The organism is Mesonia ostreae (genome assembly GCF_031845265.1).
GTDB lineage: Bacteria > Bacteroidota > Bacteroidia > Flavobacteriales > Flavobacteriaceae > Mesonia > Mesonia ostreae.
Genome location: NZ_JAVRBG010000001.1, coordinates 321778 through 379448 on the forward strand (window position 1 = coordinate 321778; position 57671 = coordinate 379448).

A 57671-nucleotide genomic window follows, 5' to 3' on the forward strand; every position below is an offset into this window, starting at 1 on the left:
TTTGCTTTATAGTCAACTAGAAACCAACGCATTACTAAATAGTTACTTTTTTTTGTAACATTATTTCAAAAGCACTCGTATAAGAAAGTATAACCCATATTTTAATTATCAGGAAGATTCTATGAGACAACTCAAAATCACCAAACAGGTTACCAATAGGGAAACCGCCTCTTTAGACAAATACTTACAAGAAATTGGTAAAGTAGATTTAATTACCGCAGAAGAAGAAGTAGAGTTAGCACAACGCATTAGAGCTGGTGACGACAAGGCTTTAGAGAAATTAACCAACGCCAATCTTAGGTTTGTGGTTTCTGTTTCTAAGCAATACCAAAATCAAGGTTTAACATTACCCGATTTAATCAACGAAGGAAATTTAGGTCTTATTAAAGCGGCAAAAAGATTTGATGAAACTAGAGGTTTTAAATTTATCTCTTACGCCGTTTGGTGGATTCGTCAATCTATTTTACAAGCTTTAGCAGAGCAGTCTAGAATTGTGAGACTTCCGCTAAACAAAATTGGATCTATCAACAAGATCAACAAAACCTTTGCTTTTCTAGAGCAGTCTAACGAAAGACCTCCAAGTCCCGAAGAGATTGCCAAAGAGTTAGATATGACGATTAATGAAGTAAAAGAATCTTTAAAAAACTCTGGGCGTCACATCTCGATGGATGCACCTTTAATTGAAGGAGAAAACTCTAACTTATACGATGTATTACGGTCTGGCGAATCGCCAAATCCAGATAGAGAGTTGTTACACGATTCGCTTAAAATAGAGATTGAAAGAGCCTTAGAAACTGTAACTCCTAGAGAAGCAGATGTTGTACGTCTTTATTTTGGTTTAGGCGATCAACAACCTATGACCCTAGAAGAAATAGGAGAAACTTTTGAGCTTACTAGAGAACGCGTAAGACAAATTAAAGAGAAAGCAATTAGAAGATTAAAGCATACCACTAGAAGCAAAATTTTAAAAACATACTTAGGCTAATATTTTAGTATATTTGCCATGAACAAACAGTAATATAACTGTTCGTTTGATTGATGAATGAACCCCGGAGTGATGACCGGGGTTTTTATATTTCTATAGTTCATCTTCTCCATAAAGTAAATCAATAAATTCTGGTTGCTCTACATTTCCAAAATAATCTTCAACATTTATAGTTTCTAAAGCTTGGGTGATTTCCGCTAGATCATAACGTTTCCCTTCAAGAATTTCTTCTATATTTTCTACAGGTTCTTTTCCAAAAAAATCACCATAAATCTTAAGACTTTTAATGGTTCCTTTTTCTACAAAGATGCGAACATCTATTTCCCCCACCGCAAAACGTTTGGTTCTATGAATATTAAATTTTGGAGATTTCCCATAATTCCAATCCCATTGATCATATTTTTCGGCTTTTAACTTCTTTACGCCATCCCATTCCTTTTCCGTAAGGTGATAGGTTGTAAAATTCTCTTGGTCGCGATATACCTCCTCTATAATTTTTTTTCTGAAAGATTTAATGTCGATAGGTTCTGGTAAAAACTCAGTAATATTAGCTACCCTACTGCGAACCGACTTATGCCCTTTCGACTGAATTTTACTCATCTTTACATTTAGTGTGTTCTGCACTTCACTTAAATCACAGTCAAAAAGCAAGGTCCCATGACTAAGCATTCTTTTTACACTAGAAAATTGAGCGTTCCCAGATATTTTTTTATCACCAACTAAAATATCATTTCTCCCTTTTAGCTCTGCTTCTACGCCCATCGCATTTAAGGCATTCACTACAGGTCGTGTAAAATTTCTAAAATTATTGAGTTTGGTATTATCATAATCGGTGATAAAACTAAAGTTGAGATTTCCCAAATCGTGATAAACCGCTCCTCCTCCAGAAATTCTTCTCACTACATGAACTCCGTTTTCTTCGGTATAAGATTGGTTGATTTCTTCTAGGGTATTTTGATTTCTTCCAATAATAATAGAAGGCTCGTTAATATAAAACAGCAGGTAATCATCGCCGCGATCAAAATTTCTTAAAATGTACTCTTCTAATGCTAAGTTAAGATGCGGATCGTTAACGCCCTCATTTTCAATAAAAATCATAGTATTAAAGTATTTAGATTTCCGTTTCCACGGAATTAAAAATTTGATAAAAAACTTAATCTCTACATCACTTTTTGTGAGAGTAAAGCATCAAGAATAACCATTGCAGTAAAATAGTGAAAAGCAAACTTTTAAAAAAGAAAAAACGATTATTTAGGTTTTCGTTAAATTGAAATCAAGACTCAGTTTAATTCTTTATTTTTGCAACTCAACACAACAAGACTTTTTATGAAAAATAATAAATTGATTGCGCCTTCTATTCTTGCGGCAGATTTTGCTAATCTTCAGCGGGATATTGAAATGATCAATTCTAGTGAAGCAGACTATTTTCATATAGATATTATGGATGGTGTTTTTGTTCCTAACATTAGTTTTGGTATGCCCGTTTTAAAAGCAATCACCAAGCACGCCAAAAAGACCATAGACGTTCATTTAATGATTGTAGATCCAGATCGTTTTATAGATACATTCGCTGCCCTAGGTGCCAATATTCTTAGCGTACATTATGAAGCCTGTACCCATTTACATAGAACTTTACAAGCCATTAAAGCAGCCGGTATGAAAGCTGGTGTTGCGATTAATCCGCATACCAATGTAGCGCTTTTAGAAGATGTGATTCATGATATAGATTTGGTGTGTATGATGAGTGTTAATCCTGGGTTTGGAGGGCAAAGTTTTATAGAAAATACGTATAAAAAAATTGCTCAATTAAAAGAAATCATCTTTAACAATAATGCTTCTACTTTAATTGAAATAGATGGCGGAGTAACCGATCAAAATGCAGAAAAATTAGTAAAAGCAGGAGCAGATGTTTTGGTTGCAGGAAGTTTCGTGTTTAAATCAGACGATCCAAAAAGCACCATTAAGAAACTCAAGGAAATCACGAACAAATAACTAAAAATCAATTTTTTGGGAAGCTTCTATTTCCTTATCGGAAATATTTCGTTTTCAACTCCAACCTATTAAAACGCTATTTGTCTTGAATACAACTTTAGATATCCTCATTATTGGCGCGGGTCCCATTGGGATTGCTTGTGGCTTAGAAGCTAAAAAGAAAAATCTTAATTACCTCATCCTAGAAAAAGGACCTTTGGTAAATTCTCTTTACAACTACCCTACCAATATGACTTTTTTTTCTACTTCAGAAAAATTGGAAATTGATAGCATTCCATTTATCAGCAATAATCCTAAACCTAACAAAAGAGAGGCTTTAGAATATTACAGACGTATTGCTATGTCTAATGAACTTAAGATAAAACTATTTGAAAAAGTAGAAAGCGTTAAGAAGCAAGAAGATGCTTATCAAGTCAATTCTTCTAAAGCTACTTACTCCACAAAAAATATTATTGTTGCCACAGGCTTTTACGATATTCCTAATCCCTTAAATGTTTCTGGTGAAAACTTAGTAAAAGTTAGCCATTACTACGACGATCCGCACTATTATGCGGGACAAGATGTTGCGGTGATTGGCGCAAGTAATTCTTCGGTAGATGCTGCCTTAGAAGTATATCGCAAAGGCGGAAATGTTTCTATGATTATTCGTGGTAAATCTATTGGCGAGCGGGTAAAATATTGGGTGAGGCCAGATATTATTAACCGTATTGAAGAAGGTAGTATTAGTGTCTATTATGAATCGCAGCTGAAAGAAATCCGTGACAACGAAATAGAAATAAACACTCCTAATGGCATTAAAACCCTTAAAAACGACTTTGTGTTGGCACTTACGGGCTACCAACCCAACTTTGCTTTTTTAGAATCTATGGGGATTAGACTCGGTGATACAGAGAAAAAAATCCCGACCTACAATCCGCAAACTATGGAAACCAACCAAAAAGGAATTTACCTAGCAGGCGTGATTTGTGGCGGACTAGAAACACACAAATGGTTTATCGAGAATTCTAGAATCCACGCTAAAATCATTATGGAGAACATCAAAAGTTAATCAATTTCAATTACCTTTAAAAAAATAAATTTATGGATATTAATCTGGCTGTTTTAATTGATGGCGACAACATCACTTCTGCTTACGTTAAAGAAATGATGGAAGAGATTGCCAAGTACGGTAATCCTACTATTAAGCGTATTTATGGAGATTGGACGCAACCTCACTTAAATAAATGGAAGAAAGTTCTACTTGAAAATGCCATTAACCCTATTCAACAATATGGGTATACGCAAGGGAAAAATGCTACAGATTCTGCTATGATTATCGATGCGATGGACATTCTTTATGGAGATCGCATAGACGGTTTCTGCTTGGTTTCTAGCGACAGTGATTTTACGCGATTGGCCACCAGACTGCGAGAAGCGGGGAAACACGTGATTGGAATTGGAGAAAAGAAAACTCCAGAACCTTTTATCGTAGCCTGCGATAGATTTATTTATATCGAAATCTTAAAAAATAAATCTAAGCAAGCGAACGTCTCTAAAGATTCTAAAGAAAAAAATACCAAGAATGATGTCGATAAAATCACGCCCAAGGTTATAGAGCTCATCGCTTCCACCATTGCAGATGTAACCGATGAAGACGGTTGGGCATTTTTGGGCGATGTGGGAAGTTTATTGCAAAAAAAGCAGCCTAATTTTGATAGTCGTAACTACGGTTTTCACAAGTTAACGCCAATGATTAATTCTATCGACCAATTTGAGATTGAATCACGAGATAATCAAAAAGGTAGGCTTAAATTGATTTACGTAAGAAATAAAGAGTAGTATTTGGATGCTCCCCACCTTTCATGTGGGTCGGGCTATTCGTTATATCTTTTTTCTATTCTTTCTCAAGAATAGAAAAAAGGATGCCACTGCTATCCCTAGCACAAAAAAAACGTTAGATGTTTCTTAATAAGTTTCTATTGGCGTTGATGTTGCCTAACTTGAATAAAAATAAAATTTATGAAACTTACATAAGAACAAGCACAGAAAGCAGTAGAAGCAGGAGTTAAAAAATCTAAAGACCTCGACCTTAAAATGAATGTAGCGGTAGTAGATGCAGGAGCAAATTTAATGGCTTTTGGAAGAATGGAAGGCGCTTGGTTAGGATCTGTAGATATTGCTATTAAAAAAGCAAAAACAGCTCGTTATTTTGATATGGAAAGCGGAGAAATAGGAAAACTTTCGCAACCAGGACAACCTTTATTTAATATAGAACACTCCAATAATGGACTTATTACTTTCCCAGGAGGTGTTCTTATTGAAGATAAAAATGGGGAGATTATTGGAGCTATTGGCATATCTGGAAGCTCGGTTGAAAATGACCATAAAGTAGCGAGTGCAGCGAAGAAAAGCATTAGCTAAGTAATAATCTACAAGAAGAATTTTAAAAAGACAGTTTGAAAAAACTGTCTTTTTTGTACCAAAAATTAATGTTGAGCACGTTTAATATGTATTCTCAGCTCAAGAATTAAGGTCTCGATAAATCCCCTCTAATAAAAGGGGAGGATTTTATGAGGAAGATATTCCGAAAAAAATTAGGGGTGTGTACAAGCATTATTTTAAAAAAGAATTGAAAATTTCACTTCACTTATCTCCGCTTCTTCTTAGGAAAAATTTACAATTCCAATCTAATTTTGACACGGAGCATAGAAAAAAAAGTTGCTTTTTCAATTTATACTGACGCGATTGGTTTGCATCCTCATTTGGAGACGGAAACTATGAGCAATCTGCTTGCCCAGACAGTAAACCCATCTTGTCACTTCGAGTAATTAGTTTGAAGTGCTAACGAAAAACGAATTGTATCGAGAAGTCTCGTGTTTCAGAATATCAGAAGAGGTAAAATTGGGAATAGTTCTCGATACACTATTTTTTCTTCTCTGCAATACGAAAAAACAGAACTCGAACAGACAGTAAACCCATCTTGTCACTTCGAGTAATTAGTTTGAAGTGCTAACGAAAAACGAATTGTATCGAGAAATATCATGTTTCAGACTATAAAAATAGGTGTCCAAGATTATTAAATCCAACGTTCACTCTAAACTATAAAATAGTTTCACACTAATACCCAGCAAAATGATAGTTAAGCATCTCCTTAATTTTCTTATAAAACTCGGGAAAGTTCTGTTTAAAAACCTGCGGAGATTCGATAAAAGACTCCACCAGAACTGCTAAAAACTCGACTCTATTGGTAAAAGCATACTCCCGAAAATATCTGGAGTTAATTAACTTATTTCTAAGATCGTCCTGTTTTAATAAATTTTCTAATTCTTTATTGGCATCGCTAAAAATAACCGCACTAATATTCTTATGGTTATGCGTGTTGATTTGAATCACGTGCATAAATTCATGAATAGCCAAATTCACATTATCTTTATGGGTATCAAAACCCACTAAAAAGTCTTTCCAAGAAAAAACCAAAGCTCTTAAATGCGGATTAAATTCCCCTTTATGCTGCACTTTGTTGATGGTAGAGAAATAAACATCGGGATAAATGATGATTTTCTGTAACCTATTCAGTAGAAAATTACGCATCCCAAAGGTCAGCATCACCGCAGTGGCACCAATGTATAGCTTTACCTCCTCGGTGATTTCAAAATCATCTCTGCCTTCAAAACTTTTATGAGCGATAAAAGTGATAAGCCTATGCTGAAAAAAACTTTGTTGTTTAGGAGAGAGTCGAGTGTAAAAAACAAATTTTTGTTTTAGAAACTTTTGATGTTGCGGAGAAAGCTTCTTCAATCTAACATAAAAATGCGTGTAGAGTGGTTTTTTATAAAAATAACTATAAAGATGTTCAATCAAAGAAATAGATTTCACCAAAATAATCGCTACTAAAGCAATTATTAAAATTGCCAGGCAAATCATTATAAAAATAGGACTGGTTTCTTCTTCGACCAATAAAATATTTTTTAGTCGTGCCTGACTAAGATTTTAGACCGCTCCGCTTTTAGAAAATAGAAGTAAGATTTAATTTCAATTCTTTAGCAAACAATAGTTTAATATTAAACTCTAGAGTTACCCAGTGTAAAAAATAAACTATAGCTATACAAATGCTTTGTTTCTAACTTCCATTATTAAGACGACTGTGATCTTTAAATTTATAATCGAACACCTATAGGATTATTTATAAAAATACAAAAAATATTCTTTAAGAGAAGAAGAATTTTGTAGCCAGTCCCTCTAAAAAATTCAATTATAACAAATTCTAAATAATGAGAATTCTTAAAAAATTAGGTCTTCTGTGAAGGATTAAGTATTCGTAAACTTGTATATATTTCTTAAAAAGTGTATTATTCCTGAAATAAAAAAAATGTTAGATTTTATAGTCGTTGGTGCTGCACAAGCTGGCTTATCTATTTCTTATTATTTAAAAGAATTAGATAAGAATTTTATCATTGTAGATAAAGAAGACGAAGTAGGCGCGTCTTGGCTCAACCGCTGGGATTCATTAACCTTATTTACACCAACAGAATTTAACCATCTTCCAGGATTAGATTTTCCCGCCCCAAAAGGACATTATCCCAATAAATATGAGGTTGCCGATTATTTTAAACGCTATACCAAAAAGTTTAATTTTCCTTTAAAACTAAACACGTTCATAGAAAAGATTGAAAAGAAAGAAGATCGATTTGTTCTTACGCATCAAAATGGGATTTACGAAGCTAAGAATGTAATTATTGCCACGGGACCATTTCACATTCCGTATACGCCGCCTTGTTCCGAAGATATTTCAGAAAATATTTTTCAAATACATAGTAATTTTTATAAAAATCCTTCTCAGTTAAATGCTGGTCCTACAATGGTGGTGGGTGATGGCGATAGCGGCGTACAAATACTTGATGAGGTCTCGTCCCAAAAAGATAGAAAAACATACTTCTCTGGTGATACAGATATTAAAACGCTGCCGCAAGAAATTTTGGGAAAAACCCTTTGGTGGTGGTTTACAAAAACTGGATTTTTAAGTTTTAGCAAGGATTCTTATGTGGGGAAAAAAATAAGTCAGTCTAGACAACCTGTTATAGGAACTGATGTGAAAGCAATTTTAGAACGGGAAAATGTAATTGCTGTAGGCAGAACTAATGATGCACACGAACATCGCATAGAAACCGATGAAAAATCTATAGAAGACATTAAAAATATAGTTTGGGCTACAGGATACCGTCCTAATTTTTCTTGGATTAAAGGTTTAGAACTTACCCACGAAGCCTATCCAAAACACAAACGAGGCATTAGCGCAATGAAAGGACTTTACTTTATTGGTTTACCTTGGCTGCATACCAGAGGTTCTGCCACACTTGGAGGTATTAAAAAGGATGCGAAGTACTTAAAAAAATATATAGCTAAGAATTAATCGCGCATCCTCTAAAAAAAAACTTTTTAAACCAGGTAAGCTAGTTGTTTATCATCTAATCCCGATGAAGTTTTGGTTCAAACAACCGAATAATTAGTAGAAGTCTTTTTTCTTTTAAGGACAATAAAAATGCAAAAATTTTTAATTAGTCTTTATCTAAAACCTTTTTCCCGTAAGCCACGCTTTCAAATACATCATCTCGCATTTTTTTTGCTGAAATAATTTCAGGCTCTAATTTTGTCTTTTCTTTTCGCCACTCTTCCTCGCTTAAATCTCTTTTGGTGTGAACATCTGGAAAGTTTTCAGAAAAATCTTTCATCCAAGTCATCATGTGATCGTGTGCTTGCTTTAATCTTTCTTCGGCTTTTAGAAATTTCTCATTAGGTTCCTCTGTTTCTAATGCATTTTTCTTCTTTAAAGTAGCTATCAAATTGGCTATTTCACCCATTTTAGGCATTGCTTCATCGTGATAAGCAAAAACTTCCTTTAAAGTTTTGTCATAGTTCTCTTTGGCTTGAGAGGTTTCTTTTTCACAGCTTACTAAAACTGCTAATAAAGAAAACAATACTAGAATTTTTTTCATAATTAGTTTTTAGTAAAAGTAATTATTTTAAACGGATTTGCCTAAAAGTTGGCATGGATCCAATCTTTGATGATCTCTAAAACTTTAGGAGAAATGGTCTCTTCTATTTGTCCGTATTCATTCGGCATGCCTGTGGTAGCGGTTTGGAATAAGTGATTTAAATTCTCCAATTCTTTTACCGTCACGTTTTTATTTCCGCCTTGAGCGATATTCTTCTCAATTGCTTGTAAGTTTTGAGCTGCATTCACCTGTATATCTTTCGAACCATTAAGCGCTAAAACCGGACAAGTAACTTGCTGCAAAGCATTCGTTGGATCGTAGGTGAGAAATGAATACAGCCATTCATTCTTAAATTGTGCTTTTTGTTTTGATATTTCTGAAGTAGATAATGCCTTTTTCTTAGCATATTCTTCTATCTTATTATTTAAGTGTTTTTTCTCTACCGTATTTAAAATCTCATAAATACCTTTGTTTAAATTTACAATAGAATCTACTTTTGCCTTAGGCATCCCAGAGCCTCCTAACACGTCTTCTTGCTGTTGCAATAACAATTCATCTCCGCGAACTCCTGGTGCTGCCAAAAGAATAATTCCTCCCAAGTCTTTATCTTTTGAAGCGATTAATGGCGCGACTACTCCGCCTTCACTATGTCCCAATAAAACGATTTTACTTGCATCAATATCTTTTCTACTTCTTAAATAATTAACGGCTGCTTTTGCATCTTCGGTGAAATCATATATATTGGAGGTAGAAAAATTTCCGGTAGATTTTCCTACGCCACGATCATCATATCTTAAAACCGCTATCCCGTTGCGGGTAAGGTAATCAGATATTACCAAGAAAGGTTGGTGTCCCATGACTTCTTCGTTTCTGTTTTGGGGTCCGCTGCCGCTGATTAGAATTACGGTAGGAAAATTCTTAACCTCTTTAGGCTTGGTTAAAGTTCCTGCCAAGTTCACAGTATCTTTTATATTTTCAAAAGTCACCTCTTCTTTCAAATAAGGATAAGGTTTTTTAGGCACTTGAGGTCTGTTAATTTCTTGCTCTTCTTGTGTAAGTTGTAAAGGAATTTGCATTCCGCTTTGGTGGTATTCTCCCGTAAGTTCGCCGTTTTTTAAAACTGCAGAATACTTCATCATCATATTGGGAGCCGAAATCGTTAAAGTATCTTGACTAAATGTCGTATTCGCCATAGGAATTCCCATAACGCCTTGATCTGGGCTATCCATGGTACTTTTTAAATTATCGCCGTCTTTAGAAATATGATAGACAACACGAATTTTTTGACCTTGTACTTCCAAAACTCCATACCAATCGCCCGTAATTTCTTGAGCTTGTAAAGTGATGGAAACTATAAAACTGATTAGAAAAAAAGATAAATATTTCATAAGGCTTAGTAATTAATTAATAGTTTAGAAAGTATTTCTGCTACAATAATGGCGATCACAAATAAAATGGTATAGGTCGTCCCTTTAGCATTCGAGGCTACTTTTGTTCCATTATACAAGAGAGCCAACTGCCAAACGATTGCTAATAAAGAAAATCCGGAAAAAACCAGTAACAAGAATAGGTTAGCGATAGCAATATCCCCCTTAGCAAGTGCCATAGGGTCTTTTAAAATTTCTTCAGAAATTCGTACCATCAAGCCATTCACATTAAAAACGCTAAGTAAGTAATAAGGCAATCTTGCAAATAAGCAAACGGCGAGCATATCAATAATTCGTGTTCTTTTATTCATATAAAAAGCCACCGCTCCTAATGAAATCAATAAACATGCAACATTAACTCCTTGGTCTGCAAAAGCTTGCCACAGTTCTATTTGAGAAGCAAAATGCAAGTCTAAAACGCCATCAAAACGAGCCTTAAAGAAAAAAGCCAAAACAGCACCTGCCACAAGAGCCAAACTGCCTACCAGAATTAAAGTACGCTCTTGGTAACGCTCAAACGGATTGTAAAGTAATTTATAGTTCATTCTTATTGCTGAATTTGATTTAACTTTTCTATAATTTCATCTAACATATTTCTTACTGTAGGATAACTTTTATTTAGTTGTGTCGCCATTTTTTTTAGGCTTCCGCCGGAAAGCATAAAGTCTAGAATAAACTGTTGATCTTCTCTAGGTAAATTTGCTAAAACCGGTAAATCAAAACTTCCAGAAATAATTGTATCGCAAGCCTCACAAGAAAGCTGACTCACTTTTAAGCTCTTTGCACAACTGGGACATTTTACAGGTAGTTTTTTCATTTAAAGACTTTGTTTTGAATAAAAGTAAGTATAAAATCAATTATATTAAAACATTTTTAAATATTATTTAATAAAAGTCTATAAATATTGATTGCTTCAACTAAATATAATTGCGGTATAGCCCTAAAATATAAGATATGATGATAAAATGATTACCGCTGAAAACTACCAGCATCCAGTTAAAAATGATGTGAAGTTGATGAGTCCTTTAATACATAAGAAATCTAACAAGGTTTTAAATTTGATCCTGACTTTTTTAAAAGTGATTTTATCGAAATTGAGAGAGAAATTTTATTCTAAAAAAAATAGTGAATATCAATTAGTTACAATTAGGTTTTGGTTCTTGATTCTAGCAACGTAGCGGTCCGCCCGAGAGTATTACTTCGGTACGGGCGGGTCTTGCCTCTTTGTCAAATAGCAATGCTTTAATGTATTAGGGTATACCAATTTCTAAGTAAATTGGAAAATGATCTGAACCGATATTCTCCCCTACTTCCCTTTTCTTTACCCTAATATTTTTACTGATTAAAGCGTGATCTAAATTAGTTTGAAGCGGAAGAAAGCTGGCTGGCCAAGTAGCTAATATTCCGAAGCCTTCCCGACTGTCAGATAGCGCTACTTTTTGTTTAAAATTTTTAAAATTTCGGGAAAAAGAAGAGGTATTCAAATCTCCTATAACTACTGCGTTCTGTGGCTTTTGGATGGCTAAGAAGTTGGCAATATTATCTAACTGACGGTTTCTTTGTTCAAACTGTTCCTGTCCCACAGGAGGAAATGGATGTGTCGCAATAAGTGAAAATGCCTTTCCTTCTAATTCATAGCTTAACAGAATAGAAGGCAATTTATATTCAGAAAAATAAAGAACAACAAATTCGGCGGGGATTTTACTCCATACTCCAATCCCAAAGTTATCTTCTCGCACCTCTTTTAAATGATAATCGTAGGTTTGTAAAACCTCAGCTAAATCTTCATTCCAGCGAGAGGTTAGTTCTGCTAAAACTAAAATATCAGCATTTTTTTCTTTTATAAATTCTTCAACAGCAGTAACATTTTGGTTGCTCGATAACAAGTTGATACTCGCAATAGAAATAGATTCTTCGCTTCCCAGTTTCGCTTCCGCGGAAGCGTTTACGTAAAATGGATATATTTGATAAACACTAAAAGTAATTCCGAAGAATAAAAAAAGTATCCACATCATATTTTTCTGAAAAGCAAAAATGAGCAATAATAGTAGCATCAACACCAAGTATTGGACTTGGAAATTAGAAAATATATCGATCCACCATACTTGATACAAAAAATAAGGAACTAGGCTAAGCGTAACAAGTACCAACGCTATGATTTTGCATAATAGCTTTAGAAAAGATTTGTGATTAGCTTTCATCATCACTAAAATTAAACATTTAAAATTATGACGCTTATAAAGCCTATAAGTTACGTGTTTATTAGAAATAATCTTACAGATAATTTTTCAAAAAATAGCTGCTTAAATCTTATCTTCGCTTTAAGCAGCACACAAATCTAAAGAGGTAAATGCAGTAATTATTCAAAAACATTTCTACTTCGCAAGAGTTAAAACCATAAAAACAGACCCCTATGATTCAAGAGATTAAAAAATATTATGGTTCACAGTTTGAGCCTGCACTTATAGAAGAAATTAATCGTGTGGCTACGTTTATGGACGTAGAGGAAGGTCAAGATTTAATAAAACCGGGACAATACATTAAGTCGATGCCTTTATTACTTTCGGGCAGCATCAAAATTATGCGCAACGATGAAGAAGGACAAGAGTTGCTGCTCTATTATCTAGAACGCGGAGAAACCTGTGCAATGACGATGACTTGTTGCATGGGAAATACAAAAAGTGAAATTCATGCCATCACCGAAACTCCGGTAAAACTATTAATGATTCCCATTGGAAAAATGGAAGAATGGTCTAGCAAATATAAAACTTGGAGAAACTTCGTGTTTTCGAGTTATCACTCCCGAATGATGGAGTTACTTGAGAGTGTGGACAATATCGCTTTTAATAATCTAGATGAGCGCTTGGAGAAATACCTACAAGAGAGAATGAAGATTTTAAACAGTAAACACATCTACACTACGCATCAACAAATTGCATCAGATTTGCATACGAGTCGGGTGGTGGTTTCTAGATTACTTAAAAAAATGGAGAATAAAGACCGAATAAAATTACACCGCAGTTTTATTGAGGTCTTGTAACATCAGTTACCCAATACACTGCTAAAACGCAGTACATTTGCCAAAATTAGATCATTAAATAAATGGAAGTTACAGAAATTTTTGGTTACGTAGGAGCTCTTTTAATAGGGCTAGTATTAGGTTTAATTGGGGGCGGCGGCTCTATTCTTACCGTACCTATCTTGGTGTACGCACTTAGCCTTAATCCCGTGATCGCTACCGCATATTCCTTATTTATCGTAGGATCTACTTCTCTTGTGGGTGCCGTTAGAAATATGATGAAAGGTATGGTAGACTTTAAAACGGCTATCATTTTTGCTATTCCTGCTTTTATCGCTGTTTACCTTACCAGAGCTTTTTTGATTCCCGCTATTCCTGAAGAGTTGTTTCTGGTGGGCGATTTTGTAGTGACCAAAAACCTGGCGATTATGCTATTCTTTGCGGTCATTATGTTGCTTGCCTCGTTTTCCATGATTCGGAATAAACAGAAAGAAACCAATGAGAATGAAGTCATCACCTATAATTACCCTCTTATTATTATTGAAGGACTTGTGGTAGGAACAATCACAGGAATTGTGGGTGCTGGCGGTGGTTTCTTGATTATTCCCGCCTTGGTATTATTGGCAAAATTACCTATGAAAAAAGCGGTGGCCACTTCTCTTTTTATCATTGCTATAAAATCTCTCATAGGCTTTTTGGGCGATGTACAAACTCACGAAATCGATTGGGTGTTTCTACTTTCGTTTACAGCACTTTCTATCGTTGGAATATTTGTAGGCATTTGGTTAAATCAATTTATTGACGGCAAAAAATTAAAAAAAGCATTCGGGTGGTTTGTATTACTAATGGGCGTTTATATTATTTATAAAGAGCTAATTATGTAACCTTGGTTACTAAAATCAACCCTAAAAACCACTAATTTCACCTAGAGATTAACGCTTCCGCGGAAGCAAAAAAAACAATAAAAACTTAAACTTAGATATTATGAAAATTGAGCAAATTTATACCGGTTGTTTATCCCAAGGGGCTTATTATATTGAGAGCCAAGGCGAGGTAGCGATTATTGACCCTTTAAGAGAAATACAGCCTTATATTGATAAAGCGGAAGCTTCTGGCGCAAAAATCAAGTATATTTTTGAAACCCACTTTCACGCCGATTTTGTTTCGGGACACATCACCTTATCGGAAAAAACAGGAGCTCCAATTATTTATGGCCCAAATGCGAACCCAGATTTTGAATCTATCACCGCTACAGACGGACAAGAATTTAAATTGGGAGAACTTACTTTTGTTGTGCTGCATACGCCGGGACACACTATGGAAAGCACTACTTTTCTCTTGAAAGATAAACACGGAAAAGACCATGCTTTATTTACGGGCGACACCTTGTTTTTAGGAGATGTAGGACGTCCAGATCTTGCTCAAAAAGCAGCAGATATGACGCAAGAAGACTTGGCAGGAATTTTATATGATAGTCTAAGAACTAAAATTATGCCTTTGGCTGATGATATTACGGTTTATCCCGCTCACGGTGCAGGATCTGCCTGCGGAAAGAATATGATGAAAGAAACGGTAGACACGTTAGGGAATCAAAAAGAGATGAATTACGCGCTGCGTAGCGATATGACTAAGGAAGAGTTCGTAAATGAAGTAACCGATGGTTTATTACCTCCACCTGCTTATTTCCCTATGAATGTGAAAATGAACAAAGAAGGTTACCAAAATATTGAAGAAGTGCTTAAACGCGGAAATAGCGCTTTAAGTCCAACTGCATTTGAAGCTGCAGCCAATGAAACTGGCGCTGTGATTCTTGATGTAAGAAAAGCGCAGGATTTTGCCAAAGGACATATTCCTGGTTCTATTTTTATAGGAATTGATGGCGGATTTGCTCCTTGGGTAGGAGATTTAATTAAAGATGTAGAGCAGCCTATTCTTTTAATTGCAGACCACGATCGCATTGAGGAAACCATCACACGTTTATCTCGTGTAGGTTTTGATCATACCTTAGGTTATCTAGAAGGTGGTTTTGAAGCTTGGAAAAAAGCGAGTAAAGAATACGATACCGTAACTTCTATTAGCGCACAAGAGTTTAAGAAAGCACAAGAAGATGGAAAAGATATTCCTGTATTTGATGTACGAAAGCCGGGAGAATTTGAAGCAGAACACTTACCAAATGTTCACCACACTTCACTTTCTGACCTTAATGATCATTTAGCAGAATATCCAGAAAAAGAAACTTTCTATGTGCATTGCGCAGGTGGATACCGCAGTATGATTGCTTCGTCTATTTTAAAAAATCGTGGAATTCATAACCTGATTGATATTCAAGGCGGTTTCAAAGCGATCAAAGAAGCAGGAATAGAAACGACAAACTATGTTTGTCCGTCTACCTTAAAATAAAAAATACGCCTGAATTGAATTTTTCCAAGCAGGCCTCATAATAACCCCTCAACGAGGGGGAAAGTGATTTTTTGGTTGGTTAGTAGAAAAGAGCGACATTGGATGGTCGCTCTTTTCGTTTTTTATTGTTTCTGAAACACTAAAGTCGTCATCGCACGTACATCTTGCACATTGGTAGTTTTTACAGGCTCGATGAGTTGTAAGGGATGAATTTCTAAAAGCTCTGAAATCAATTTACGCGTGACGTAAAAATTTCCCGTCTCTTTACTCTGTTTATCTTGTACAAAACCATTCTTCCCTTCTAAACCAATATTAGAGGCTACACGAATAAATAAAGTTCCTGAATCTTTTAGTACGCGAAGCATTTCTTTAATCATCGTATGAAAGTGTTCGCCGCTTTTTGCAAAATGCAATACTGCAGAACATAATATGTGATCAAAACTATTTCCGCCGTAAGGCAAATTTTCCAACTCCCCAACAATAAACTGTTTTGCCATTTTTGGGTAATTTTCTTGCGCCATATTAATGCGTTCTAGTTTGTTGTCTATGCCATAAAGTGAAAAATCATTATGATAAAACCATTTCAAATTTCTTCCTTCTCCACAACCCGCATCTAGAATAGATTGGCCAGGCTGGTAGGTGTTCTTTAAGATTTGATCAAGCACATAGATGTCTATATTTCCTATGAGATGATAAGTTTCTTCGTGATTCATGAGTTAGTATTTCTATAGACAAGTTAAGGATTAATATCAGGTTTAGTAACAAGGGTTACGTATTTTCACTTTTAGATTACTTATCTTTATACGATAATAAGCTAAAATTGCTTTTATAAACTTAAAAACACTAAAAAAATGAAAAATATAGTTTTAATACTGACTTTAATCAGCACTTTAACAGCTTGTAATGCACAACAGAAAGATAACATTGAAATTCTTTCTGCTACAGAATTTAAGGAAGCGGTTACCAATAAAGAGGTTCAACTGGTAGATGTTCGTACTCCAGAAGAATTTAAGGAAGGAGAGATTGATGACGCTTTAAACATCGACTTTTTACAAAATGAGAGCTTTACGACTCAGTTTGAAAAATTAGATAAAGAAGAGCCAGTATATATTTACTGTCGTTCTGGAAACCGAAGTGGTAAAGCTGCCAAACAGCTCAAACAAATGGGATTTAAAGAAATATATGATTTAGACGGTGGTTATATGAACTATCCTTATAAAAAATAGATAGTCAGATTTATACTTCACGCAAAATGCGCAAAGAAGAAAACATCAGGTTTTATTTCTTTGCGCATTATGCGTTTAAATTATATCGTCCATACTTTAAAACCTTATTCTATTTCATTTTTTAATAGGAACTCCGCATAAAGAGCGACCTTACAGTCCCGAAGTCTCGGAATTAAAAATCTGTGAGGTCTGGTTTCTAGTAAGTATCAAATAGTTCTGATTATATCACAATTTTAAAGTGAAAACCATTTTAAAAGTCAAATAGTATCGTTTAATATTTCATACATAAACTTTTGCAAGCTTAGCATTTCATTTTTACCCACCTTTCTACCCAAGCGTCCAGAAAAATAGAGTACAAACCAAAGTACAAAAAGTGCTCCCATTGCGATGATAGGCATTGTGCTGGGTCGCTCTAATCTAATGTTAGTGTACACCCATATCCCTGCGCCTATAAAAAGAGTTCCCACTACAAAATGCAAAAACATAAACATCGTCCATACGGTAGGACTTGGTCCATAAAGTCCTTTTAAAACTGTAGGTTGATCTTCAATTTTATAGATTTCTAAGTGTAATTGAGGCGACCAAAAATGTTGTTTTTCCTTCGGAAATCGTATAAATACATGATCGTCTGCTCTACTTGTTACAAAGCTTTCATTATTCTTTCCAGCCGACTTAAAAGCCACTAATAGCTTTTCGGGATCTTCATTTAGTTCTAGGCGAAACCTAGGACGTAAGACAACTTGGTTAGTTAATTCCATAATGGGATAAATATAGAACATTTACTTAATGTCGTGCAAGAGGAAAATATCTACATTTTTTTTGCTGGTCGAACAAGATGCTAGACTTTTAGATTTCTAGTAAATAAAGTCTAGAACCTAGAAAATAGACTTTTAGTTAACAAGACGCTTTGACTCAGGACTTTTTGAACCAAGACCTTTTGACCCACGACTACACCAATACCCGAATACACGAATAGTCGAATAGTCGAATAGTCGAATAGTCGAATAGTCAAAAATTACAAACTTTTCAAAAACTCCTTAAAATCTGGATGGCTATAATCAGCCATTCCATTATGTGTCATCACCAAGTTTCCTTTGGTATCAATTACATAAGTAGTAGGAATAGCAGAAGAATGATACATTCTAGGAACTCCGTTTGCTGCCGTATAAATAGGCAAATTGTAGCCTTTACGTTTATCAAAAGATTTGGCTTTTTCAAAATCATCATCTAAAGAGAGCATCACAAAAGCAACCTCATCTCCCATTTCTTCGTGCAGCTCATCAATGCTAGGCATCTCCGCCACACAAGGCGGACACCAAGTAGCCCACAAGTTCATAAAGATGACTTTACCTTTCAATTCTTCCAAAGAGACGGTGTTTCCTTCGCTATCAATCAAATCAAAATTAAAATCTGCTTTTGTCTTATTAGCATCAATTGCTGCCGCTTCTTCGCTTTCTGTGTTTTCTGTTACGGTCATTTCTTTCACATCAGGATTCATTAAACCGGTAGCAAGTATTCCGCGTTGAGCGAATCCAATTACTTCGGCGTGCAATCCTGTGATGTAAAGTACAACAGCGATTGCTCCAAAAATTCCGTATTGGATCCAAGTTTTCTTAGCGCTATCTTTTTTATTCTCTTTCATAATTATTTTCTATTGAAATTTATATTCGGTTCCAGGAACTGTAGAAAAAGAATACTTTCCAAGATAGTCACAATACGCTCTTCCCTCTAAGTTAGGAGATACTGGCGATTTCTTTTCTAAATATTCTTCAACCACTTCGTGGATGGTATAATCTTTAACTTCTACTTCTTCTACATTAGGCATTCTACACAAATTATCTATAGGATCTCCCGGACGCACACACGCAGAAATGGTATAATATTCATCATCTTGCATAGGTTCTCCTTTCACAGTAATGCTAGAAATACGCTTTCCTTTTTCATTCTGAGAATTAAAATTAACTTTCATCCCAGAGAAACGTACCAACCAACCGCCAAATCTTTCGGTGGCATTTTCAGCAAAAGCATTATGCATTTCACTTTCTAACCAATTTTTAATTTGCTTTCCAGTCGCTTTTCCTGTTTTCACTTTTTCGTTTACCGGAAGTAAATTCCATAAGTTAGCACGTGTGATAGGTTCTGGTTGTCCGTTTTCGGGAACTATAGGGTTTCCAAAACGAAAGCCATTGGAGATAGAAATATCTGCTCCAGTTTTCCAACGTGCGGCATCGGTAATCATATTATCCATAGGGTTTTCTACGGTTAAATAACGGTATATTGGTGTGTTGGTATAGCCTACCACCGTTTCTAAATAGTCTTTATAAGGTGCCTTTTCTCTATCTACAAGCGCTTGCAATTCTTTATCTGCAGGATATTTAATTGGGTCCACATCGATCAACTCATAATCATCTCCCACTAGTTTGCCATCTATTAAATGTAAGGTTAATTTCCCAACAAAAGAACCAAATGCACCTGGTTCTGTCACCTTAGCATATTTTCCTTGTATCAATTCTCGTACCCTTTCGTGCGTGTCATTACCCAATACATAATCTACATTTTCGGATATGGGATGATTTGCCAATTCTACTTGTTTAAAAACTCCAATATGCGTCACTAAGAACAGCACGTCTATGTTTTCTTTGACTTTAATATCATCTACCATCTTTTTTAAATCATCATCAAGACCGCTAAACCCAATCCCTTTACTAAAAATAGGATTTTGTCTAACAGGAACAGCGGGATCATTAATCCCTACAAAACCAATGCGAACGCCTTCAATCTCTTTTACCCAATGTGCAGGAAATAAAGGCTCTTTACTTTCGTCGTGGTGCATATTTTGTGCGATAATGGGCGTATCATAGCCTTTCATTATCTCCATCATGTTGTTTTTACCATAAACAACCTCCCAGTTTCCTGGAATAATCACATCATAGCCCATATTCTTAATAATATCTGGCATCACTTTTCCTTTTGATAAGGCCGCATAACCACTTCCTTGAATCAAATCACCACCATCTACAATAATAGTACGATTCGGGTTCTTTTCACGCTCTTGATCAAAGAGCGTTTTAATATTTGCCAATCCGCCACGATCTTTAAAGACTACTTCTTTGTCTTCCCAAAAAAGCTCTGGATGCGTATCTAATTGGCCGTGAATATCTGCCGTTTGGAGTATGGTTATACTCAAGGTATCTTTCGTTTCGGCGTTTTTAGCCATATCTTTTGAGGTTTCATTTTTACAAGAAACAGTGGCTATTAATATTCCTAAAAGGCTAAGCCTTGCTAAAATTGTGGTGTTAAATACGTTCATCATTATAAACTTAAACTTTTATAGCCCTTTTTCTGAAGCTGAAAATTATACAAAATTCCGTTTTCTACGACCTTCATTTCTTCAGGTACTTTTGTGGTATCGATTTTAAATTTGTTCAGCGAAAACCCGCAAGCTACTAAGTGTACTCCGGCTTCTTCCGCCTTTTTAATAAATTTATTCATTTTATGCGTATTGGTGATATCGCCTATTTGTTTTCCGCAGATAATCACTTGGAAATCGCCAAAATCTTCTCCTTCTTCCGCTTTAAGCGCTTCCGCAGTAAGAATTATGGGTTGCAATTGTGGTACCTTTTTAGTGAGTACCACATAATTATTTTTATCGTCTTGATGTTGCTGCGCCACTAGGTTAGCCGTGCTAAACAAGGCCAACATTAGAAAGAGGGAGCTTAAAATATATTTTTTCATTGTTAATTTTTTAGGTGAATGATTTAAAGTTTGAAGAATCCTAAATTGGTTTTCTTGACGTACTGGTATCGTTTAAAACAAAGAATAGAAGTCCGCCTAAGATGGCTATATTTTTAAAGAGTGGCCCCAAGGTTGTAATTTGCCCTACCTGAATCGTTAAGGTAATGGGAATTAAAACGCCCATCAAAATGAGCGCTGCCCATTTGGTTTTATATCCAATAAGGAAAATAAAACCTGCCAAAAGCATTACGATGCCAGAGATAATGATAAGCCATTGAGGTTCCCCAAAAAGATGGGCAATTCCTTTAAAATTAGCTTGCTCAATTCGCTTTGCCGTTTTTTCTACGTGCAACAAGTGATTAAATCCCGCTACGTGAAATATACCGCTAACGAATATTCTTAAAATTTGAACCGATCTAGAGTTGACTGAAATAGTTGTCGCCATGAGATATCATGTAAAATTAAGAGTTGATATTGTGCGGTGTCTATCCGTAACAGTTAATTCCCACAAATGTCCAGAAATGGAACCACTACGGAAGCACCGACTTAAAATTTTATCATTATTCTTAGGCGATCCGGGGTGGTGGAGAGGTATTATCTAGGTGTAGATAATTAAATTTTGAAGTATAGTAATCGTTGAAAGTTGCGATGGGCTCTACCGCATTGGTTTCCCAAGAAAAGAGATTGAACTGAAATTGCGAATTACAAAAACTGCTTAAGGCAATCACTTGAGAAGTAATTTGATTTACTTCAGAAAATTGAGTTTCCTTTTTATCTTGCTTCGGAAAGTTCTCTTTCTTACAATGCGGATTCACGAAAGTAATATCACTTCCGCTGAAAAGCAAATTTAATCCTCCCGCTTCTAAGGCCATAAATTTTGCCGAGAAGATGAAGATGAATACTGCCGCTATGTAAGTTTGTGTTTTCACGATGCTCCAAACATATAACAATTAAATCGTGAGCTTTGTAACCTTTGTTACTTAATCGCTTTAAAGGCAATTTTTAACAAAAATTAAAGAGAAAAAACACTTCCTTACTTAAGCACTTGAATCGCCCAGACGATTAAAAGAAAGCCTATCCCTGTAACAGCGGGCGCAGGAATTTGGGCAGCAACTCCCAATACAATCATCACCAAAGCTTTGATTGTAAGTAATATAGAAATCAAGTTTAATTTTTTAGTACGTGTCATTTTTCTATTTTTCTCTAAACTAATAAAAAATAATTACACTTATTGTAACGTTTGTTACCGATATTACTTTATAAAAACATCATCTTTGCTCAAAATTTTATGATTATGAATTGGATATATGATCCTTGGCCTTGGTATGTTGCGGGACCGCTTATTGCGTTAACCATGTTTATCTTATTGCTTGCAGGAAAGCAGTTTGGGATGTCTTCTAACCTTCGCACGGCTTGTTCGGCAATGGGAGCAGGAAAGGCAGCCGACTTTTTTAAGTTTGATTGGAAAGCAGAACGCTGGAATTTAATACTGGTTGTAGGAGCTGTAATTGGTGGTTTTATCGCCTCAAATTATATGGGCGATAAAACCGTAAAAATTAATCCCGAAGTGGCTCAACAACTCGCCACAGATTACCAAATTGAAAGTGCTGGCGAAAGCTATTTACCCACAGAAATTTTTTCTACAGAAGCTTTATCAAATCCTCTTAATATCATTATCCTCTTATTAGGTGGATTAATGGTTGGTTTTGGAGCCCGTTATGCTGGTGGTTGTACCTCTGGGCACGCCATTTCTGGATTGAGCAACCTACAACTCCCCTCTCTAATTGCCGTGATTGGTTTTTTTATAGGCGGCTTAGTTATGATTCATTTAATTTTCCCATTAATCTTTTAGTCTATGAAATATTTAACTTATTTAGTCATTGGTACTTTCTTCGGAATTTTAATGTTTAAATCTGAAGCTGCTTCGTGGTTTAGAATCTATGAAATGTTTCAGTTTGGAAGCTTTCATATGTATGGAATTATAGGCTCGGCCTTAGTTTTAGGAGTTATTGGCGTCCAAATTATCAAACGTAAAAACATTAAAACCTTAGATGGAAGCGAAATGAGCCTGAAGCCCAAAAATAAAGGAATTGCACGTTATCTTATTGGCGGAATCATTTTTGGTTTAGGTTGGGCGCTAGCAGGAGCTTGCCCAGGACCTATGTACGTTCTTGCAGGCGCAGGTTATACCTCTATTTTAATTGTCATTTTTGGAGCTCTCGCCGGTACTTTCTTATACGGAGTCCTAAAAAAACACCTCCCGCATTAATAAATTCTGATTAAATTTTAGTTACAAAAAAGCTTTTTAGACCGGTGGTTTAAAAAGCTTTTTTGAGTATACATACAACGAATTCTTTTAGCTTAATAAATTTAAACTCTAGGTTAAACAAAAAGTGTTATTCTTCTGTAAGCTTTGACATTTAAAGTGTACTTTTATTTTTTCGAACAACTTCTTAAATAAACTATGAAAAGAGCAATTCTAGGTCTATTATTTATCTGCATTTGCAATACGTGTTTTGGTCAAACCTATTCGTTTGATAGACTCATAAAAAGTGAAGTTTCTACAACCTCTTCCAAGTATAATGAAAATACCTATTTGTTTAATTCTGAAGATTATTCCTATTCCTTGCGTCTAAATGAAGGCAAAGATTCTACAGAAGCTTGGATTATAGACACTAAGAGAAGGCAAGTACATTATTTTAATATTAAATCTAAAGACTCTTTAGAGTTAGAATTTGTACAAACGAATCCGTATAAACTTAACCTTCCCAAATATACTTATGAGTTTTCTTATGTAAAATCGAAAAGCCAAGAGAAAGAAATCTTACTCGCTATAATCAACAAAAAGAAAGAAGAAATTGCCAAATACAGGTTGAAAATAGAAAAAACAGACCATAATTATTTTCCTATATTTCAAGCAACAGCAGCCGTAGAACCCTTTAATCTCATGAACATAAAAGCTCCTTTTAATTTTTTAGTTTTAAAATCTTACGGAAAAAATGCTGGTGGCAAGGCTCTGAATTATGAAATGAGTTGTACTGAAGGCACTAACTTTACGGTAACTATACCCCAAAAAAGTTAAACTACATAAAGAGGTTACTAGCTTAAACGCCACTTCAAGCTTTCTTCCACTTTTTTTAGGTTTTAATTATAAATGGAAAAACCAAGAAAAATATACCTCAAGCATTTCAAACAAAATGACTTCAGAAAAAAATTATATAGAGATCAACCGGGAATCTTGGAATAATAGAACCGAGACCCATTTAAAATCAGATTTCTATGGAGTTCCCACTTTTTTAAAAGGAGAAACTTCTTTAAATAAGATTGAGTTAGACATCCTGGGGGATGTAAAAGGCAAATCTATTTTGCATTTACAATGCCACTTCGGACAAGATTCTATTTCGTTGAGTAGACTCGGAGCAGAAGTTACTGGCGTAGATTTGTCTAACAAAGCAATTGAAAACGCTAGAAAGATTGCAAAAGAAACCAAATCTCACACCATATTTATGTGCTGCGATATTTACGATTTACCAAATCATTTAGAGCAAGAATTTGATATCGTTTTTACAAGTTACGGCACTATTGGTTGGCTCCCCGATATCGATAAATGGGCAAAAATCATTTCTAAATTTCTAAAACCAAAAGGGAAATTTGTATTTGCAGAATTTCATCCGGTTGTTTGGATGTTTGATGACAATTTTAAAAAAATTGAATATAATTACTTTAATTCTGGCGCCATCGTTGAAACTGAAAGTGGCACGTATGCCGACAAAAGTGCAGACATTCAACAGGAATTTGTAGTTTGGAATCACGGCTTAGCCGAAGTCATAACTAGTTTAATCAAAAACGGACTTGAGATTAATGCTTTTGAAGAGTTTGATTATTCTCCCTATAATTGTTTTAACAAAACCATCGAAATAGCTCCTCAAAAATATAGAATAGAACATTTGGAAAATAAAATTCCTATGGTTTATTCTATTGTAGCTACAAAAAAGTAAGAGTTGAACTTAAAAACCTGATGTTACTTTATTAGTTACAATTAAGTCTGATTTTTTTATCAGAAAGCAAACAATAATTTTCTAGGCTCAAGCTTTGTGAAAACTTTAAAATTCTTAGCAATAGGTTCTTGATATATTTTTTGTTTCTTGCACAAACATGGAAGAATCGAATAAAAATAATACCCAAAAAGAAGGCTTTGTTACGGTACGCGGAGCAAGACAACATAATCTCAAAGACGTAAGTTTAGAAATTCCTCGCGATGCTTTAGTCGTATTTACGGGAGTTTCAGGATCTGGGAAATCATCCCTTGCTTTTGGAACTTTGTATGCCGAAGCTCAACGAAGATATTTAGAATCGGTGTCGCCTTATGCACGACGACTTTTTCATCAGATGCCAATCCCAGAAGTGGATGAAGTAGAAGGACTTCCGCCAGCAGTCGCTCTACAACAACAACGAGGCTCGGGCACTACGCGATCTTCAGTCGGTTCTGTAACCACCTTATCCAACTTACTGCGGATGTTATATTCGCGCGCGGGAGATTATCCAGCAGATCAATCCATTTTATATGCGGAATCATTTTCCACCAACACTCCAGAGGGAGCCTGCCCCAAATGCCACGGTCTTGGTAGAGTTTATGAAGTGACTGAGGAAAGCATGGTTTTAGACGATTCTTTGACGATTCGGGAAAAAGCCATCGCGGCTTGGCCAAAAGCTTGGGGAGGTCAAAATCTTCAGAATATTTTAATCACGTTGGGTTACGATGTTGATGTTCCCTGGAAAAATCTTCCTCAAAAAGAACGGGATTGGATTTTGTTCACCGATGAAAAACCACGCGTACCCGTTTATCCTGGTCTTGACCGAGAAGAAGTTCAGGTGGCTATTAAAGAAAATAGAGAACCAAGTTATATGGGGACTTTTACCGGCGCAAAAAAATATGTGCTGCATACTTTTGCCAATACGAAAAGTAATTTGATGAAAAAACGCGTATCGCAATATATGCTAAGCAGCGACTGCCCTGCCTGTAAAGGAAAACGTTTACGCCGTGAATCTCTTTCGGTGACTTTTGCCGATTATGATATTGCCGACATTTCCCGACTTCCTCTCAAGAAATTACTTTCTATTTTTACTCCTTATGCCGATGGATCTGCGCTAGGACTCAACAAATTAGCTAAAAATCATAAAGAAAAAGTAATCGTTGCGCAGCGAATAGCCGAAGATCTGGTAGCCCGAGTGAAAGTTTTATTAGAATTGGGGCTGGGTTATTTATCCTTAGAGCGCAGCACTCCTACCCTTTCTCCTGGAGAGCATCAACGCTTAAGGCTCGCCACTCAAGTACGTAGTAATTTATTTGGCGTCGTTTATGTCTTAGATGAGCCTTCCGCAGGATTGCATCCCGCAGATACCGAAGCTTTATTAAAAGCTTTAGACCGATTAAAAGCATCTGGAAATTCGCTTTTTATTGTGGAACATGAATTAGATGTGATTCGCCATGCCGATTGGATTGTAGATGTAGGTCCAGATGCTGGCGAAGGTGGCGGAGAAATTTTATACAGCGGTCCCCCAGCTGGCTTAAAAAAGATTGCACGCTCAAAAACCAGAGAACACTTGTTTAATGATTTACCTTTTAAAAAGTCTGCTCCGCGAAGACCTTCCGGTTGGTTGAGATTAAGTGACGTGACTAGAAATAATCTAACAAAGCTCGATGTCTCTCTTCCTTTAGGCGTATTAACCAGTGTTACCGGGGTTTCAGGATCGGGGAAAAGTAGTTTGGTAAGTCAAGTTTTGGTGGAGCTCATGGCCACGCATCTGGGAAAGGAAACTTCTACGGAAGAAGAAACAGAAGATGAATTGCAAAAAAACATCGTAGAAACGTTGGGAGGTAACATTACCGAAGGCGCCGAAACTCTAAAACGTATGGTCGTGGTGAATCAAAAACCTATTGGTAGAACTCCGCGTTCTAATCTTGCGACTTATACTGGTTTATTTGATGTGGTGAGAAAATTATTTGCTTCCACAAAATTAGCAAAAAAACGTCGTTATAATGCTGGCCGTTTTTCCTTTAATGTAGGCAAAGGACGTTGTTCCAATTGTGATGGAGAAGGTTTTGTGATGGTAGAGCTCTTATTTTTACCCAGTGTTTATGCGCCCTGTCCTGTTTGTGAAGGTGCCCGCTATAATGCCAAAACGCTAGAAGTTACCTATCACGAGAAAAATATCGCACAAATACTTGAAATGACAGTAAATGAAGCTGCGGAATTCTTTACGGAAGAAGAGCGTGTTAGTCGGCCACTTAAGGTGTTGCAAGATGTAGGTTTGGGGTACTTGCGTTTGGGGCAGTCGGCGACAGAGCTTTCTGGTGGAGAGGCGCAACGAATTAAGCTAGCTACAGAACTTCAGCGCCTAAGCAAGGGAAACACGCTTTATATTTTAGACGAGCCAACGACGGGACTGCATCCCACAGATGTAGAAAAATTACAACTTCAGCTAGCAAAATTGGTGGATGCTGGCAACACGGTCATTGTGGTAGAACATGATATGCAGGTAATCGCTGGCAGTGATTGGGTGATTGACTTGGGCCCTAGCGCCGGGGAAGAAGGTGGAAAAGTGGTTGCTGAAGGCACGCCGCAAGAAGTTGCAAAAAATAAGCAAAGTAAAACAGCAACTTATTTAGCAAGAACCTTAAACGAACATTCTTGATTTCTGAAAAATTGGTTGATTAAGTTAGATCCTATTGACTATTGAATTTCAGTTTTTATTCATAACACCAAAAAGCTTAATCATCATTAGACCTCACAGCTTTTGAAAAGCTGTGAGGTCTCTCGAGGGCAGGACTCCTGTTTTATCAAACCAGACTAGAAATTCTATACAAATTAATCAAGATTTGCATTCGGGATTTCGATTAAAAATGACGAACTTTTAGGTGATTTAAAATTGCAGTGATGAAAAAATTATTTTTACTGATTGGTTTTCTCTTATGTACCCCTCCCCTTGTCTTTGGGCAGCACACCGATTATAATCTGGTAAAAGAGGTTCAAGTGAAAAATAAAGGCGTAGTGGTTTCCGCTTTTCCGTTAGCCAGTGAAGTGGGCGCCAAAATTTTACGCCAAGGTGGAAATGCCTTTGATGCTTCGATTGCGACACAATATGCGCTCGCTGTGGTTTATCCGCAAGCCGGAAATATTGGCGGCGGCGGTTTTATGGTTGCCACGATGAAAGAAGGAAAAAAATTCACGATTGATTTTAGAGAAACAGCGCCTTTAAAATCTCATAAAGATATGTATTTGGATGAAAACGGAAATGCCAACACTAATCTTAGTCGGTTTGGAAGCTTAGCGGCTGGAGTTCCGGGAGCTGTGGCTGGACTTTTTGAAATGCACCAATACGCGAAACTTCCCATGACGCAATTGATTCAACCGGCTATTGAATTGGCTGAAAAAGGATTTTCCATTACTCAAGATCAAGCAGATTTGTTTAACACCTATAAAGATGATTTTTTACATCTAAATAAGCATTCGATTCCGTTCGTAAAAAATCTAGAATGGCAAGCAGATGATATTCTAGTTCAGCAAGATTTGGCTCATACCCTAAAAAAAATTCAGCAGAAAGGATTAAAAGGTTTTTATAGAGGCAAAACGGCAAATTTAATCGTAAAAGAAATGAAACGCGGTAACGGCATCATTAGTTTAGCCGATTTAAAACAGTACAAAGTGAAAGTAAGAGCGCCACTCATCTTCGATTATAAAGGACACGAAGTGGTGACGATGCCCTTACCGTCTAGCGGAGGAATTCTCTTGGCGCAAATGCTGGAAATGACCAATTTAATAGGCTTGGAAGGCAAGCAATTAAACTCTCCCGAAGCCGTGCAGCCCATGGTAGAAGCAGAGCGACGTGCGTATGCCGACCGCGCCGAATATATGGGCGATCCCGATTTTATAAAAGACCAAACGCAAAAGTTAATTAGTAAATCCTATTTAAAGCAGCGATTTGCCAATTATAATCCAGATAAAGCAACGCCAAGCAGTGCCGTGGGAGATATTATCATTCCTCAAAAAGAAAAGAAAGAAACGACGCACATTAGCGTTTTGGATAAAGAAGGCAATGCTGTATCTGTCACCACGACCCTGAATGGGAATTTTGGCAGTAAAGTGATGGTTTCGGGAGCTGGTTTTTTGCTCAACAATGAAATGGATGATTTTTCTGTCAAGCCCGGCGTGCCTAATATGTACGGTGCTATAGGCGGAAAAGCCAATGCTATCGCCCCAAAGAAAAGAATGCTGAGTTCTATGGCGCCCACGATTCTCTTAAAAGACAACAAGCCTTTTATGGTGGTAGGAACCCCTGGGGGAACCACGATTCCGACCTCGGTTTTTCAGGTGATCGTAGATATCATTGATTTTGGCACCGATGTGAACACAGCAGTGAACGCTCCAAAATTTCATCAACAATGGCTGCCTGAACATATTTTGATAGAAGAAGATTTCCCTAAGTATACGATTGAAGCGCTAGAGAAAAAGGGCTATACCTTTAAAGAGACTGCCAAAATTGGTAGAATGGAAGTGATTTTAGTAGATAAGGATGGTAATTACCACGCGGTAGCTGATGGTCGTGGGGACGATTCGGTTGGGGTGGAGTGATTGGGGTTTTTGAGATGAATTCCTCTAAGTTGAGGAGATGTAACGCCATTGAAATGATTGTTATTTTGTGATAAACTCTGTTAAAAAGTGTATTTTTAAGTTGGCGTAATCAATATTAAATAATTATGAAAAAAATATTCCTGATTGTATTTGTTTTAAATTTCATTTCCTGTTCATCTTCTAAAGTAAGTGATAATGAAATTAAAATGAAGACAAACTTTGAAGATTTAAGTGTTGTTAAAACTTTAAACCTTGTCAATTCTGATTCGATTACTATCCACGAATTAAGATTTTATAAAATTGATTCTGCTTTAGATACGATGAAATCCATGTACCTCGATTATGGAATATGGAATGACCAGAGTATCGGTCTACACCAAGAAAACATTAATCAAAAAATATGGAAAAACATTCGGCTTTTTGAAGACGATGAAGTTTATACTGTAATAGCTGGCGGAACAGAAACAAAAAATAATTATTATGCTTGTTTAACTGTTTACGATGCTAAAGGAAAAGATTGTTTTGACGAAAACCATCCTTTGAAAAATAAAATAATAAAACTGTTTTACGGTAGAATGAAAGAAAATAGAAGCAAGAAGATAAATTATTCTATTTTGAAAGTAAAATGATTTTTTTAAACAAAGAACTGTGAAAAAAATACAGGTGAAAGAGCTTCATTCTTTGTCAAGGTGCTTCTAAATCTATCTTTGTATATTAACCCTGGTTTCACAAAAACAAAAACTCGCAACTACAATAAAGTCCTGACTTTTAGCAACTCCCCGAAACAAAAAACTGCTATTATATTGGTTAGGTAAGGAGCAGCTTAAAACACGCTATAAAGTGTTGTTACGATCACTCCTTTAAAGTTGGGTAAATGAATAGATAGCAATTGTTTTTCTTCTATTACCTTAAAATTAAATGGTGCAGCTAGCACGTTGAGACCACTTTTCTTTTTCAATCTTATTCCTTGTCCAGAAATAATATCTTTATTGGGAGTAAAATCTCCTTCAGGGACATGTTCCGTTAGAATAACATATTTGAAATTAGTTAACTTACTCAGCACACGTTGTACTTCCGCATTTGATAAATGCTGCAACACCTGTCTTAATAGCGCGCAATCTCCTTGAGGTAAATCATCTTTGGCAATATCTAACGTATAAAACTCTAAGTGGTCTTCTTTAAACTTCTCTTTGTTACAGGCTATAAGACTAGGTACAATATCTACCGCCATATACTTTTGGGTATACTTCACCAATTGTTTCCCCACATTAAAATCCCCACAACCTAAATCACATAGCGTTAGTGGATCCTTAAAAGAGTTTAAAAATGAAGTCAATACTTCTATGTATGGACTTACAATTTCGGGATGATGCGAGCCTAAACCAGAATAGAAGTCAGAATTATCAGTCCCCCAAAGCTTCTTCTCATAAACCTGTTCCATAGCATCTTTGGTAGGCCATGGTTTCTTTGTTTTATTTTCTTTTTTCATCAACAGACTATGAATCTATACCAACTATAAAAGTTCTTTTTTCTGATTTTCAAATGTAAAATTAAAAGAAGACTTTTCTTGATTAATTATAAATACAAAAAGGCTTAATAGTAATTTGACGTTATAATTCGTAAATTCAAAAAGATTACCTACGGTGATCCCCAAAGCTCCGCTGTAAAAATAGAAAATCCGCCCACTTACAAATTCAAGTCAGCTCGATTTGACGTGAGAACATTATAATGAGTTTGAATCAATATTTATTCTGCAGCCATCCGTATCATTACTTATAAAACACTGTTTTCATAGTAGGAAGAAACCGATAATTTCATTACTCCAGATGTTTTTTAAAATATCTTCTAGCTTCCTTCATGACCTTTGGTGCTAAAATTAATGTTGCGATCATTGTGGGAATAGCCATTAATGCAAAAAAACTATCGATGAGGTTGATCATCGCGCTCAAAGAAGTCGTTGCACCAAGTAAGATACTTATAATATAAACGTAGTTGTAATAATGTTTATATTCAGCGCCGGCAAGATATGACAGGCATTTTGTGCCGTAGTAAGAAAAAGAAAATAAGGAAGAAATGCTAAAAGCTGCAATACACAACAATAAAATATAATCGCCCACATAAGGTATAGAATTCTTAAATGCAGCTGCTGTTAAACTCACCCCATTCACATCTGAAGTTTGCCAAATTCCGGTAACTAAAATAGAAAGGGCAGTTAATGTACAAACCACCAAGGTGTCTATTGCTGGTCCCAACATAGCCACAAGTCCTTCTCGAATTGGCTCTGAAGTTTGACTGGCTCCATGTGCCAAGGTTGCGGTTCCTATACCTGCTTCATTAGAAAAAGCACCTCTACGAATTCCGAGGATAATCAAACCTCCTAGAACTCCGCCAAGCATTGGGTCTCCTTTATAGTTTTCCGCAGCAAAGGCATCTGTGAAAATCATTGAGAAATATTGAGGAACAACCTCAAAATTGACCCCAAGTATAGTGAGTACTGAAATAAAATACAAAACAATCATGGCTGGTACCAAGCGAGAAACTGTTTTGCTAATGCGCCGGATACCGCCTAGGATAACGACTGAAGTTAAGATGACCAGAACGATTCCTATGGTGAGATTAGTGCCCAGTCCAGTAGTAATATCATTGGGTTCTAGTAGAATAAAATTGATGGCTTGAGTGAGCTGATTGACATTAAAAACTGGAAGTGCACCAACCAACCCAGCGATACTAAAAAGGACAGCTAAAAACTTCCATTTCTTTCCCAAGCCTTCTTCTATAAAGTACATCACACCGCCTTGTAGTTTCCCTTGAGTATCTTTTCCGCGGTACATGACTGCAAGCGTATTGGTGAAAAATTTGGTAGCCATTCCTACAAAGGCACTAACCCAAAGCCAGAAAATAGCACCAGGTCCACCTAAAGTAATGGCAACGGCAACGCCAGCAATATTTCCCATACCAACGGTTGAAGAAAGTGCGGTAGAGAGTGCCTGAAAATGATTGATTTCTCCCGGGTCATCAGGATTATTAAATTTTCCTTTAAGAACATCTAAAGCATGCCCTAAATATCTAAACGGCAGGAAATTTGATAAGATAAGTAAATATAATCCGCCTCCAACTAACAAAATAATCAAAGGAAATCCCCAAATTGCTGATGCGAATTGAGAGATGATTTTATCTAATGCTTCCATAAACTTTATAATACTGAAAAATATGAAATAAAGCAGTATCTATCGTATCATAACACTAGGTTTTTTTTTAAAAGTTTTGCTTTTTTTGAAACCTTTTAAACGCTTCATTTTATGCGGCAGGATTCCTATTGATGCGTTTTTTTCTACAATTTTCCAACAAAATTAATTAGAATTGTAAAGTAATATGTAGAATTAATAACAAATAAAGTTAATGAACCTGATTTAGGTAACCTACACACTTTTCAAGTAGAAGGTTTTTCAAGAATATCTATAGAATTTCCTTAATTCCAAAATTGATTTAGCCTGAATAAATGCTTCCGTAATAACTAATACTAATGCCTATTTTAGAATCATTATCCTACCAAAGTTATACGTTGAAATTGGTATCCCTCATTAAAGTGAACTTAATCATTTTCTAACAAATAGAAAAGTCCCACGTACAAATTCAAGAAAGCTTGATTTGTACGTGAGACTTTTCTATTTATTCGTGACCTCGGAGGGATTCAAACCCCCAACCCTCAGAGCCGAAATCTGATGCGCTATTCAGTTGCGCCACGAGGCCATAATTCCTGCGAAGCCAGGAATCTTTTACTTTAAATCTATCCCAATTTCTTTCTTACAATAGCAGAAATCGTTTTTCCATCTGCTTTTCCTGCTAGTTTCCCAGATGCCATTCCCATCACTTTTCCCATATCTTTCATACCTTCGGCTCCAGTTTCAGCGATAATCACTTCTACCTCAGATTCAATTTCTGCTTCGCTTAATTGTGCAGGTAGAAAAGCAGCAATTACTTCTGCTTGCTTCTCTTCTGGCTCAGCAAGATCGGGTCTGTTTTGCTCTCGATATATGGCAGCGCTATCTTTACGCTGTTTTACTAGCTTTTGTACCAACTTCATTTCTTCATCTTCAGAAAGCTCTTGTGCATTGCTTTCGGTTTTCGCTAATAATATTCCGCTTTTAACTGCTCTTAGAGCTTCTAAAGCCACAGTATCTTTTGCTTTCATGGCAACTTTCATCTGCGTCATTACTTCTTTCTCAAAACTCATAGTTCTTTATTTGGAGCACGAAGATAAGTATTATTGCGTAAAAAACCCGAAGCTATTTTAAAATAACTTCGGGGAATACTTATGCTTGATTTTTATTCCAAGCAAAAAGAACAATCGATTAATCTACATTATCGTGCAGAAATGAATTGTTACTTCGGAAACTCACCTCATCATTGCTATCTTTACTAATACTAGTTCTCGACAATTTATCCTGACTAGGATTAGAATTATCTAAATCTAAGCCTGCTCTTTTGTAAGCCGGCTGCTTTTCAATCTCATCTATACTGTTTTGATTGTTTCTAAACTTATAGTTGAAACTTTTCATTCTAGCACGTCTTTCTTCCGCTCTAGCGATAAGATCTTCAGAAATAGGATTGTTAAAAGGATCTTCATCTGACGTTTCTGGAGTTAATTTCTCCTCTACAGACGGAGTGGTCTTCTTCACGGTTTCCTCTTCTCTTCTTGCTTCTAGCTTTTGTGGAGCAGGAGAAGCTTTTGGAGCGCTAGGTCTTGCCTCGTTCAAGGTATTTTCTACCTCCATATAATCCTCTAAGCTGTAACGCTTTTCTCCGTTTGCAGATGTGCTTCCAGATACCTCTATCTCATCATGCACCTCCATTTCTTTCGTTTCTTCTTCTTCTTCTGAAAGATCGTAGACAATTTTCTCTGGTTTTTCTTCAGCTTTAGGCTCTTCTTTAGGAGTTTCTTTTACTTCTTCTGTTTCATTTAAAGGAAAATCGAAGGTAAACATCGCTTGAGATTCCTCTCCTTCTGAAGTAACTTCTGTAACACCGTTTACATCCATATCCTTAATTTCTTCGGAAGAATCTATAATTACGAAGTCATCTTCGTTATAAGTTACTTCCTCGTAAGAAACGTTCAAGTTTTTTATCAACTCAGAGGTAGGAATCAAATTCATTTTTCCCATTTCCGCAGAAGGCGCATCTTTCCTAGGTTCTGTCTTTTTTGGCTCTTCTTCCAACACATGAACTACTTTTTCTGGCGCTGGTGCAGGAGTTTTTTCTACTGGAGCGCTAAAATTAGAAGAAGTAGTATTCTTTTTTGTGGTTAAATCACGCTCTGCTTTTTGCTCATCTTCTAGCGTATGAATGATTTTTTTAGTTTCTGTATTTACGATTACATTTTGTTGCTCTACATTAAAACCTGTAGCAATTATAGTAACTGATATAGATTCTTCTAAGCTCTCGTCATCTCCAACTCCCATTATGATATTGGCGCTATGACCAGCTTCTGCTTGAATATGATCATTAATTTCCCCTATCTCATCTATCGTAATCTCCTCAGATCCAGAAACGATAAGCAACAATACATTTTGAGCACCACTAATTTTATTATCGTTTAGCAAAGGAGAGTCTAAAGCTTTCGCAATTGCTTCTTTCGCTCTATTACTTCCAGAAGCTACAGAAGACCCCATAATCGCTGTACCACTATTACTCAATACCGTTTTTGCATCTCGCAAGTCAATATTTTGCGTATAGTGATGCGTAATTACTTCAGCAATACCTCTAGATGCCGTTGCTAATACTTCATCTGCCTTAGAGAAACCAGCTTTAAACCCTAAATTTCCGTAGACATCGCGCAGCTTATTATTGTTAATAACGATTAATGAATCTACATTCTTTCTAAGTCGCTCTACTCCTAATTGAGCTTGATCATTTCTAGTATTACCTTCAAACTGAAACGGTATCGTTACAATCCCCACCGTTAAGATTCCCATATCTTTAGCTTGTTTGGCAATGATTGGAGCTGCACCCGTACCGGTTCCTCCGCCCATTCCAGCAGTAATGAATACCATTTTAGTATTGGTATCGAGCATGTTTTTTAAATCGTCAAAACTCTCTAAAGCAGCTTGCTCCCCAATCTCTGGGTTGGCTCCCGCACCTAATCCTTCGGTTAGATTTACTCCTAACTGAATTTTTATAGGAACACTTGTGTTTTCCAGAGCTTGCGCATCTGTGTTACAAACTACAAAGTCTACTCCCTTAATTCCTTGTTGGAACATATGGTTAATGGCATTGGAGCCTCCGCCCCCTACACCTATGACTTTAATTACGTTGGATTGATTTTTGGGTAAATCAAATGAAATATCGAATTCTGTGCTGCTCATAATTCTATTGTTTTCGGTATTAATTTTCTTTTAAGCTATTTTTTTATTCTGCGTTGTCCAAAAAATCCTTGAAATTGTCAAACCATTTTTCAAAAATGTTTTTTCTAGGACCTCTCGGCTCTCTTCGTTCTTCTTTTTGCGGAGAAGTCTCGTGATTTTTTTCTAATGCTTCTCCTTCTTCCGTTTCTGCTTCTTTCTCTTCAAAAATCGATGGTTGTGGCTGTTGTGCTTCTAGCATCTCTTGCTCTTTCTTCTCTTCCTCCTTCTTTCTTCTTTTGTCTATGCTATTAAGCACTAAACCAACTGCGGTAGCGTACATAGGAATTGTAGTTTCTTCATCAGAATCTCCTGCCAAATGTTCATTGGGATAGCCAATACGAGTATCCATTCCCGTAATATACTCCACCAACTGCTTTAAATGCTTTAGTTGAGCTCCACCTCCCGTAATTACAATCCCTCCAATAAGCTTTTTCTTTTGCTCTTCGTGACCGTAATTTTTTATCTCTAAATACACCTGCTCTACAATCTCTACCACTCGAAAATGAATAATTTTAGAGAGATTCTTCAGCGTAATTTCTTTAGGCTCTCTTCCTCTTAACCCTGGAATAGAAACAATCTCATTGTCTTTATTTTCTCCTGGCCAAGCTGAGCCAAATTTCACTTTTAATAATTCAGCTTGCTTTTCTATAATAGAGCAGCCTTCTTTAATGTCTTCTGTAATCACATTGCCTCCAAAAGGAATCACTGCGGTATGTCTTATAATACCATCTTTAAAAATGGCCAAATCTGTGGTTCCGCCTCCTATATCAATAAGTGCGACTCCGGCTTCTTTCTCTTCCTGACTCAATACTGCATTGGCAGACGCCAAAGGCTCTAAGGTTACTCCAGAAAGCTCTAAACCAGAACTTTTTACACATCTTCCTATATTTCTAATCGAAGATATTTGCCCTACCACCACATGAAAATTAGCTTCTAGTCTACCGCCATACATTCCTATGGGTTCGGTAATTTCGGCTTGACCGTCTACTTTATACTCTTGCGGTAATACGTGAATGATTTCCTCTCCCGGAAGCATCACCAGCTTATGTACTTGATTGCACAAAATGTCTATATCGCGCTCACTAATTACCTCCTCTGGGTTTGCTCTAGTAATGTAATCACTATGCTGTAAGCTTCTAATATGTTGCCCCGCAATGCCAACTACAACCTCTTCAATTTTCTCTCCTGCATCTACCTCTGCTTCTTGTACTGCCTGCTGTATAGATTGTATGGTTTGGGTGATATTATTCACCACGCCCCTATGCACGCCCAAGCTCTTAGATTTACCTATTCCCAAAATTTCTACCTTTCCGTATTCATTTTGACGGCCAATCATTGCCACTATTTTAGTGGTTCCTATGTCTAATCCTACTGCAATGTCTTTTTCTTCCATAGTAAAACTCCTATCCTTTTTTTGTACAAACCACTTGGTTTTCAAATTTTAAATTCACCCATTTATAGGTTCCCAATTGATTATCTAGCAATGCTTTTTTATAAAAGGCTTTTAAATTTTTTATTTTATTTTCAATTGAATTTGCTTCTCCAAATAAGATTTCAAAATCGTACAATCTCATTTCTAACACATATTCTCCTTTTTGATTTCTCTTGATTAAGGTAATATGCTCCTTTAAAAATTCATCTTTGTCTATTTTCATTACCAGCGGATACACCTCTGGGATATGTTCTTCCTCTATACTTTTAATAAATGGCACTCTGGCCGAATAATTTGTGGATAATGGCATATGTTTACCATTCACATCAATATAATACGACTCATTTCCATACACCCGAGCAATTGGTCTTCTTTGTGAAATTACCGCCTCAAGTCGCCCGTTTACAGTAAGATACACCTCAGCATCTTCAATCATTTCATCGGTATCCAATCGGTTTTCTATGACCTTCAAATCTAGAGTTTCTTTTGCCAAGTTTTGAACCGAATCATGTTTTTGTATTAACAACTTATTAACTGCTGTTTCAGTGATATACAAGTTTTCATCATTTGTAAAATGCACTTCAATACGCTCTAAATTTCTTCTCTTATTTCTAGCCGAAGAAAAGCTGTATAAAAACACTACTAGCACCAATAATGCGAAAGCTTTTATGTAATTCCAATTAACTTTCATGGTTTAACGCAATTTTAATTTTATTTGCCTCGTCTCCTATGTTTCCTGCACCTAGCAGCAAAATCACTTCCGCAGAAACTTCTTGAATTTTCTTGAATATTGAGTCTTTAGTTATCAGACTTTTTTGATCATTTTCAATTTTTTCTAACAGCATTTTTGAGTCTACCCCTATAATGGGTTGTTCTCTTGCGGGATAAATATCCAATAAAGCAACGGCATCAAAAACGGATAAACTGACGCCAAATTCGTTAGCAAAATCTTGAGTTCTGCTATATAAATGCGGCTGAAAAACAGCCAACACTTTTTTATTGGGATGCATCTCTCGCACTGCTTGATAAACCGCATCAATTTCACTAGGGTGATGCGCATAATCTTCAATAAGCACTCTATCCTCGTTTCTTAAGTGGTAGGTAAATCTTCTTCTTACTCCTTTAAAACTGGATAATGTTTTTGACGCTTTCGCGGAATTAACTCCAAATTTAATCGCCATTGCCAATGCCATTGCCGCATTCATTAGGTTGTGTTTCCCCGGAAGGCTAAACTCGATTCCCTCTATCGTTTCCGTTGGCGTTTTAAAGTCGAAAATATAAACCCCGTTATCTATAGAAATATGTTGAATTTGATAATCTGAATCTTCCTCAAAGCCTAAAGAATTCCCTTGAAGTGACAAAGCTTCAGCATAGAAAAAGTCTTCTTGATTCGGAACTTTTGCAATAAAAGCTCTAAACGAGTTTTCTAGCTCTTCTTTATTTCCATAAATATCCAAATGATCTGCATCCATCGAGGTGATGGCGGCTATATTTGGCGAAAGTTGCAAGAATGAACGATCAAACTCGTCGGCTTCTACTACAGCGGCTTCATTCCCGTCGTTGATAAAGTTGGTTTGATAGTTCTCACTTATTCCGCCAAGGAAAGCCGTAAGCTTTACTCCGCACTGTTTCAAAATATGTGCTAAGATGGCAGTTGTCGTGGTTTTCCCGTGGGTACCAGCAACCGCTAAGGTTGGAATATCTTTTGTAATCAGCCCTAAGATCTCTGCTCTTTTCAGCATAGAAAATTGGTGTTTTACAATATACTGATACACTAGATTTTCCTTTGAAACAGCGGGAGTATATATGATTAAAGTCTTGTCTTTGTCTTCTAAATTGGTTAAAATCTGGGGTATTTCTTCCTCAAAAGAAATCTCCATCCCTTCAGCTTGTAACTCTTTGGTAAGCTGGGTAGGAGTTTTATCATAACCGCTCACCTGCTTACCATTGGCGTGAAAATAGCGCGCAATAGCACTCATGCCAATGCCGCCAATGCCGAGAAAGTAAATAGTCGATATGTTGCTTAAACTCTTCAAATTATGATTTTAGTATGTTTTCTACCGAATCCACAATGTCTTTAGTAGCATTGGGTTTGGCTAGTTTTTTAATATTTTCAGCAAGCTGCTTTTGCCTCTTTTCATTTTGCAATAAGCCTGCAAAGGTATTCTTAAAGCGCTCGTTTAGTTCGCTTTCTTTTAGATAAATTGCGGCCTCATTTTGAGCGATGGACTTAGCATTTTTAGTCTGGTGATCTTCAGCCACATTGGGCGAAGGAATGAAAATAACCGGTTTCCCCACCACACATAATTCACTTACAGAGCCTGCTCCTGCACGTGAGATTATTAAATCCGCGGCAGCGTAAGCCAAATCCATTTCATTCAAAAACTCATGCACCTGTACATGTTCATTCGCTGCGTACGCTTTAAACTTTTCAAAATAGAGTTTGCCTGTTTGCCAAATGAGCTGCACGTTTTGCTCTTTAAAAAAAACAAGCTGCTCTTCTATAAGTTCATTTACTCTTTTGGCACCCAAACTTCCTCCAAGAATAAGAACTGTTTGCTTACTTTCATCTAACGCAAAATGCTTCAGCGCTTTTTCTCTTTTATCGGTTATTTCCAACAAATCTTGTCGTACTGGATTCCCCGTAAATACAATTTTTTCCGCAGGAAAATAGTTCTTCATCCCTTCATAAGCTACACAAATCTTCTTAGCATCTTTTGCCAACCATTTATTGGTAATTCCTGCATAAGAATTTTGTTCTTGAATAAGCACCGGAATTTTCCTTTGACTCGCCGCTTTCAATAAAGGTCCACTCGCAAAACCTCCTGTTCCAATCACCACATCTGGCTTAAATTGCTTTAAAATTTGATGAGATGTATATAAACTTGAAATCAGCTTTAGCGGAAAAATTAAATTATCCAACGTAAGCTTACGCTGAATACCGCTAATCCAAAGTCCTTTAATGGAATAGCCTGCCGCAGGTACTTTTTGCATTTCCATACGATCTTTAGCGCCTACAAAAAGAATCTCGGCTTTGGGATTTCTGCGTTTAAGTTCATCAGCAATCGCAATCGCAGGATAAATATGTCCGCCTGTTCCTCCACCAGATAATATGACTCTTAATACACTCATATCGCTTCGCTTAAAACTTCTAAAGGATTATCTAAACGCTCTCGCTCCTCATCTTCTAAATCTTCTTCTTGTAGTTTTATTTCTTCTCTTTTGGCGCTCACACTTAAGACAATTCCCAAAGCTACACAAGTCATCCAAATAGAAGATCCTCCGCTACTAATTAAGGGTAAAGTTTGTCCCGTTACCGGAAATAATTCTACTGCTACCGCCATATTAATCAACGCCTGAAAAATAATTGGTAAGCCCACACCAATCACCAATAATTTTCCGAAGACGGTATTGGATTTTGTAGCAATAATGACCAATCTAAATAGAATCAACAAATAGGCAGACATCACTCCAAAAGCGCCTACTAAGCCCATTTCTTCTACAATAATGGCATAAATAAAATCTGAAGAGGACTGCGGTAAAAAATTTCTTTGCACACTTTTTCCTATTCCTGTACCCACTACTCCGCCTCGAGCGATGGCAATTTTTGCTCTTTCTATTTGGTAGTCTTCTTTGGTATCTTCCCCATTAGAGAAGTTTTCTACTCTGTTCATCCACGTATCTACTCGGTTAGGAAAAACGCCGGGAAAGGCTTTCGCCGAAAGGATAAAAATAGTGAGCACCATCACCGCCGAAAGCAAGATAATTCCTAAGTATTTTATAGGATAGCCTCCTAGAAATACCAAAGTAAACACCATCGTAAATATAATGGCCGCTGTAGAAAAGTTCGCTGGAAGAATGAAACCTACAATCAAACCTACAGGAATCCACAAGGGTAAAATGGATTCTTTAAAAGTGACTTTTCTATCTTTTATTTTAGATAAATACCTTGCCACATAAATGAGCAATATTACTGCTGCTGCGGTAGAGGTTTGAAAAGTTTTATTGATGATGGGAATATTTATCCACCTACTTGCATTAGCGCCTGCCATCGTATTTCCTTGTGCCAAGGTATATACCAGCAGAAGCAGAATAATTGGCATTAAAATAAGTGACAAGCCTTTAAAGTAATGGTAGGGAATTTTATGAATTCCATAAATTAACCCAAAGCCTAATAATAAATAAGCGAAGTGGTATAATAGGTAACTAAACGTACTTCCATCCCCATACAAATAAGCCAGATTACTACTAGAGCTATACACGGGAAGAAATGAAAATATAGCCAAAAGCGCTGCTATAGCCCAAATGACTTTATCTCCTTTTAAATAAAAGAATATATTCTTAGATGATATGTCTGTCTTTCTTGCCAACTTTTATAACTGTCTTACAAAATCTTTAAATTGCCTTCCTCTGTCTTCATAATTCTTGAACAAATCAAAACTTGCGCAAGCAGGAGAAAGTAAAACCGTATTTCCTTTATCGGCGAGATGATAAGCCATTTGTACAGCTTCTTGCATCGACTTGGTTTCTACAATTGTTTCTACGCAATTACTAAACGAGTTGATAATTTTTGTGTTGTCTACACCCAAACAAATAATCGCTTTCACTTTTTCATTGACTAACGGAAGTAATTCTTCGTACACGTTTCCTTTATCTACACCGCCTACAATCCAAATGGTTTCTGGCTGTACGCTATCTAAAGCATAATAGGTGGCGTTGATGTTCGTCGCTTTAGAATCATTGATGTATTGTACGTGATTAATTTTTAATACGCGTTCTAAACGATGTTCCACCCCCTGAAAACTCTCTAAGCTTTCTCGTATGGTTTGTTTTCTAATTTTTAATAGTTGTGCAACCGTAGAAGCTGCCATCGCATTTTTGGTATTGTGTTCTCCTTTTAGCGCTAATTGATCTTTGTGCATTATAAATTCTTTGTTTTCTAATTTTATATAAATTTTATCGTCTTTTAAATAAGCTCCTTCTCCTTCGTGTTCCTTTAAACTCATAGGAAGCTGTATGGAACTTATTTTATTTTTTTTGAGCCAATTGCAAATCGTTTCATTATCGGCGTCATAAATAAAGTAATCTTTGTTGGTCTGATTTTTTACAATCCTAAATTTTGAAGCCACATACTCTTCAAAATTGTTGTGGTAGCGGTCCAAATGATCTGGAGTGATATTGGTTAATACCGCGATATGCGGATTAAATGTCTCTATCCCATCCAACTGAAAGCTACTCAGCTCCAACACATAATAATCTGGATTTTTTTCGGCTACATTTTTAGCAAAACTGTCTCCAATATTACCAGCCATTAAAGCGTCTAAACCTCCGTTTTTCAACACGTGGTAAATCCAAGAGGTTACTGTAGTTTTTCCATTGCTTCCGGTAATTCCTATTAAACTAGCATTGGTATATTTACTTGCAAACTCAATTTCAGAAATCACTTTAATTCCTTTTTTCTTCAGCTTTAATATTAAAGGAACATCGTCTGGAATCCCCGGACTTTTCATCACCAAATCTGCAGTTAAAATCTTTTCTGCGGAATGTTGATCTTCTTCAAATTCAATTTGTTCCTGAATTAAAATCTGCTTGTATTTTAATTCTATCGTTCCGCGATCAGACACAAACACATCGTAACCTTCCTTTTTCCCTAGAATAGCTGCTCCTAGTCCGCTTTCTCCAGCACCCAATATGACTAACCGCTCTTTCATTATCTTAGTTTTAAAGTGATGATGGTTAGAATCGCCAACATAATTCCTATAATCCAAAAACGAACTACAATTTTACTCTCGTGGTGTCCTTTCTTTTGATAATGATGATGCAGAGGAGACATCAAAAAAATACGTTTCCCTATACCGGTTTTTTTCTTGGTATATTTAAACCATCCTACTTGCATCACTACCGATAAATTTTCCATAAAGAAAATTCCGCAGAGCAAAGGAATCAGCAATTCTTTTCTAGTGGCAATCGCCAATACAGCGATAATTCCTCCAATGGTTAAACTTCCTGTATCTCCCATAAAAACCTGAGCTGGATAGGTATTGTACCATAAAAACCCCACTAATGCTCCCGCAAAAGCAGTGATAAAAATGGTCATCTCTCCTGAGTTAGGAATATTCATCACATTCAAATAATCTGAGAAAATAATGTTCCCCGAAACCCAAGCAAATAAACCTAAAGTCAAGACAATAATAGCGGAGGAGCCCGCAGCAAGACCGTCAATTCCATCGGTTAGGTTGGCGCCATTAGAAACCGCTGTCACAATAAAAATCACTATCGGAATAAAAATAATCCAAGCGTATTTTGCATAGGCTGGATTAATCCAAGAAATTAACTGTGCATAATCAAACTCATTTCCTTTTACAAAGGGAATGGTTGTTTTGGTAGATTTCTCTTCTTTACTTTGACTTATGTCTTTTTCTATAAATTGCTCTTGTGCCTGCGGATCTGCTTTTACATGCTGTTTTATGGTAATATCTGGATGAATATACATGGTGGCACCCACAATAATTCCCAAGCCTACTTGCCCAATCACTTTAAATTTTCCCTGAAGTCCTTCTTTGTTCTTTTTAAACGTTTTGATGTAATCATCTACAAATCCTATAGCTCCCATCCATATTGTGGTCACTATTAATAAAATGATATAAATATTATCTAACTTGGCAAAAAGTACAACAGGAATAAGGGTTGAAAAAATAATAATTAAACCTCCCATCGTAGGCGTTCCTGCTTTTTCTTGCTGCCCTTCTAAGCCTAATTCTCTTACGCTCTCACCTACTTGCTTTTTAAGTAGATAGTTGATAATTTGTTTTCCAAAAATAGTAGAGATAGACAAAGACAATATAATAGCCATACTCGCTCTAAAGGAGATATACTGAAACAGCTGCGCCCCTGGCACATCATAATTTCTTTCTAAAAATTCAAATAGGTAGTATAGCATCTTACTTTTTGTTGTTGTCTCTTATTTATTGAACTGTTCCAACATTTCTTGTACAATTTTTATATCGTCAAAATCTGATCGTACTCCATTTATCTCTTGATAGGTTTCGTGTCCCTTCCCAGCAATCAAAATAATATCTTTAGCTTTCGCCATCGCACAAGCCGATTTTATCGCTTGCTTTCTATTGGTTACTGAAATAACTTTACTCCAATTGTGCGCTTCTACTCCTGCTTCTACATCTTCAATAATTTTATCTGGATCTTCAGTACGCGGATTGTCGCTCGTAAAGATCACTTTGGTGCTTAAATCACTTGCCACTTTCCCCATTATAGGACGCTTTGTAGCATCTCGATCTCCGCCACAACCTACCACAGTAATCAATTCTTCGTTCTTGGTACGAATTGCATTGATGGTTTCTAACACATTTTGAAGCGCATCTGGGGTATGTGCATAATCTACAATGGCCGTAATATTTTCCTTAGCGGAAATGAGGTATTGAAACCTTCCGCTAACCGCTTTCAACTGACTTATATATTTTAAATTTTCTAGTTCTTTTAAGCCTAACAAATCCGCGGCAGCGTAAATAGCGCCTAGGTTGTACGCATTAAAATTGCCGATGAGTGTAGACCAAACTTCATTGGTATTGATTTTTAATAACAATCCGCTTAATTCATTTTCCAAAATCTGAACCTTATAATCTGCATTGGTTTTTAGAGCATAGGTTTTCTTTGTGGCTTTGGTGTTTTGCAACATAAAAGCTCCGTTTTTATCATCGATATTTGTAATGGCAAAAGCTGATTTTGGCAATTCATCGAAGAATTTTTTCTTCACATCACGGTACTCCTTAAAGCTTTTGTGGTAATCTAAATGGTCATGAGAAAGATTGGTAAAAATCCCTCCTTGAAACTCTAAACCGGCAGTTCTATATTGTGCGATCCCGTGCGAGCTTACTTCCATAAAGCAAAACTCCACTCCAGCATCGTTCATTTTCTGTAAATATTTATTGATGGTCAACGAGTCTGGCGTCGTTAAACGCGTAGGGAATTCTTCTTCTCCCACTACAATTTTAATCGTAGATATTAATCCCACTTTATAACCCGCTAAGGTGAAAAGTTGGTGCAATAAAGAGGAGATGGTTGTTTTTCCGTTGGTTCCTGTTACGCCAACCAATTTTAATTTACTAGATGGCTGGTCGTAAAAATTACTAGCTATGTTCGCCAACGCTTCTTTGGTGTTTTTTACCAAGACATATGTAATTCCACTAATTTGCTTTACAGGAAGTTTTTCGCACACAATAGCAATAGCTCCGCCATTTTCCGCTTTAGCGATGAACTCGTGCCCGTCATTAGCCTCTCCACGAATGGCCACAAAAACATCGTTTAAAGAGATTTTTCTAGAATCAAAATCTATGTTGCGTATCGCTACATTGGTATCCCCAATCACAGATTCTATCGCTACTTTATATAATATGTCTTTTAGTAAAATCAAGTTGTTGTTAGGTAAATAGTTTGATTAGACGTTATTTTTTTTCCGCTTATTACGGACTGGTTTCTTACTTTTCCTACTCCTTTTAGCACTACTTTTAATCCCAGGTTCTCTAAAAGAGAAACGGCATCCATCGCTGGCAAACCTTCTACATTTGGCATAATGCTTTTATATTTTTGTGCCGTAGTGTAAAACTGTTCGTAGTCTTCTTTTACATTCTTATAATCTACCTCTACTCCTTCATATTCATTGGTGGTAGGAGTATCTGTATAAATTTCTTGCGCAATTTCTTTAAAAACTGGTGCTGCCACGATATTTCCGTAATAACCTATATTACGGTTAGGTTTTGTCACCACCACGATGCAAGAATATTTAGGATCATCTGCCGGAAAGTAGCCCGCAAAAGAAGCTACATATTCAGAAGAACCATCTCCTTTTCCATAACCAGTGAGACAAGTTCCTGTTTTACCAGCCATCGAAAATTCTTCGGTATAAATATTTGTTGCAGTTCCTTTTAAAACCGTATTCTTCATCATTTCCCTTACTTTAGAAGCGGTTTCTTTAGAACAAATAGAGTTGTTGATTTTTCCTTCTTCGTAATGCTCCACAATCTTATCTCTATTTCTTATCTCTTTAATTAAGCGAGGCTTAATCATCACTCCGTTATTGGCAATGGCATTATAAAAAGCTAAAGTTTGAAGCGGCGTAATGGTAACTCCGTAGCCAAAAGACATCCAAGGAAGCGTTGTCCCGTACCAATTTGCATCATCTGGATGCGGAATGTGAGGCTGACCTTCGCCTTGTATTTCTAATCCTATTTTTTGGTTAAGTCCCATATAATTAAGACGATTCACCAAAGCTTCTGGATTATTTTTATATCCTTCGTTTATGAATTTTGAAAACACCGTATTCGAAGAAACTTCAAAAGCTCTTCCTGCCGAAATTTCTCCATATCCGCCATAGCGAGAATCTTTTACCACACGATCGTAGTATTTTATTCTTCCGTTTTCAGAGTCAAAAACATCGCTGGTATCTAAAACCTTATCTTCTAAAGCAGCCACCATCGTCATCAGTTTGAATGTAGATCCAGGCTCCTGAGATTCGTAAATCGCGTAATTTCTTTTTTCGTAATAGGTGCCTTTAGAGGTTCTTCCTAAATTAGCCATGGCTTTAATTTCGCCGGTTTTGGTTTCCATCACTACCACCGTTCCATGGTCTGCTTCATAATTTTCTAATTGCCTTAGTAGAGCATGGTGCGCAATATCTTGAATGGTAATATCTATGGTAGAAACCACGTCTAAGCCATCTTGAGGCTCTAACTCATTAGCATCTCCAATTGGTTTCCATTGGCCTTTAGCTATTTTCTGCTTTAATCTTCTTCCGTTTTTTCCTTTGAGATAATCATCGTACGCACCTTCCAATCCAGCTCTGCCTCTGCCTACCGTACGTTCTCCAATTTTACCTAAAGGCAATTCTCTTACCGTGCGTTGCTCTGAGATAAAACCTCCTTTAAAAGCTCCTAAATTAAACATGGGAAACTCTCTCATTTTCACATATTGCGTATAACTAACGTTTCGTGCCACTAAATAATATCTGTTTTTATGAGCGCGAGCACGTCTTAAATTCTGTGCATAATGCGCAGCAGATTTACCAAACATTTTAGACAAGTTTTCAGATAATGGCTTTACATTCTCTTCAAAATCTGTGTGAGAAACAGTTACGGCATCAAATCTAATGTCATATTCTGGTACTGAAGTTGCTAACAAGCTTCCATTAGCATCATATAAATTGCCTCTGTTTGCTGGGATTACAAAGCTTTTATACACTCGGTGCTCTGAAAGCTCTCTGTATTTTTCTCCATCAACCACCTGAATATTGATCAACTTAAAGCCAATCGCAAACGCAAAAAGCAACATCCCGGCTGCTACCAGGTATATTCTTCTTAAGATGCCTTTCTCTGTTGTCATTACAGATTAATTTTTATTTTTTGTGGTGGCGTATTCGACGGTGCAATTCCCGTTCCTTGCACTCTTTTCTCTATAGCCGATTTCATTTTGAGCTGCATCAGGTTTTTTTTCGCCTCGATAGACTCACTTCTCAATTCGCGTACTTCATTATTCATTTTTGCGATGATATGTACCTTTCTTTCTGCACTGTGAGAGCAAGCAATCATCACAATGGCCAATAATGTACAGAACAGGATAAAACGCCAGTTTTTCATAGCGTCGTCGTTTATTAAAAACTTACCTTTTAATACATTATAAAACCCTTCTTTCATCTTGCTTATAGCTTTACACCAACTCTTAATCGTGCACTTCTTGCTCTATTATTTATTTTAATTTCTTCTGAACTTGGCTTAATCAGGCCGCCAACTTTTTTAAACGGAACTGAAATATTTCCGTAGAAATCTTTTTCGGCCTCGCCTTTAAAAAGTCCATTTCTTATATATCTCTTTACCAAACGATCTTCTAAAGAGTGGTAAGAAATCAAACTGATTCTTCCCCCTTTCTCTAGCAATTGGTCTGTTTGTTTTAAAAACTCTTTTAATACTTCAATCTCTTGGTTCACCTCTATTCTAATCGCTTGGTAGATTTGCGCCAAAATTTTAAATTCTTTTCCTTTAAATAAATGTGGCATCAACAATTCTTTTAACTCATCGCCCGTTTTTATTGGTTCCTCCACGCGAGCACTTACAATTACTCTAGCCAATTTTGGAGCGTTTTTTAATTCTCCATATTCATAAAACATCTTCTTAAGCGCTTCTTCATCATATTCATTAATCACCTCATAAGCACTCAACAAACCTTCTTGATCCATTCGCATATCTAAGTCGGCATCATAACGGGTAGAAAAACCTCTTTCAGCCACATCAAATTGATGCGAGGAAACACCAAAATCGCCTAAAATACCGTCTACTTTTTTATAACCTTCAAAGCGTAAAAACTTTTTGATGAACCTGAAGTTTTCAGGAATTAATGTGAAACGCTCATCATCAATCGTATTTTCTTGAGCATCTTGATCTTGATCAAAAGCCAACAAGATTCCATTGGGTCCTAGGCGTTTTAAAATTTCGCGTGAGTGTCCTCCGCCACCAAAAGTGACATCTACATAAACTCCGTCTGGTTTAATAGCTAAACCATCTACGGTTTCATGTAGCAGTACCGGATTATGATATTCCAAATTCCCCATTTTTATCTCCCATTACTTCTTCCGCTAAAGCTCCAAAATCGTCTGCAGCGTCATCAATAGCGTGTTCATATTTATCCTTATCCCATACTTCTATAAAATCTCCTACGGAAGAAAGCACTAATTCTTTTTTAAGTTGCGCAAAGTTAAACAAGTCTTTTGGCACCAAAAGTCTTCCATTGGCATCTACCTCTATCATCTTTACTCCTGCGGTGAACCTTCTTATAAAATCATTGTTTTTTTTATTGAATCTATTCAATGAATTTACTTTTGTCATCAGCTCATTCCACTGCTTCATAGGATACAATTCCAAACAAGGTTGAAACACTGCCCTTTTCAAAACAAAGCCCTCTTCCAATATAGGAAGCAACTGTTTTTTAAGCGCAGAAGGTAGCATTAGCCTACCTTTGGCATCAATTTTACACTCATATGTTCCTATTAGATTGATCACGCTTCTCTTATTCTATGTCAAATATATTGATTTTTTTACCACTTTTTACCACTTTTTACCACATTGTTAATAAGTTTTGGGTTCAGTAATCTATTAATTATGAGAAACTAAAGGTACAATCGAGGCTGATAAAAGATTTTTAAAGTGGGAGAGGTTTGGACCTACGACACATATCTTCCTGAAATAGAGAGCAGAATAAAACCACGAAGCCAATTTAAGTTCAGGTTTTCTTAAAAATACTTATACTTGTAGAATAATACCTATATTTGCTCTAGCTAACCGGAAGAAAACTGAATGAAACAAGAAATTATATCTGAAGGAAAATTCAGCTATGTAGAGATTGGAGAAGGTACTCCAATTGTTATTCTGCACGGTCTTATGGGTGGATTAAGTAATTTTGATGGCGTTGCCAATTACTTCCCAAAAAAAGGATACAAAGTGGTAATCCCGCAACTTCCTTTATATTCCCTTTCTCTACTTAAAACCAATGTTGGGAATTTTGCTAAATACATTAAAGAGTTTATCGAATATAAAAATTACGAAGAAGTAATTCTATTAGGAAATTCTTTGGGAGGTCATATCGCATTGCTCACCACCAAAAAATATCCCGAAAATATAAAATCACTAATCATCACAGGAAGTTCTGGCCTTTACGAAAGCGCCATGGGGGAAAGCTATCCAAAAAGAGGTGATTACGAATTCATAAAGAAAAAAGCCGAAAACGTTTTTTACGATCCAGCGGTTGCGACCAAAGAAATTGTAGATGAAGTTTACGCTACGGTAAATGATAGAAATAAGCTGATTAGAACCTTAGCGATTGCGAAATCTGCCATTCGTCACAATATGGCCAAAGATTTACCAAAAATGCACACGCCTACCTGCATTATTTGGGGAAAACAAGACAATGTTACTCCGCCCGAAGTCGCGGTAGATTTTGACAAGCTCTTACCGAATTCTGATTTGTATTGGATTGATAAATGTGGCCACGCTGCTATGATGGAGCATCCAGATGAGTTTAATACACTTTTAGATAATTGGCTTACCAAAAGAAATTTATAAGCATGGATATTAAGTCGGCGTCTTTTGTGATGAGCAACAGCTTGGTAGAAAAATGTCCTGCTAGCGAATTGCCAGAATATGCTTTTATTGGTAGAAGTAACGTAGGAAAGTCGTCACTTATCAATATGCTTACCAGCAGAAAAAATCTAGCAAAAACTTCAGGAAGACCTGGAAAAACCCAACTTATTAATCACTTTCTCATTAATGAAGCATGGCATTTAGTAGATTTACCTGGCTACGGTTATGCGCGAGTGAGCAAAAAAGACAAGAAAACATTTCAGAAATTTATCACCGATTATTTTCAAGAACGTCAGCAATTAGTTTGCGCTTTTGTATTGGTAGATTCTCGTCACGAGCCTCAAAAAATAGATTTGGAGTTTATGCAGTGGTTGGGAGAAAATGAGATTCCGTTTTCTATTATTTTCACCAAAGTAGATAAGGTAAAACCTAAAGCATTAGAACGTCATGTAAATGATTACAATGCCGTTTTATTGCAAACTTGGGAGAGTTTACCTCCATTTTTTATCACCTCTTCGTCCAAAAATTTGGGTGCAGATGAAGTGCTTGCCTATATTGATGAAATCAATCAATCTTTATAATTCTATTTCCTCTTTTATTATCTTTATTAAGGCTTCCGCGGAATTGATTTCATTTAAGCTTGAAGCATCCAATACTACTTCCCAACCCAAAGCGGTAACTCCTAGTACAATCGGAAATTCAAATTTTGTAGAGAATTTGGAAGCATATTCTTTCCTAAACTCGTCTTGATGCAGAAATTTTGTAGGAATTCGCATCTCTTTTCTAAAAGCTTTCCACGTTTTATTTTCTGTAAAAACACCATACGTAATTGCGCATAGATTACAAGAAGAAGCTTTTGGATTAACTATTTTGCGAGCCGCATCCAGGTAAGCATTTCCCTTACCTGAATTGGCATTATATACAAATATAAGTTGAGTAATAGGCTCTTGTTGGAAGCTCATTACTCTTTCTTTAACTCTAATTTATCGGCAAAATAATCGCAAAAATCTTTCATAGTTTCCATCATTTTTTCATCTTCGGTAGCTCTATAAAAAGTATCACTCATCGCTACTAAAGTTTGGTGAAAAAACACTTTCATTTCATCTACAGGCATATCTTTTGTCCATAAATCTATACGCAAGCTTTCTTGGTTTTTACTGTCCCAAATAGATAAAAGCATCGCTTTTGCTTCCTCATTATTCACTCCACCATCTTGTGCGGTCCAGTGTAAATTTTCTGGAACATTGTTTTCGTCTACTTCAACTTGAATTTTGATTTCAGATTTTTTTGTACTCATTCTGGTTTCTTGGGTTTAAAATTAGCTTCCTTAAATATGCATTCTGCATCTAAAGTTAGCAATTGTTTTAATGTAATTCTTTCATTTTTATTTGCAAACTGCCTTACAATTTGCCATCCTATATATTGTCCTATTTGCGGCGGACTTTCATTATCTAAATTTAATCTAAACTTACTAAAAGGCGCTATGTTAATAAACCTTGCTCTTAGATCATTATCTGTTTTATACAAGAGTTCTTTTTCAATAAAATAACGCCAAATTTGCTCTTCATTGGCTTGCGCCCATTCTATTTCTTTAGAAGTATAACCAATTTTTCGGGCATCTTCCATAAATGGTAAAACTTTATCTTTTACATATAAAATCTTGCCATAATAAATGATCTGTTCTAGAAAACTACGCCCCTTTTCTTCTCCTAACAATTGTTGCGCATATTCAAAAGCAATATCGCTGGGTAATTGTTCTTCTATAAAATTCTTCTTCAAATACACCTGCATCCCATCATAAAATTTATGATCTTCTCCTAAATATGTATCTAAAGAAATAAGTAGCAAACTATCTGTTGCTACCACTTTATTTCGGTAATCCACTTCAGAAATAATGGTTACTACATGCGGAGCTTTAAACTCTGGAAAATAATATTTAAAGTGTTGAAATAAAGATATAATCTCATCTTTTTCTGACTCAAAATCTGGAAAGGCTTTTTGTACCTCTTCCTCCAATTCCAATTGAACCTCATCCTCCATTTGGTTTATCCATAAACTATCTGAATATTGTGCAGGAAATAAAAACGGATATTTTTTCTTTAATCTTGGTAAGTCTTCCGAAGAAGCTTGAGCAAACTCCATATCAAAACGATCTACCTGAAAATCAATAGGGATTTTTGCAATCTCTTTCTCCAAACCTGCATCATTTTTACAAGAGGCAAAAGCCAAAAGAATGAAAAAACTCAAAAAATAAATCTTCATAAAAAATAGTTTAGGTAGTCTTTAACGCTGTAGACTTTTTTTACATCTAATTTCGTATTATTTTCGTGACAAAGGTAGTAGAAAATAACCAAAAAAAGGAAGTTGATGCAAACAGAAAAAGTAGTTGATCACATAGTTAATTGGCTTAAAGAATATGCTACCACAAGTAAAACTAATGGTTTTGCAGTGGGCATAAGTGGTGGTATAGATTCTGCCGTAGTTTCCGCATTAAGCGCAAAAACAGGAATGCGCACCTTGTGTGTTGAAATGCCTATTCACCAAGCACCTGCACAAATTACAAGAGGACAAAAACACATAGAAAGCTTAAAAAAGCAATTTATGAACGTTACTAACATTGAGGTAGATCTTACCCCTACGTTTGAGACTATGAAATCTGTCTTTCCGTTAGCGGAAGAAAATGATAATTTGCAACTTACTTTAGCTAATACTAGGGCGCGTTTAAGAATGACAAGCTTGTATTATTTTGCAGGTTTACACGGTTATTTAGTTGCAGGAACGGGTAATAAAATTGAAGATTTTGGCGTTGGATTTTACACCAAATATGGCGATGGCGGCGTAGATTTGAGTCCCATTGCAGATTTACTTAAAAGTGAAGTCTATGAAATTGCCCACTATCTAGGAATTAATAAAGACATTGTGGAAGCCGCTCCCACCGACGGACTTTTTGGAGACAGCCGCAGCGATGAAGACCAAATTGGTGCTTCTTACGATGAATTGGAATGGGCTATGCACCAAGATAATTTAGGAAAAAGTGCCCAGAATTTTCAAGGTAGAAAACTAGAGGTTTTCAACATTTATACTAGACTGAATCGTGCCAACCAACATAAAATGAAGCCTATTCCAGTTTGTGAAATTCCGTTACACTTAAAGAAAAACTAGATGACACGATTAAGCTTTTGAGCGATAATCACCTCCAAGCTTTTATAATCCATTGTTTCCTTGATGATTTCAACATTATGAACATCACGATTTTCTTTGATGCTTTCCATCAATTCGGTTACCTTTTGTTTAATTAAAAAACGGCGTAAATTAAGAATGGTTTCGTTCACCTCGCGAGGTTCCAACTCACTTTTGTCTTTTACAAAAATATCTTGATCTTTCCAGCGGTGCAATACATCTCTTTCTTGTTGCATCAAAATGGTAGTAATTTCTGAAGCCTGATCTGGCACCAAATTATTGACAAAAGTTTCAGTTTTAATCTCTCCTTTAGAGTTAAATTCTGCCAAAATAGCTTCGTATAAATCTCTAAAACCCGCATGTGTAAACTCTATTTCATCCTCTTGCAAGTCTAGATAGATCTTTTCATACACTTTTAAATGCTGCATTTCAACTTCTAATTGATCATTTCCTTCTTCATCTTCTCGCATTACATAATCTTCAAAATCATCTTGTATATTTCCATATCTCAACAACAAACTGATGATATTGCGCTCCAATTGATGCTGCTGATTTATCTTAGGCCGTTCTACCGCATTTTCTTTTACCACCGCCATCTCCCTAGGTTTTGACGCCGATTCTTTAGAAGCATCGTTATTCGCTTTTGCGGAAATTTGAGCCAAGGTACTGTACAATACATTTTCTGAAATTTCCATTATGCGAGCGCATTCCTTCAAATAAATTTCTTGCTGAATGCGATCTGGAATTTTGGCAATACTATTTACCATATCCCGAATAACTCCTGCTTTTTTAATAGGATCTCCTTTGGCTTCATCTACCAATAAGGAAGCTTTATAGCTTATAAAATCTTTAGCGTTGTGTTCTAGATATTCTTTAATGTCACTCTCGGTATTGTTTTTTGCAAAAGAATCTGGATCATCGCCTTCGGGGAAACCGCAAACTTTTACATTCATACCTTGTTCTAAAATGAGGTCAATCCCGCGTATGGAAGCTCGTATCCCAGCAGCATCGCCATCAAACAACACCGTAACATTTTGAGTTAATCTATTAATTAAACGAATTTGATCACTGGTAAGTGCCGTCCCCGAAGAGGAAACCACATTTTCGATTCCCGCTTGGTGCATCTGGATCACATCGGTATAGCCTTCTACCAAATAACAATTGTCTTCTTTGGCGATACTCTGCTTCGCAAAATAAATTCCGTAAAGCACTTTACTTTTATGGTAAATATCACTCTCTGGCGAGTTCAAGTATTTGGCTGCCTTTTTATCATTCGTCAAAATTCTACCTCCAAATCCCAAAGTTCTCCCAGACATGGAATGAATCGGAAATATTACTCTGCCTTTAAAACGATCAAATTGCTTAGCTTCTTTAACAATGCTAAGTCCGGTTTTTTCTAAAAATTCTAATTTGTAACCCTGTTTTATTGCTTCACTGGTAAAAGCGTCCCAAACATCTGGAGAATAACCTAAGCCAAATTTCTCTATGGTTTCTCTAGTGAATCCTCGCTCTTTAAAATAGCCTAACCCAATGGCTTTACCGGTTTCGGTTTTTAAGAGTTGGCGTTTAAAATAATCTTTGGCAAATTCACTTACCAAATACATGCTTTCGCGTTCGTCGGCTTGTTGTTTTTGCTCATCGGTTTGCTCGGTTTCTTCAATTTCAATTCCGTATTTACGAGCTAGATATTTTATGGCTTCTGGATAATTAAAATGCTCATGTTCCATCAAGAAAGCCACAACATTTCCTCCTTTTCCACTGGAGAAATCTTTCCAAATCTGCTTTACGGGAGATACCATAAAACTTGGCGTGCGCTCATCACTAAACGGACTCAAACCTTTGTAATTAGTCCCCGATTTTTTTAACTGAACAAAATCGCCAATCACCTCCTCTACCCGAGCGGCATCAAAAACTTGGTCTATGGTCGATTTTTTAATCATTTATTTTATAGATGAATTGAATTGGTAAAAATAGAAAAACTAGGCCAAATGAAGTCTCATAAAGAAAGAATTAAAACAATGTAGAGTATAGATTTTAACAATTAAACCAATCTTAGGTTTGGGTTTTTTATTAGCTTCACAAATCACTCGACTCTTCTGAGTTTTAAATACCAAATTCAATCTTTTAGCTCCACTTACTAACATCTAATTCCTAATGAAAAATATAAAATTTATTTTACTTGCTAGTCTTCTTTTTTCAACCTTTACCTCTTGCTTTGAAGCCTTTCATTATATAGCGTTTCCCAAAAAACCTCATCCAAAAAAATTTCAAAAGCTTAGCAATGGAAAAAATAAAGAAATTGTGATAGTACCTATGGTTCATTTAGCAAAACCTAAATATTATAACACGTCTACGAAGATTATTAACACCTTGAGGAATGATGATTTTACCATTTTTTATGAACGGGTGACTTATCCCAAAAATGCAGATAGCCTTACTTTAGACACTCTAAGACGTAAAATGAGGAAGCTTGTAGGATCACCATTTGGTCTAAAATTAACGGATACTCTACATAGAAATGTTTATCCCAATTTTTTTAGCAGCGGAAGATATTTACAACAAAGTGCTGAGATTGCAGGTTACTCTTATAGCTTAGATAAGAACGTAGACCTCTCTGTTGTTGAAATTTTAGATGCTTATAAAAAACAATTTGGAGAGATAGAACTTACTGAATGCGACTATAAAACCAAATTTAATCACAGATATTGGTGCGATAAACTCGAAAACAAATCTTACGTCGTTGAAAAACTTAGAGAAGATTTTATCATTAAAAATGTTTTAAAATCTAATGCTCATAAAATTGCATTGGTTTACGGCAAACTTCATTATAAAGGACTAAAAGAACGTCTAATAAATGAAGGTTTTGAGAAAGTAAAATACTAAAAAGGATACCTACGAATTAGCTATCCTTTTTATAGAATCTTGATTTAGACTTCCGCTTAATAAGTGATACGAAATCCTACCGATACATTGTTTTGATCTACGGCATTGTCTTTAAAAATAGTATTTAAATCATATTTAGCGTATAAAGCCCAATTATCATAACCAATATAAGCACTTAGTCCATATATAAAGTTACTGGTATTGTAAGTTTGAGATAGTTTGGTTTTCCGGTTATTTCCGTTTTCTTCATATTTTAATTTCTGAATGGTATTTAGGTTAACTCCAGCATATCCTCCTAATCCTATTTTAAAATTACTCGTATCGTAATAGGCTCGTTTTTTTCCATAAGTTAAGGTTCTTGGTCCAAGCTCAATATGAAGCGGAAGTACCAAATTGTCCATTCTTAATTTTGCTTTGTCTAAATTTAAAGGATATTCTTCTAAATACGTCTGATCTCCATCTGTTACAAAATATTGGTTATTATCGGCTTTAAGGCCATTAAACTGAAATGAAAGTCCGTATCTAATTCTTGCAAAACCAGAAGATATCAAGTTGGTTTCGAATTCGTATCCCAATTCAAAAAACCGACTTCCCCCTATTTTATAAGGAGAATCATCTAAAGACTGTCCATCGATGATAGCGTTGTTAAGTCCGAAGGCCAATGTGATTCCAGAAGTAGTACTTTTAGGAATAGAATCATAAACTTCTTCCTGTTCATCGTCCTCTTTATATTTTAAATAATCTAGCTTTCTATAATAGACGTCCACGGTTTCTTCTCCGTCTTCCGTATTCGCATTTCGCTTTAGTAAAGCGATGTTAGCATCAATAATATCCAATTGATTTTCAATATTCATCGCTCTTTTTTCCGCGGCAGCTTTTTTTAAAATTTCAGCTTCTTGCTCACTAATCTCGTTGGCATGCAAACGTTTAGTAATGGCTTCAACCTCGGTTCGTAACTTTTTCTTTTCTATACGTTGGACTTGTTCTTTTTGCTTTTCTAGATTTTCTATCTTTAAATCGATACCAGAATTGACCTGAATATTGATTTGCGCCTGTAAATTTTGAGCTACCAAAGTGCTCAATAAAATGCTTAAACTAATGAGGATTGTTTTCATAATAATTTGTTTTTAGAGTGTACTTTTCCAGCCGACTAGAAATCTAGCTAGAATTATACTTGTTTTTAAATGATTGGATTGAACTATTTAATGACTGTAGATTTTACGTGCTGAAAACCACTTTCTAAAGCT

Annotated in this window: 57 protein-coding genes, 1 tRNA gene and 2 pseudogenes (1 of these 60 running past the window's edge); 21 read left to right on the top strand and 39 right to left on the bottom strand. The window is 36.1% G+C overall.

Features of this window, described 5'->3' with window-relative positions; genetic code table 11:
* Positions 1–121 precede the first annotated feature (121 nt).
* Complete coding sequence (locus tag RLT85_RS01590; protein ID WP_308864401.1) at positions 122–985, top strand: sigma-70 family RNA polymerase sigma factor; 864 nt, start codon at positions 122–124, stop codon at positions 983–985.
* A gap of 93 nt (positions 986–1078) precedes the next feature.
* On the opposite strand, the gene lplA is transcribed toward RLT85_RS01590, so the two are convergent.
* Positions 1079–2083 carry a lipoate--protein ligase gene (lplA, locus tag RLT85_RS01595; RefSeq protein ID WP_311400290.1) on the bottom strand — a complete coding sequence of 335 codons (1005 nt, stop codon included), beginning with the start codon at positions 2081–2083 and terminating at the stop codon, positions 1079–1081.
* A gap of 228 nt (positions 2084–2311) precedes the next feature.
* Between lplA and rpe the strand changes: the two genes are divergently transcribed.
* The 3 genes from rpe (at position 2312) to RLT85_RS01610 (ending at position 4795) form a co-directional block, all read left to right on the top strand.
* The gene (rpe, locus tag RLT85_RS01600) at positions 2312–2977 is read left to right on the top strand and encodes a ribulose-phosphate 3-epimerase (protein WP_311400291.1); all 666 of its coding nucleotides are present in this window, start codon (positions 2312–2314) and stop codon (positions 2975–2977) included.
* An 85-nt stretch (positions 2978–3062) separates the two neighbouring features.
* Entirely contained in the window at positions 3063–4025 is a 963-nt protein-coding gene (locus RLT85_RS01605) for a YpdA family putative bacillithiol disulfide reductase (RefSeq protein WP_311400292.1), read from the top strand.
* A 32-nt stretch (positions 4026–4057) separates the two neighbouring features.
* Positions 4058–4795 carry an NYN domain-containing protein gene (locus RLT85_RS01610; RefSeq protein WP_311400293.1) on the top strand — a complete coding sequence of 246 codons (738 nt, stop codon included), beginning with the start codon at positions 4058–4060 and terminating at the stop codon, positions 4793–4795.
* Positions 4796–4837: 42 nt separating this feature from the next.
* Here RLT85_RS01610 and RLT85_RS15055 read toward each other — a convergent pair.
* Positions 4838–4909 (bottom strand): annotated as a pseudogene (locus tag RLT85_RS15055) (hypothetical protein); the annotation flags it as partial.
* Positions 4910–5002: 93 nt separating this feature from the next.
* Here RLT85_RS15055 and RLT85_RS01615 point away from each other — a divergent pair.
* Positions 5003–5377, top strand: a pseudogene (locus RLT85_RS01615) (GlcG/HbpS family heme-binding protein); the annotation flags it as partial.
* Between the two features lie 696 nt (positions 5378–6073).
* Here the strand turns inward: RLT85_RS01615 and RLT85_RS01620 are convergent.
* Positions 6074–6913: a zinc-dependent peptidase gene (locus tag RLT85_RS01620; RefSeq protein ID WP_311400294.1), complete on the bottom strand. Its 840-nt coding sequence runs from the start codon at positions 6911–6913 to the stop codon at positions 6074–6076.
* A 412-nt stretch (positions 6914–7325) separates the two neighbouring features.
* On the opposite strand from RLT85_RS01620, the gene RLT85_RS01625 reads away from it, so the two are divergent.
* Positions 7326–8366, top strand: a complete 1041-nt coding sequence (locus RLT85_RS01625; protein ID WP_311400295.1) for a flavin-containing monooxygenase — start codon at positions 7326–7328, stop codon at positions 8364–8366.
* A 145-nt stretch (positions 8367–8511) separates the two neighbouring features.
* Here the strand turns inward: RLT85_RS01625 and RLT85_RS01630 are convergent, their stop codons facing one another.
* From RLT85_RS01630 to RLT85_RS01650, 5 genes are all read right to left on the bottom strand, one after another.
* Positions 8512–8949 (bottom strand): hypothetical protein, encoded by a 438-nt coding sequence (locus tag RLT85_RS01630; RefSeq protein ID WP_311400296.1) that lies wholly within the window; start codon positions 8947–8949, stop codon positions 8512–8514.
* Positions 8950–8990: 41 nt separating this feature from the next.
* Positions 8991–10337, bottom strand: coding sequence for an alpha/beta hydrolase family protein (locus RLT85_RS01635; RefSeq protein WP_311400297.1), 1347 nt, complete (start codon positions 10335–10337; stop codon positions 8991–8993).
* A 5-nt stretch (positions 10338–10342) separates the two neighbouring features.
* On the bottom strand, positions 10343–10921 hold the full coding sequence (locus tag RLT85_RS01640; RefSeq protein ID WP_311400298.1) for a hypothetical protein: 579 nt from the start codon (positions 10919–10921) through the stop codon (positions 10343–10345).
* 2 nt (positions 10922–10923) lie between these two features.
* Positions 10924–11193: a DUF2089 family protein gene (locus RLT85_RS01645; protein ID WP_311400299.1), complete on the bottom strand. Its 270-nt coding sequence runs from the start codon at positions 11191–11193 to the stop codon at positions 10924–10926.
* 433 nt (positions 11194–11626) lie between these two features.
* Positions 11627–12391, bottom strand: a complete 765-nt coding sequence (locus RLT85_RS01650) for an endonuclease/exonuclease/phosphatase family protein (protein ID WP_311400300.1) — start codon at positions 12389–12391, stop codon at positions 11627–11629.
* A gap of 398 nt (positions 12392–12789) precedes the next feature.
* On the opposite strand from RLT85_RS01650, the gene RLT85_RS01655 reads away from it, so the two are divergent.
* The 3 genes from RLT85_RS01655 (at position 12790) to RLT85_RS01665 (ending at position 15795) form a co-directional block, all read left to right on the top strand.
* A complete protein-coding gene (locus RLT85_RS01655; protein ID WP_311400301.1) occupies positions 12790–13416 on the top strand; it encodes a Crp/Fnr family transcriptional regulator in 627 nt (208 codons plus the stop codon).
* Positions 13417–13478: 62 nt separating this feature from the next.
* Positions 13479–14279, top strand: coding sequence for a sulfite exporter TauE/SafE family protein (locus RLT85_RS01660; protein WP_311400302.1), 801 nt, complete (start codon positions 13479–13481; stop codon positions 14277–14279).
* A gap of 100 nt (positions 14280–14379) precedes the next feature.
* Positions 14380–15795 carry an MBL fold metallo-hydrolase gene (locus RLT85_RS01665; RefSeq protein ID WP_311400303.1) on the top strand — a complete coding sequence of 472 codons (1416 nt, stop codon included), beginning with the start codon at positions 14380–14382 and terminating at the stop codon, positions 15793–15795.
* 122 nt (positions 15796–15917) lie between these two features.
* On the opposite strand, the gene RLT85_RS01670 is transcribed toward RLT85_RS01665, so the two are convergent.
* Positions 15918–16508: a class I SAM-dependent methyltransferase gene (locus RLT85_RS01670; RefSeq protein ID WP_311400304.1), complete on the bottom strand. Its 591-nt coding sequence runs from the start codon at positions 16506–16508 to the stop codon at positions 15918–15920.
* 138 nt (positions 16509–16646) lie between these two features.
* On the opposite strand from RLT85_RS01670, the gene RLT85_RS01675 reads away from it, so the two are divergent.
* On the top strand, positions 16647–17021 hold the full coding sequence (locus RLT85_RS01675; protein ID WP_311400305.1) for a rhodanese-like domain-containing protein: 375 nt from the start codon (positions 16647–16649) through the stop codon (positions 17019–17021).
* Positions 17022–17278: 257 nt separating this feature from the next.
* Here RLT85_RS01675 and RLT85_RS01680 read toward each other — a convergent pair whose 3' ends face one another.
* The 7 genes from RLT85_RS01680 to RLT85_RS01710 all read right to left on the bottom strand — a co-directional run bounded on the left by RLT85_RS01680 (position 17279) and on the right by RLT85_RS01710 (position 21945).
* Positions 17279–17779, bottom strand: a complete 501-nt coding sequence (locus RLT85_RS01680; protein ID WP_311400306.1) for a GTP-binding protein — start codon at positions 17777–17779, stop codon at positions 17279–17281.
* 257 nt (positions 17780–18036) lie between these two features.
* Positions 18037–18663, bottom strand: coding sequence for a TlpA family protein disulfide reductase (locus tag RLT85_RS01685; protein WP_311400307.1), 627 nt, complete (start codon positions 18661–18663; stop codon positions 18037–18039).
* Positions 18664–18672: 9 nt separating this feature from the next.
* Positions 18673–20331, bottom strand: coding sequence for a bifunctional metallophosphatase/5'-nucleotidase (locus tag RLT85_RS01690; RefSeq protein ID WP_311400386.1), 1659 nt, complete (start codon positions 20329–20331; stop codon positions 18673–18675).
* A 2-nt stretch (positions 20332–20333) separates the two neighbouring features.
* Positions 20334–20756, bottom strand: coding sequence for a DsrE family protein (locus RLT85_RS01695; protein ID WP_311400308.1), 423 nt, complete (start codon positions 20754–20756; stop codon positions 20334–20336).
* Positions 20757–20796: 40 nt separating this feature from the next.
* Positions 20797–21201 carry a DoxX family protein gene (locus RLT85_RS01700; protein WP_311400309.1) on the bottom strand — a complete coding sequence of 135 codons (405 nt, stop codon included), beginning with the start codon at positions 21199–21201 and terminating at the stop codon, positions 20797–20799.
* Between the two features lie 121 nt (positions 21202–21322).
* Complete coding sequence (locus tag RLT85_RS01705; protein ID WP_311400310.1) at positions 21323–21628, bottom strand: hypothetical protein; 306 nt, start codon at positions 21626–21628, stop codon at positions 21323–21325.
* 161 nt (positions 21629–21789) lie between these two features.
* Entirely contained in the window at positions 21790–21945 is a 156-nt protein-coding gene (locus RLT85_RS01710; protein WP_311400311.1) for a hypothetical protein, read from the bottom strand.
* Positions 21946–22050: 105 nt separating this feature from the next.
* Between RLT85_RS01710 and RLT85_RS01715 the strand changes: the two genes are divergently transcribed.
* The 7 genes from RLT85_RS01715 to RLT85_RS01745 all read left to right on the top strand — a co-directional run bounded on the left by RLT85_RS01715 (position 22051) and on the right by RLT85_RS01745 (position 30018).
* Positions 22051–22608: a YeeE/YedE family protein gene (locus RLT85_RS01715; protein WP_311400312.1), complete on the top strand. Its 558-nt coding sequence runs from the start codon at positions 22051–22053 to the stop codon at positions 22606–22608.
* A 3-nt stretch (positions 22609–22611) separates the two neighbouring features.
* Entirely contained in the window at positions 22612–23025 is a 414-nt protein-coding gene (locus RLT85_RS01720) for a DUF6691 family protein (RefSeq protein ID WP_311400313.1), read from the top strand.
* 195 nt (positions 23026–23220) lie between these two features.
* The gene (locus RLT85_RS01725) at positions 23221–23838 is read left to right on the top strand and encodes a hypothetical protein (protein ID WP_311400314.1); all 618 of its coding nucleotides are present in this window, start codon (positions 23221–23223) and stop codon (positions 23836–23838) included.
* A gap of 115 nt (positions 23839–23953) precedes the next feature.
* Positions 23954–24754, top strand: coding sequence for a class I SAM-dependent methyltransferase (locus tag RLT85_RS01730; RefSeq protein WP_311400315.1), 801 nt, complete (start codon positions 23954–23956; stop codon positions 24752–24754).
* A gap of 157 nt (positions 24755–24911) precedes the next feature.
* Positions 24912–27452 carry an excinuclease ABC subunit UvrA gene (uvrA, locus tag RLT85_RS01735; protein WP_311400316.1) on the top strand — a complete coding sequence of 847 codons (2541 nt, stop codon included), beginning with the start codon at positions 24912–24914 and terminating at the stop codon, positions 27450–27452.
* Positions 27453–27694: 242 nt separating this feature from the next.
* Complete coding sequence (gene ggt, locus RLT85_RS01740) at positions 27695–29389, top strand: gamma-glutamyltransferase (protein WP_311400317.1); 1695 nt, start codon at positions 27695–27697, stop codon at positions 29387–29389.
* Positions 29390–29514: 125 nt separating this feature from the next.
* Positions 29515–30018, top strand: coding sequence for a hypothetical protein (locus RLT85_RS01745; protein WP_311400318.1), 504 nt, complete (start codon positions 29515–29517; stop codon positions 30016–30018).
* Positions 30019–30212: 194 nt separating this feature from the next.
* On the opposite strand, the gene RLT85_RS01750 is transcribed toward RLT85_RS01745, so the two are convergent.
* The 17 genes from RLT85_RS01750 to mraZ form a co-directional block, all read right to left on the bottom strand.
* A complete protein-coding gene (locus tag RLT85_RS01750; RefSeq protein WP_375712322.1) occupies positions 30213–30878 on the bottom strand; it encodes a class I SAM-dependent methyltransferase in 666 nt (221 codons plus the stop codon).
* 328 nt (positions 30879–31206) lie between these two features.
* A complete protein-coding gene (locus tag RLT85_RS01755) occupies positions 31207–32577 on the bottom strand; it encodes an alanine/glycine:cation symporter family protein (protein ID WP_311400320.1) in 1371 nt (456 codons plus the stop codon).
* Positions 32578–33065: 488 nt separating this feature from the next.
* Positions 33066–33139, bottom strand: a tRNA-Arg gene (locus RLT85_RS01760).
* A gap of 37 nt (positions 33140–33176) precedes the next feature.
* Positions 33177–33623: a GatB/YqeY domain-containing protein gene (locus RLT85_RS01765; RefSeq protein WP_311400321.1), complete on the bottom strand. Its 447-nt coding sequence runs from the start codon at positions 33621–33623 to the stop codon at positions 33177–33179.
* 118 nt (positions 33624–33741) lie between these two features.
* A complete protein-coding gene (ftsZ, locus tag RLT85_RS01770) occupies positions 33742–35751 on the bottom strand; it encodes a cell division protein FtsZ (RefSeq protein ID WP_311400322.1) in 2010 nt (669 codons plus the stop codon).
* A gap of 43 nt (positions 35752–35794) precedes the next feature.
* Positions 35795–37183 carry a cell division protein FtsA gene (gene ftsA, locus RLT85_RS01775; protein ID WP_311400387.1) on the bottom strand — a complete coding sequence of 463 codons (1389 nt, stop codon included), beginning with the start codon at positions 37181–37183 and terminating at the stop codon, positions 35795–35797.
* Positions 37184–37193: 10 nt separating this feature from the next.
* A complete protein-coding gene (locus RLT85_RS01780) occupies positions 37194–37913 on the bottom strand; it encodes a cell division protein FtsQ/DivIB (protein ID WP_311400323.1) in 720 nt (239 codons plus the stop codon).
* Positions 37903–39258 (bottom strand): UDP-N-acetylmuramate--L-alanine ligase, encoded by a 1356-nt coding sequence (gene murC, locus RLT85_RS01785; protein WP_311400324.1) that lies wholly within the window; start codon positions 39256–39258, stop codon positions 37903–37905. The genes RLT85_RS01780 and murC overlap by 11 nt, the downstream gene beginning before the upstream one ends.
* Position 39259: 1 nt before the next feature.
* Complete coding sequence (gene murG, locus RLT85_RS01790) at positions 39260–40354, bottom strand: undecaprenyldiphospho-muramoylpentapeptide beta-N-acetylglucosaminyltransferase (RefSeq protein WP_311400325.1); 1095 nt, start codon at positions 40352–40354, stop codon at positions 39260–39262.
* The gene (locus RLT85_RS01795; RefSeq protein WP_311400326.1) at positions 40351–41592 is read right to left on the bottom strand and encodes an FtsW/RodA/SpoVE family cell cycle protein; all 1242 of its coding nucleotides are present in this window, start codon (positions 41590–41592) and stop codon (positions 40351–40353) included. Before RLT85_RS01795 ends, murG begins: the two co-directional genes overlap by 4 nt.
* A gap of 3 nt (positions 41593–41595) precedes the next feature.
* Positions 41596–42933 (bottom strand): UDP-N-acetylmuramoyl-L-alanine--D-glutamate ligase, encoded by a 1338-nt coding sequence (murD, locus tag RLT85_RS01800; RefSeq protein WP_311400327.1) that lies wholly within the window; start codon positions 42931–42933, stop codon positions 41596–41598.
* The gene (gene mraY, locus RLT85_RS01805; RefSeq protein ID WP_311400328.1) at positions 42933–44162 is read right to left on the bottom strand and encodes a phospho-N-acetylmuramoyl-pentapeptide-transferase; all 1230 of its coding nucleotides are present in this window, start codon (positions 44160–44162) and stop codon (positions 42933–42935) included. Before mraY ends, murD begins: the two co-directional genes overlap by 1 nt.
* A gap of 21 nt (positions 44163–44183) precedes the next feature.
* Positions 44184–45650: a UDP-N-acetylmuramoyl-L-alanyl-D-glutamate--2,6-diaminopimelate ligase gene (locus tag RLT85_RS01810; protein WP_311400329.1), complete on the bottom strand. Its 1467-nt coding sequence runs from the start codon at positions 45648–45650 to the stop codon at positions 44184–44186.
* A complete protein-coding gene (locus RLT85_RS01815; protein WP_311400330.1) occupies positions 45647–47614 on the bottom strand; it encodes a PASTA domain-containing penicillin-binding protein in 1968 nt (655 codons plus the stop codon). Before RLT85_RS01815 ends, RLT85_RS01810 begins: the two co-directional genes overlap by 4 nt.
* Entirely contained in the window at positions 47614–47925 is a 312-nt protein-coding gene (locus RLT85_RS01820; protein ID WP_311400331.1) for an FtsL-like putative cell division protein, read from the bottom strand. The genes RLT85_RS01815 and RLT85_RS01820 overlap by 1 nt, the downstream gene beginning before the upstream one ends.
* A gap of 5 nt (positions 47926–47930) precedes the next feature.
* Entirely contained in the window at positions 47931–48836 is a 906-nt protein-coding gene (rsmH, locus tag RLT85_RS01825) for a 16S rRNA (cytosine(1402)-N(4))-methyltransferase RsmH (RefSeq protein ID WP_311400332.1), read from the bottom strand.
* Positions 48814–49284 (bottom strand): division/cell wall cluster transcriptional repressor MraZ, encoded by a 471-nt coding sequence (gene mraZ / locus RLT85_RS01830; protein WP_311400333.1) that lies wholly within the window; start codon positions 49282–49284, stop codon positions 48814–48816. The genes rsmH and mraZ overlap by 23 nt, the downstream gene beginning before the upstream one ends.
* A 294-nt stretch (positions 49285–49578) precedes the next feature.
* Here mraZ and RLT85_RS01835 point away from each other — a divergent pair, with 294 nt between their 5' ends.
* Entirely contained in the window at positions 49579–50343 is a 765-nt protein-coding gene (locus RLT85_RS01835) for an alpha/beta fold hydrolase (protein WP_311400334.1), read from the top strand.
* A gap of 2 nt (positions 50344–50345) precedes the next feature.
* Positions 50346–50942 carry a ribosome biogenesis GTP-binding protein YihA/YsxC gene (gene yihA, locus RLT85_RS01840; protein ID WP_311400335.1) on the top strand — a complete coding sequence of 199 codons (597 nt, stop codon included), beginning with the start codon at positions 50346–50348 and terminating at the stop codon, positions 50940–50942.
* Here yihA and RLT85_RS01845 read toward each other — a convergent pair.
* Genes RLT85_RS01845 through gldB form a run of 3 tightly spaced genes read right to left on the bottom strand, consistent with a single transcriptional unit; the run spans position 50937 to position 52623 of the window.
* Positions 50937–51323, bottom strand: a complete 387-nt coding sequence (locus tag RLT85_RS01845) for a GTPase (RefSeq protein ID WP_311400336.1) — start codon at positions 51321–51323, stop codon at positions 50937–50939. The two genes, yihA and RLT85_RS01845, sit on opposite strands and share 6 nt — an antisense overlap.
* Positions 51323–51658, bottom strand: a complete 336-nt coding sequence (gldC, locus tag RLT85_RS01850; protein ID WP_311400337.1) for a gliding motility protein GldC — start codon at positions 51656–51658, stop codon at positions 51323–51325. Before gldC ends, RLT85_RS01845 begins: the two co-directional genes overlap by 1 nt.
* A complete protein-coding gene (gene gldB / locus RLT85_RS01855; RefSeq protein WP_311400338.1) occupies positions 51655–52623 on the bottom strand; it encodes a gliding motility lipoprotein GldB in 969 nt (322 codons plus the stop codon). The genes gldC and gldB overlap by 4 nt, the downstream gene beginning before the upstream one ends.
* Before the next feature lie 105 nt (positions 52624–52728).
* Here gldB and nadE point away from each other — a divergent pair, with 105 nt between their 5' ends.
* Complete coding sequence (gene nadE / locus RLT85_RS01860; RefSeq protein ID WP_311400339.1) at positions 52729–53523, top strand: NAD(+) synthase; 795 nt, start codon at positions 52729–52731, stop codon at positions 53521–53523.
* Here nadE and dnaG read toward each other — a convergent pair.
* Positions 53520–55481, bottom strand: a complete 1962-nt coding sequence (gene dnaG / locus RLT85_RS01865) for a DNA primase (RefSeq protein WP_311400340.1) — start codon at positions 55479–55481, stop codon at positions 53520–53522. The genes nadE and dnaG overlap by 4 nt on opposite strands.
* A 214-nt stretch (positions 55482–55695) precedes the next feature.
* Here dnaG and RLT85_RS01870 point away from each other — a divergent pair, with 214 nt between their 5' ends.
* Complete coding sequence (locus RLT85_RS01870; RefSeq protein ID WP_311400341.1) at positions 55696–56424, top strand: hypothetical protein; 729 nt, start codon at positions 55696–55698, stop codon at positions 56422–56424.
* A gap of 56 nt (positions 56425–56480) precedes the next feature.
* Here the strand turns inward: RLT85_RS01870 and RLT85_RS01875 are convergent, their stop codons facing one another.
* A complete protein-coding gene (locus tag RLT85_RS01875) occupies positions 56481–57539 on the bottom strand; it encodes a hypothetical protein (RefSeq protein ID WP_311400342.1) in 1059 nt (352 codons plus the stop codon).
* An 83-nt stretch (positions 57540–57622) separates the two neighbouring features.
* Positions 57623–57671: the final stretch of a hypothetical protein gene (locus tag RLT85_RS01880; RefSeq protein ID WP_311400343.1), read on the bottom strand. 710 nt of this gene lie beyond the right edge of the window; 49 of the gene's 759 nt are visible here — the last part of the coding sequence; the start codon falls outside the window, past its right edge; its stop codon occupies positions 57623–57625.

What these genes read in the sequence shown, in the direction of transcription:
- RLT85_RS01590 (WP_308864401.1), top strand. Translation starts at nt 122, where the DNA reads ATGAGACAACTCAAAATCACCAAACAGGTTACCAATAGGGAAACCGCC.
- lplA (WP_311400290.1), bottom strand. Translation starts at nt 2,083, where the DNA reads ATGATTTTTATTGAAAATGAGGGCGTTAACGATCCGCATCTTAACTTA.
- rpe (WP_311400291.1), top strand. Translation starts at nt 2,312, where the DNA reads ATGAAAAATAATAAATTGATTGCGCCTTCTATTCTTGCGGCAGATTTT.
- RLT85_RS01610 (WP_311400293.1), top strand. Translation starts at nt 4,058, where the DNA reads ATGGATATTAATCTGGCTGTTTTAATTGATGGCGACAACATCACTTCT.
- RLT85_RS01625 (WP_311400295.1), top strand. Translation starts at nt 7,326, where the DNA reads ATGTTAGATTTTATAGTCGTTGGTGCTGCACAAGCTGGCTTATCTATT.
- RLT85_RS01630 (WP_311400296.1), bottom strand. Translation starts at nt 8,949, where the DNA reads ATGAAAAAAATTCTAGTATTGTTTTCTTTATTAGCAGTTTTAGTAAGC.
- RLT85_RS01635 (WP_311400297.1), bottom strand. Translation starts at nt 10,337, where the DNA reads ATGAAATATTTATCTTTTTTTCTAATCAGTTTTATAGTTTCCATCACT.
- RLT85_RS01640 (WP_311400298.1), bottom strand. Translation starts at nt 10,921, where the DNA reads ATGAACTATAAATTACTTTACAATCCGTTTGAGCGTTACCAAGAGCGT.
- RLT85_RS01645 (WP_311400299.1), bottom strand. Translation starts at nt 11,193, where the DNA reads ATGAAAAAACTACCTGTAAAATGTCCCAGTTGTGCAAAGAGCTTAAAA.
- RLT85_RS01650 (WP_311400300.1), bottom strand. Translation starts at nt 12,391, where the DNA reads ATGATGTGGATACTTTTTTTATTCTTCGGAATTACTTTTAGTGTTTAT.
- RLT85_RS01655 (WP_311400301.1), top strand. Translation starts at nt 12,790, where the DNA reads ATGATTCAAGAGATTAAAAAATATTATGGTTCACAGTTTGAGCCTGCA.
- RLT85_RS01660 (WP_311400302.1), top strand. Translation starts at nt 13,479, where the DNA reads ATGGAAGTTACAGAAATTTTTGGTTACGTAGGAGCTCTTTTAATAGGG.
- RLT85_RS01665 (WP_311400303.1), top strand. Translation starts at nt 14,380, where the DNA reads ATGAAAATTGAGCAAATTTATACCGGTTGTTTATCCCAAGGGGCTTAT.
- RLT85_RS01670 (WP_311400304.1), bottom strand. Translation starts at nt 16,508, where the DNA reads ATGAATCACGAAGAAACTTATCATCTCATAGGAAATATAGACATCTAT.
- RLT85_RS01675 (WP_311400305.1), top strand. Translation starts at nt 16,647, where the DNA reads ATGAAAAATATAGTTTTAATACTGACTTTAATCAGCACTTTAACAGCT.
- RLT85_RS01680 (WP_311400306.1), bottom strand. Translation starts at nt 17,779, where the DNA reads ATGGAATTAACTAACCAAGTTGTCTTACGTCCTAGGTTTCGCCTAGAA.
- RLT85_RS01685 (WP_311400307.1), bottom strand. Translation starts at nt 18,663, where the DNA reads ATGAAAGAGAATAAAAAAGATAGCGCTAAGAAAACTTGGATCCAATAC.
- RLT85_RS01690 (WP_311400386.1), bottom strand. Translation starts at nt 20,331, where the DNA reads ATGAACGTATTTAACACCACAATTTTAGCAAGGCTTAGCCTTTTAGGA.
- RLT85_RS01695 (WP_311400308.1), bottom strand. Translation starts at nt 20,756, where the DNA reads ATGAAAAAATATATTTTAAGCTCCCTCTTTCTAATGTTGGCCTTGTTT.
- RLT85_RS01700 (WP_311400309.1), bottom strand. Translation starts at nt 21,201, where the DNA reads ATGGCGACAACTATTTCAGTCAACTCTAGATCGGTTCAAATTTTAAGA.
- RLT85_RS01705 (WP_311400310.1), bottom strand. Translation starts at nt 21,628, where the DNA reads ATGGCCTTAGAAGCGGGAGGATTAAATTTGCTTTTCAGCGGAAGTGAT.
- RLT85_RS01710 (WP_311400311.1), bottom strand. Translation starts at nt 21,945, where the DNA reads ATGACACGTACTAAAAAATTAAACTTGATTTCTATATTACTTACAATC.
- RLT85_RS01715 (WP_311400312.1), top strand. Translation starts at nt 22,051, where the DNA reads ATGAATTGGATATATGATCCTTGGCCTTGGTATGTTGCGGGACCGCTT.
- RLT85_RS01720 (WP_311400313.1), top strand. Translation starts at nt 22,612, where the DNA reads ATGAAATATTTAACTTATTTAGTCATTGGTACTTTCTTCGGAATTTTA.
- RLT85_RS01725 (WP_311400314.1), top strand. Translation starts at nt 23,221, where the DNA reads ATGAAAAGAGCAATTCTAGGTCTATTATTTATCTGCATTTGCAATACG.
- RLT85_RS01730 (WP_311400315.1), top strand. Translation starts at nt 23,954, where the DNA reads ATGACTTCAGAAAAAAATTATATAGAGATCAACCGGGAATCTTGGAAT.
- uvrA (WP_311400316.1), top strand. Translation starts at nt 24,912, where the DNA reads ATGGAAGAATCGAATAAAAATAATACCCAAAAAGAAGGCTTTGTTACG.
- ggt (WP_311400317.1), top strand. Translation starts at nt 27,695, where the DNA reads ATGAAAAAATTATTTTTACTGATTGGTTTTCTCTTATGTACCCCTCCC.
- RLT85_RS01745 (WP_311400318.1), top strand. Translation starts at nt 29,515, where the DNA reads ATGAAAAAAATATTCCTGATTGTATTTGTTTTAAATTTCATTTCCTGT.
- RLT85_RS01750 (WP_375712322.1), bottom strand. Translation starts at nt 30,878, where the DNA reads ATGAAAAAAGAAAATAAAACAAAGAAACCATGGCCTACCAAAGATGCT.
- RLT85_RS01755 (WP_311400320.1), bottom strand. Translation starts at nt 32,577, where the DNA reads ATGGAAGCATTAGATAAAATCATCTCTCAATTCGCATCAGCAATTTGG.
- RLT85_RS01765 (WP_311400321.1), bottom strand. Translation starts at nt 33,623, where the DNA reads ATGAGTTTTGAGAAAGAAGTAATGACGCAGATGAAAGTTGCCATGAAA.
- ftsZ (WP_311400322.1), bottom strand. Translation starts at nt 35,751, where the DNA reads ATGAGCAGCACAGAATTCGATATTTCATTTGATTTACCCAAAAATCAA.
- ftsA (WP_311400387.1), bottom strand. Translation starts at nt 37,183, where the DNA reads ATGGAAGAAAAAGACATTGCAGTAGGATTAGACATAGGAACCACTAAA.
- RLT85_RS01780 (WP_311400323.1), bottom strand. Translation starts at nt 37,913, where the DNA reads ATGAAAGTTAATTGGAATTACATAAAAGCTTTCGCATTATTGGTGCTA.
- murG (WP_311400325.1), bottom strand. Translation starts at nt 40,354, where the DNA reads ATGAGTGTATTAAGAGTCATATTATCTGGTGGAGGAACAGGCGGACAT.
- murD (WP_311400327.1), bottom strand. Translation starts at nt 42,933, where the DNA reads ATGAAAGAGCGGTTAGTCATATTGGGTGCTGGAGAAAGCGGACTAGGA.
- mraY (WP_311400328.1), bottom strand. Translation starts at nt 44,162, where the DNA reads ATGCTATACTACCTATTTGAATTTTTAGAAAGAAATTATGATGTGCCA.
- RLT85_RS01815 (WP_311400330.1), bottom strand. Translation starts at nt 47,614, where the DNA reads ATGACAACAGAGAAAGGCATCTTAAGAAGAATATACCTGGTAGCAGCC.
- RLT85_RS01820 (WP_311400331.1), bottom strand. Translation starts at nt 47,925, where the DNA reads ATGAAAGAAGGGTTTTATAATGTATTAAAAGGTAAGTTTTTAATAAAC.
- rsmH (WP_311400332.1), bottom strand. Translation starts at nt 48,836, where the DNA reads ATGGGGAATTTGGAATATCATAATCCGGTACTGCTACATGAAACCGTA.
- RLT85_RS01835 (WP_311400334.1), top strand. Translation starts at nt 49,579, where the DNA reads ATGAAACAAGAAATTATATCTGAAGGAAAATTCAGCTATGTAGAGATT.
- yihA (WP_311400335.1), top strand. Translation starts at nt 50,346, where the DNA reads ATGGATATTAAGTCGGCGTCTTTTGTGATGAGCAACAGCTTGGTAGAA.
- RLT85_RS01845 (WP_311400336.1), bottom strand. Translation starts at nt 51,323, where the DNA reads ATGAGCTTCCAACAAGAGCCTATTACTCAACTTATATTTGTATATAAT.
- gldC (WP_311400337.1), bottom strand. Translation starts at nt 51,658, where the DNA reads ATGAGTACAAAAAAATCTGAAATCAAAATTCAAGTTGAAGTAGACGAA.
- gldB (WP_311400338.1), bottom strand. Translation starts at nt 52,623, where the DNA reads ATGAAGATTTATTTTTTGAGTTTTTTCATTCTTTTGGCTTTTGCCTCT.
- nadE (WP_311400339.1), top strand. Translation starts at nt 52,729, where the DNA reads ATGCAAACAGAAAAAGTAGTTGATCACATAGTTAATTGGCTTAAAGAA.
- dnaG (WP_311400340.1), bottom strand. Translation starts at nt 55,481, where the DNA reads ATGATTAAAAAATCGACCATAGACCAAGTTTTTGATGCCGCTCGGGTA.
- RLT85_RS01870 (WP_311400341.1), top strand. Translation starts at nt 55,696, where the DNA reads ATGAAAAATATAAAATTTATTTTACTTGCTAGTCTTCTTTTTTCAACC.
- RLT85_RS01875 (WP_311400342.1), bottom strand. Translation starts at nt 57,539, where the DNA reads ATGAAAACAATCCTCATTAGTTTAAGCATTTTATTGAGCACTTTGGTA.